The following is a 57,671-nucleotide window of genomic DNA, read 5'->3' as shown; positions in this document are numbered from 1 at the left end:
TTACGCCATGCTTTTGCAAAGTTGGAAGCGGCATAATCAGATTTCCAAAAGGAATGGTCGAAACAATTCCGACCTGCGCATTTCCTAATTTCTCTGCAATTTCTTCCTGTTTTGTTTTATCTAATTTTCCTAAGACAAAACAATGGCTCAAAAACGTTTTTCCTTTCAGTAAAGGATTTTCGTTGACTTTATCAATTAAATATTCTACCGTTTTCAAACCGGATTCGCCTGTTTCATGTAAGTGAATATCAATCCCTTTTTGATGGTCTAAAGCCAGTTGTACCGTAAAATCAATGGTCTTTTCAATCGCTCCGTCAATCGAAAAAGGATCTACTCCACCGATGAAATCAATATTCATCTGAGCTGCTTCTTTCAGATAAGGAACAGAATTTTTATAAAAAACGCCATGCTGCGGAAAAGCAACAATTTCAGCACCGAAACTTTTCTTTTTATGATCTAAAGCTTTCTGTAAATTTTTCAGAGAATCTAATTTGGAAGTCGTCTCAATATTCACATGACTCCTTGCAAAAGCTGTTCCTTTTGACTGAAGCAACTCAATCATTTTTTCGGCTTTAAAAGTTGAGTTTTTAAGAATTTCGGGCATGATTTGTTCTTCCAAAGCAATCATTCCTTTTACTCCACCTTTTCTTTTTCTTACAGCTTGCCATTTGTCGCCGTAAAAAGTTTTATCCAAATGAATATGCATATCTCTGAAAGCCGGAAGCATCAAAAATCCTTTTGCATCGACTGCTTTAGCTTTCGGATTATTTGGAGCTATTTTTGAAATTTTTCCGTTTTCGATTTCTACTAAAAACAAATCTGTTTTTGTTGAAACCACTTCGTCTTCTTCATATTCAAAACCGGTTTCAAGACGGACATTTTTTAAAATTAATTTTCCGTTTTCTGATAAAAATTTATCTTCAGAAACCGCATTTGCACTCATCATTGTAGGCGTTAAAGAAATTCCAGCCATTGCTAAAGCAGAGTTTTTAAGAAAATCTTTTCGTGAGATATTATTTAGCCTTTCCATAATCAATTTCTATGATACAAAATTAATAAGAAGGAAAATCTTAGAATTGTATGGTTTATTACATTGCTTGTACGAATTATGCTCTTGAAGCCATTAAAGAAAAATGTAAAACATTAATATTTGAGCTTATTTGTGAGGAATATTTGTGAAATTTGTGTCTAAATGAACAAAAAAGGACGAAGTTTAAACCTCATCCTTTTAAAATTTATATTTTGATTTTTTTAAGAATACTGAAATTTTCTCACCGCTTCTAAAGTCATATCAATTTCTTTATCTTTAATTGCATCACTGATGAAATACGTTTCATAACCACTTGGCGGAAGGTAAATTCCGTTCATTAACATTTGATGAAAGAAGTTATTGAATAATGAATGATTCGCATTCTGCGCCTCATCAAAATTAGAAACTGCATTGATATGGAAAAAAACCGACATCATCGATCCTTTTCTGTTAATTCGGTGTGCAATTCCTTTTTCACTTAAAATTTTCCCGATTTCAAAGTCTAAAATTTCAGTAGTTTTGGCTAATCTGTTGAAAAATTCAGGGTCGTTTTTAATGATTTGCAAAGTTTTCAAACCTGCTCTCATTGCCAAAGGATTTCCGCTCAAGGTTCCCGCCTGATAAACGCCACCTTTTGGAGCCAAATGGTCCATAATTTCATTTCTTCCGGCAAAAGCTCCAACAGGAAGTCCGCCTCCGATTACTTTTCCGTAAGTTACCAAATCTGCTTTCACATTATACAATTCCTGCGCTCCGCCAAAAGCCAATCTGAAACCTGTCATTACTTCATCAAAAATCAATAAAGCTCCGTTTTCGTCACAGATTTTTCTTAATTTTTGAAGAAATTCATTTTCTGGAAGAACACAACCCATATTTCCGGCAACAGGCTCGATAATTACCGCTGCAATTTCTCCTTGATTATGTCTGAACAAATCTTCAACTTGTTCAAAATCATTATATCTTGCCAACAAAGTATCTTTTGCTGTTCCTTGAGTTACTCCGGGAGAATTTGGATTTCCAAAAGTTGCTGCACCACTTCCCGCTTTAATCAAAAACGAGTCTGAATGACCGTGATAACAGCCTTCAAATTTTATAAATTTATCTCTTCCGGTAAAACCTCTTGCCAATCTGATAGCGCTCATACAAGCTTCTGTTCCTGAAGAAACCATTCTGATTTGGTCGATATTCGGAACATTTTCTGTAATGAATTTTGCGATTTCTGTTTCTAGCTCAGTTGGAGCACCGAAAGAAAAGCCTTTTTCCGCTTGAATTTTTAGTTCTTCCAAAACTTCGGGATGTGTATGTCCCAAAATTGCAGGGCCCCATGAATTGATGTAATCGATATATGAATTATCATCTGCATCAGTAAGATAAGCACCTTTCGCCGATTTCATAAAAACAGGAACTCCGCCCACCGATTTAAAGGCACGAACCGGAGAATTTACTCCTCCTGGAATATATTTGTAAGCTTCATCAAATAAAGCTGAACTTCTTTGGTATTTCATTTTGTTAGTTGACAGTTGTTAGTACTTAGTTGATAGACTATGTTTTCCAATAACTATCAACCAAAACCCAACAACCAATTTAGTTTCTAGGTTTTTTATCAATCAAATATATAAGCTGCCCTGTTAAAGGTTTTTGACCTTCATCCATTCTGTTTTTTGCATATAATTTGTGTAGTTTAATTCCAAATTTCTGTGCGATATCATACATATCTTCACCAGATTCGGCTTTGTAAGTAGGTGTATTACCTTCGGAATTTTTAGACTCAAGAAAGATGACCTCATTTTTTGCAATGGCTGTTCCTTCCAGTTCATTCCATTTTACCAGTTTGCTTTCGCTGATCTTGAATTTTTTAGCAATATATTGTACATCAGTATCTTCAGGAACAACAATATATTTTAAACCACCGTTTGGATGACTTTTAATTAAAATCGAATTAAGAATTTCTGCTTTGGTTTTAATTCGCTCAACTCTTTGCTGTTGCTGTGCATAAGAAGTCGCTTTGTAAGGAACTTTTACCGTTACAGGAGTTGTAGTCTTTTTCATTGCTTTTGCCGGCTCCATTCTTGCCATGAAAGTACGGTCGTCTTTCAAATCAGGATATTTTTTCAGAATAGCATATAGAACTTCTTTAGAATCAACCTCATCAAATTCATACAATTTATATCTTTCGATTTTTCCAATAAGAATTGATGCATAACGAGGGTTTGTAGCATAACCTGCTTTTTTTAAACCATGAGCCCAAGCTTTGTAATCTTTCATATCAAGGTCAAAAAGTTTGGTGTAATATTTTCTTGTTGCCAAAAATATCGAGTGATCTTCGTAAGATTGTTTGGGGTCGTCATATACACGGAAACACTCATTCGGAGCATCATCGGTGTGCTTCATTGTTTTTCCTGTCCAGTCTTCTTTACATTTAATTCCGAAATGATTTTTCCCTTCCTGAGCTAAACGGCTTTGACCGCCTCCCGTTTCCAAAAGTCCTTGTGCAAGCGTAATTGAAGCCGGAATTTTGTATTTTTCCATTTCTTCAACAGCATATTGCGCAAATTTTTGGATGTACTGATCTTCTGTAGCCCAAGTCTGAGCTGAGAATTTTGATAAAACTAAAAGGCTAATTAGTAAGAAAAGTCTTTTCATGTTTTGATTTTTTGAATAAGTAAACACCCATCAAATAATTTGAGTAAGTGTTTTTTACTTTTTATTTTTATAGTATTAAATTTCTGTTCTGCTTTTCTAAAAGCATATTGGCTCCTTCTATTCCCTGCAAACCTCCTGTGTGAAAACATAATATTTTGCTTCCTTCAGGAAAATAATCGTCATCAATCATTTCAAAAATTTTCTGCATCATTTTTCCTGTGTAGATCGGTTCTAAAGGAATATCAAAATTGCTTTTAAAATTATTGATAAAACGGACATTTTCATCATTTATTTTACCGTAACCGCCAAAAGCAGCATCGGTTAGATGAAAATTTCTTTTCGAGGTTAATTCTGAAATTTTGCTTTCCAAAGAAGAATCGTCAACTACTTTAAAACCTATAACATTCTGATTCTCTTCACAAAACTCTGAAATTCCCGCTAAAGTTCCTCCGGTTCCAACTGCAGTGCAAAGATAATCAAAATCTTTTGTATCGTTATTCAGCATCATTTTTACTCCCTTAACTGCATTTTTATTGGTTCCTCCTTCCGGAATAATCAATGCTTCTGGAAATTCATATTGTAAAAACTCGGTTAGTTTTTCTTTGTGACGATATTCTTCACGGGTAACAAATTTTAAATTCATTCCGTTTCTTTTGGCAAAAACTAAAGTAGGATTATGAGTCCATTTTTTTTCAAGCTCTTCTCCGCGAATGATTCCTAAAGTTTTCACTTGCGCTAAATTTCCTGTCGCCGAAACTGCAGAAATATGATTAGAAAAAGCTCCGCCAAATGTAATGATTAAAGGATTTTCTGGTTGAGTTTCTAAGTAATTATTAATATTATAAAAAAGTTTCCAATATTTATTTCCAGAAATTTGTGTATGTACCAAATCTTCTCTTTTGATGAAGAGTTTTACATTTTTTTGAATCGGAATTTCCTGAATCGGGATATTTTCTGATGGACTTTTTAACATTACAGGCTGAAACTATGTTGCAAAATTAATGTTTTCAATTATTTTAATAATATTTTAATTTCTATCTCATAAACTTTCGGAATGCCCAGAATTTTCTTTTTTTAAGATAATTTAAATCATGTTCCATCGCATAAGCTTCTCGTTCGAAAGATATTGATTTATAGGCTTGGTAAGGATTTTTCAGTTTAAAAAGATGATAATAATATTCTGCAATATAAAGGATGTAAAAGAAAATTATCAGTAACTCTAATTGCTGTTTGATATGAATTTTTTCATGATTAATCAAGACTCTATTCTTCTTATCTTCAGGATTTTTGATGAAAATAAAAGGATAGAGCGTAATGCCGTTTATTTTTGTATTTTTGAGGAGCTTTTGGCACACAATTATCATGATAACAAATATAAAAGTTTTGATTTAACTTATGGCTCTTTTTGAAATCAAAGAGGGTGAAGACTTTTACTTCAACGAGCAAGGTTACAAAGTTTTTACCGAAAAATTCCATCTTAAACGTGGACATTGCTGTAAAAGCGGTTGCAAACACTGTCCTTACGGATATGATAAAAAGACTGACACATTTATAAAAACCAATAAAAAAGATAAATAAAATGAAGAAATATATTTTTATTTTGCTAGCGGCAAGTTTAGGTTTGTCATCTTGCAGCCCTTTTAAAGTACGTTCAGATTACGCTGAAACAGCAACTTTCACATCTTACAAAACTTACAAAATCAGAATTGACGATTTAAAATTAAATGACATCGATAAAGACAGAGTTTTGAATGAATTGTCTAAGCAATTACAAATGAAAGGACTTCAGTCCGGTGAAAATCCTGATTTGATTGTTAACGTAAAAGCTAATCACAAAAAAGTTACCGACATTACCACTTCAAATCCTGGCGGAATGTGGGGATGGGGAGGCGGTTTCGGATGGGGAATCGGAATGAACAGAACCTGGTCTAGTAATTATAACGAAGGAGCAATTATTGTAGATATGGTTGATGCGAAAAGTCAAAAATTAGTTTGGCAGGGAATCGGAAGCGGAATTTCTGTAGACCGACCAAAAGCTAAACAAAAACAAATTCCTCAAATTGTAGCCGAAATTATGGCAAACTATCCTCCGGGAATGAAAAAATAAATTTTTAATTTAAATTATATAAAAGTCAACACAAAATTTGTGTTGACTTTTTGATTACGTTAAAAATAAGACTGTTAAAAATAATTTATCGTTTGATGGTTTTATAGTTTTGTGATTTTCCGTTTTTTTGTTGAATGGTCATGAAATAAACCCCGGATTTCAAATCATTTAAATTGATTTTTGAAGAAGGATTTTCTATTGTTTTGATTGATCTTCCTGAAACATCTGTAACTTTTAAGCTTTGAATTTCATTAGATTCTGAAATGGTAATTATATCCGTAAAAGGATTTGGATGAATTTTAAAATCGTTCAGTTTTAAATCGTTCGTTGATAAAGCAGATTTTGGTTCCCAAACTGCATCATCCCAATAATGTCCTGCCCAAGTTGTTCCAGGATTTCTGATTGCTAATCTTGCAGTTGCAGGAACGGTTGTGGGAACATCTAAAATTCTTTCAGCTGTAATATCGTAAGTCCCGTTTGTAATTGTAATCGATTGCAAAACAACAAAAGTTGAAGCATCATTTACATCCGTAATATAACCAAAATCTAAAAGTCCTGGACCGGAATTAACTCTCGCTTTAAATTTGAAATGATGAGTTCCCGCATTGATATTTGTAAGCGGAGGCATAATTACAATTGAAACTTTATTATAACCAGTCTGATAAACATTACTCGGACTTGACGCAGGAGAAGTGCTTGAAATTATCTGGTTTCCACCTCCTGCAGTCAAAATACTGCTCCAACACGACGGTACAACTCCCATATTACAACATGACAAAGTATCGAAGTTTTCAGAAAATTCTGATACCGGATTACATTGTGCTTTACTCATGCTAAGGCTTCCAAAAAATAGGATAGCAATCCCCGCTTTAATTGATAAATTTTTAATCATTCTAAATAAAAATAGTTTCACAAATCTAACTAATCTTATTTTTAAAATTTCATAATTTTTCATGACATTTATCAATTATAACTTACAATAAATTAATTTATACATAATATACCATAATAAATTTCCATTATGACTACGCAATTTATCGATTCAAAAAGAAACATTAAACCAATACTTTACATACAAAATTTAATACAAATCAGTATAAATCTTAATAATAATGTAATTTTACATTCACCAAATTATTATAATCTTACCAAACATTATATTATTATGAAAAAACTATTTTTATGTCTGATATTCTCGCAGTTAGGTTTTGCACAGACTCCTGCAGGATATTACAACTCAGCAAACGGTTTATCCGGAGCACAACTTAAAACTGCTTTAAGCAACATTATTACAAGCGGACATCAGGACAAAGGATATAACGGACTGTGGACTGCCTATAAAACAACCGACATTGATAAAAATTACGAAAATGACGGTTCGATTCTCGACATTTATTCCGAAAGACCGACTTCTACAGACCCTTATAAATTCACTCCCGGAAGTAATCAATGCGGAACTTATTCTACAGAAGGAAACTGCTACAACCGTGAACATATTGTTCCACAAAGCTTATTTAATGAGGCTTCTCCAATGAAAAATGATATTCATTTCATTCGTGCTACAGACGGAAAAGTAAACGGAATGCGTTCTAATTATCCTTTCGGAAAAGTAGGAAGCGCAAGTTTTACTTCTTTAAATGGATCTAAAGTCGGAAGTTCTTCTTCCTCAGGATTTTCAGGAACTGTTTTTGAGCCGATTGATGAATTTAAGGGTGATATTGCAAGAATGGTTTTTTATTTTGTGACAAGATACCAAACTAAACTTTCAACGTTTTCTACAGGAAATATGATTGGAACTTCTGCATTTCCGGGACTTCAGACTTGGGAGCTGAATGTACTTTTAGCTTGGCACAATCAAGATCCTGTTTCTCAGGCGGAAATCACTAGAAATAATGCTTCATATACTTTTCAGGGTAACAGAAATCCGTTTATTGACAACCCGAGTTATGTGAATCAAATTTGGGGCGGGCAAGCTCCAACAACAGATACGCAAGCTCCGACAACTGTAACTAATTTAACCGTTTCCGGAAAAACAACCAACACTGTTTCTCTTTCTTGGAATGCTGCAACAGACAATGTAGGCGTAACTTCTTATGATGTTTATATGAACGGAAGTCTGAAAACAAATATCAATTCGACTTCAACAACAGTTACCGGATTGAATCCTTCTACAACTTACAGTTTTTACGTAAAAGCGAAAGATGCGGCTGGAAATACTTCAGCAAACAGTTCGACTGTTTCTGCAACAACAAATGCGGGAACAACCAATCCGAATCCTACAGATTGTGTGAATGAAACTTTTGAAACAATTCCATCAGCAAGTTCATCATCATACTCTACAAAAACATGGACAAGCAACGGAATTACCTGGACTGCCACAGATTCCAGAACCGACCAAACGATTTCAAATAAAGCGATTACAGTAAGAGACGGTTCATTAAAATCAAGCAGCTCTGCAAACGGAATCGGTTCTTTAACGGTTACAACACAACTAAAATTCAGTGGAAGTAATGGTACTTTTAATGTTCAGGTAAATGGTGTGACTGTAGGAACTGTTCCTTACAGCACAACTGCGACGACAACGACAATCAATAGCATCAATATTTCAGGAAATGTTGTGGTAACTTTGGTAAATAATTCTTCGAGCAACAGAGTAGCGATTGATAATCTAAGCTGGACTTGCAATAGTACTTCTGCAAGATTGGTTCAAACAACTAATTCGGTTTCTGAGCGAAAAGAATTGCAGATTTATCCAAACCCAATTTCTAATCAGGAAATTTTTGTAAAAGGTGATACTGAAAACATCAAAAAAGCTGAAATCTATAATCTTCAAGGGAAAATAATGCAAACCATTAATAATCCCTTCAAAAATGGAAATTCAATTAAAATCAGAAGTCTTTTGCAAGGAGCTTATATTTTAAAACTTGATGAATCGAGTCTAAAATTTGTTGTGAAATAATTTATTGATAAATACTAAAAAGGCTGTTTCAAAATTTGAAATAGCCTTTTTTATGTTGTGAAATTTTGAAATTTATGTAGAAATTGCAGCCCGGCTTGAGCGGAAATCCTTTTTTTTGAAATGGCAAAGTTGTGGCAAAAAAAAGATTGGGAGCGGAAGACGGAAATGTCTGCCAGAAAATAAACTTATTCTCTCGCAGATTTAGCAGACTATGCAGATATATTTTTAGAAAGTTTTATTATAGTTTTCTAAAAAAATCTGAAGATTAAAATGTAAATAAAACAAAAAGGCCGCCTTTTTGAGACGGTCTTTGACTTTGTATACATTAATACTGAAAAGGTATGTTTTGAATTAAACCGGCCAGATTCCTTCGTAAGCCGAGTTACCGTAATTAATTTTCTCCGCACTGATTACGAAGCTGATTAACATTGAGTTTTCGTCTACCGCATCGAAATCTACTTCGTGCTGAATAACGTAACCGTTTTCCCAGTTTAAAGTAATCAATGTTCCTTCTTCGTGAGATTTGTTGAATGTAACTTCGCCTGAAGTTGGTTTATATTTTCCATTTAGAAGAGTTTCCAAGATGTCAGATTTTTCTGTTGCCTCGATTGTCAATTTAATAATTGCATTTGACGGGTCTGATGCTACTCTACCTGAAACGTCTGTAGATCTTGAAACGCTGTAATTCAGCTTTAACAATTTCTGTCCTTCGCCACCGTTGAATTTTAAGATTCCTCTTGAATTTGCTGCCATGATTGGTAAATTTTAATCGTTAATATTTTGTAATTTTTATACTTCAAAGATAAAACCAAGACAATTATTTTTCACATTTTTGATTCACTATTTTAAAATTTGTAGTAATTCTACGATTTGATGTCGTAAAACTACGATTAGAAATAAACATCTATTAAACAAACCATTACAAAGCTTCATTTACAGAAAAACCTGTGGAATATTCAACGGAATATTCTTTAGACGAGTTAAAAACATTCATTTTTTTTATCATTCCGTTTTCTTTAGAAACGATCAGATTTCCGTTAAATCTAAAATCCTCTCCTTTTTGATTGCTCGAAAATTGATTTAATGAAATCTCATCTGAATTTTCAGATTTTTCAACGATTTGTTGAAGCTGTACTGAAGCCTGATTTAAATAGATTTCAAAAAAAGATTTTCCGTTTTTAAAAGGATTTCTGAATGAGGAAAAATACATTTTCAGAAACCAGTCTTCTTTCATTTTTTTATCAAAAACATCAGGATTTAAAACAACATATTCAAATTCTTCAAGATAGATTTCTGCATATTTATCGGGAAATAAGTCTAAAAGTTTTTCTTTAATTTCATTAAAATGATTTAAAGTTTGCTTCGTTAAAGCTGTTCGTAAAATTTCTCCTTTAGAATTTACATACACTTCAATTGGCAATAAAGATTTAAATGTTTCGATTGCCATAAATTCCATTTTCGTATCATGAAGATTGGAGAATTTATCTTTTGTGAAATGAAAAAGATGCTCGTTAAATTCATTTTTTATCCATTTCAAATTAGCAACGTACGAAAAACGATTTTCACTGATTTTCCCTTCATCATTTTTTGATTCCGTAAAAACAACTTTAAAGTTCTGATTAAAATTAATTGGATTAAAATCTATTTTCGGATTGACTTCAGGACTCTTGAATGGTGCATCATTTTTAGCATTAAATGTTCTAATGTCAACAATATTTGGCAACAGAAGCTTTTTTCCGGGAACCAAATTTTCCATAATAAAATCTTCTTTTGCACAATGATTGTTGTGAAATTCTTTGAGATAAACAGGATTTTCAAGCTGAATTTCTTCGGCAATTTTTTGCAGCGTATCTCCGGGAAGTATAAAATGAACCATCATAGATTTCTCTTTGTTCTTCGAAATTGTTTTTGTTTGGTTATTGTTTTAAATAAAATTATCTGTTTCTTAAACTTAATAAAAAATTTTCGTTAACATTTTCAAATTTGACTTTTCCAAATTCTTTCACAGTCCATGTTTTATCTGGAATTTTTCTTTCGTGATTGGCTTTATCGAAATAAGTTTCTCCGTATTTATGCAAATAAATTTCATTTCCTTCAACCTTAAAAGTGATGTAGGAGTCCACTAATATATAGTCGAAACAGGTTTGCTGTTCAATGGTGAAGTAGCTATCTTTTGTTGCAACTGTTGAAAAACCTTCAGAAATACAATTTGAACTATTAGAAAAAACCAGATTATTATTTGATTTTTCAATTGAGCCATTTTTTGAAGACAACAGGACTTTCAGAGGTAACCCGAAATGAGTTTTATCAAAATCATCTTTAGCCGTATCATTTTTGTAAACAGAAATTTTATCTTTTTTTCCGTCTTTATTTAAATCTGCCAAAAATTCATTTAAACTGCTTCCGCTTTTATTTTCATTTTGCTGAAGCTGTACCAAATCTTGCTGAACTTCTTTTGTGGAAACCGGATAAGCATCTTCTTTAGAAAAAATACATTTTGTTTTGGAAACTTTGTCGACCATGTAAAAACTTTCATTTTTATGATCTAAAAAGATTTCTCCGTTTTTACAATTGTGACTATTTAGCGATAAAGCCTGATTAAATTTAAAATCATGATTATTAAATTTATAAACAGTGAAATTTTGAAATTCTTCTGTATAACCCGGTAAAAACAGATAACCATCTTTTCCGTTATAAATAATTTTCACTCTTTTCTCAGCATCAAAATAATCTGAATCGTAAGTGAAATTATACACTACCTGCTGAAAATCTTTAATTATTTTATTTTTAAAGCTCGCTTTCAAATACGCTCTGTCATCTACGAACTGAATTTTGAACAGAAAATCAGCAAAAGAAATCTCAAGATTTTTTTTAGAATTGTCTTCATAATCAGATTTTACATTAAATTGAATTTCTTTATAATTGCTGTAATCTTCTTTTACAGCTGCCTGATTTTTTTCATCAGTTTTGTTTACAGTTTTCCCGTCATTTCCTTTGCATGAAAAGAAAACGAAAATGAACGAAAATAATATTAAAAATTTTGTTTTCATATTTTATCCTCCTTGAACATTAATAACCCTGCCTGCTTCTGCTCTTGTTTTCTGCTTCTGAATTTCAGCTTCAGACTGATCAGAAGGACCTTTAAAATGTACATAATATCCTGGATTACATCTGTAATTCAAGCCTTGACCGACGGCATAAGTTGTCGTGAAAATCTCAAAATGCAAATGCGGAGCACAAGTTCCTCCTACAACGCCTGAAACCCCTGTTTTTGCAATTACTGCACCAGATTCTACCTCATCTCCCACAGAAACCAACACTTCATTAAGGTGAGCATAAAACAAAAATACATCCTGCTCTTTATCAAAAGAAGGCCCCTGAGAAATTTCTCCACGGGCAGAATGTAACAGTGCATATTCACGTTTATGATTTTTGAAAGCTTCTTTATCTGTGATTTTTATAGTCACGGTATTACCATAACCACCATGCCATTGTGCTTTATGAACCACACCATTTGTACAGGCAAAAACATCTTCTCCTAACTCTGCGAAAAGATCGAGCCCTTGATGCGTTCCTCCATTTCTTGTTGTTCCGAAAAGTCCCCAGTTTTCTCCGATACTATCGATACCGCCACCGCCACTTTGCATATATAAAGTCGACATAGGATTAGCTACAGGTTCGTGCCATCCTGCAGATTCTTCACCGCTACATTCGCTTACTTTAAAAGTGACAACTGTTTTCTGCAAATTCTGCCATCTGCTTTCACGCGTTGGTGTACTACTGTTTACAATATCTACGATGGCATCAAAATGCGGTCGCTCAACCCCTTTATTGGCATGAGTCTGACAACCGTATTCTTCCCAATATGCCATACTCGCCACTGTACCTTCATTAAGATTATTGATATTATTGGCATCGATATCAATCCCGAACTCAGGATAATCGCTGTCTATTCTTGCATTTATTTTATCATATTTATTTTTAAATGTAATCTGAATAATTCCTCGTCCTCTGTATTTCCATCCGTCTCCACTTGATGCATCTCCGTTTCCTTCCCTGTTGGCGTAAGCAATATTGGCAATCATTTCAGGGTTTGATCTATAGCCATTCTGTGCACTTCTTCCGTATTGAAAAGCGAGATTGTTTGGTGGTCCATTCAATCTTCCTGTAGTCGTAAATCTGGAAAAATGTTCCGGAAGTTTTTCAGCAGCGTAATCCAGACTTTCCCCGTTACGCACATTGATCGATTCACCAACTTCCTGTAGTACTTGAGCAAAAAACTGAGCCTTTTGTCTGCAAGTATCAAGACCAAATTTTGTATTTGCACCGTTGAAAGCATTCATCAACTGAGTCTTTTTCTCTTCTGTAGCTCCAGTAAATATTTCAGAAAGCTCTTCCATTGTTAAAACACCACAACGTGGACATTTTTTTGCAACTTCAAAATATGAACCGTCTGCTTTTAAAAAGTTTTTATCATGAGCTTTTTCACCTTGAGCTTTTACCTGAAGGTAAAGCAATTCAGGCATTTTTTTATACAACTTAAAGGTTATCGTATCGTCTTTCTTATAATCCTTTATTTCTAAAACCTTGATAATGTCATCAACATACGCATTTTTACCGTCAGCAATTTTTTCATTATTTGCATTTCCGCTTTTTGTATATCTGAGAACCGCTTCTGCAACTGTTTTTTTAGAAGCATCATCAGTCACTTTATTTTCACCTCCGAATTTATAAGTATAGTCCCCGTCTTCTTTACCTTTGGAAACTTTGTCTCGCCAAATTTTTAAGTCATCATTAGATTTCGGTCTAAGATGAACAGGAATTTTCACCATTCCATTTTCAATCGTTCCTGTAAATTCAGATTTTTCCGTTCCAGGAACGTCTCCCGTAGATGGAGTAGCCTGATTCATTTGTTCTTCCGTAATTTCCAAAATTGGTAAAACAGCGTCTGCAGAACCTTTAATTAAACCATCTTTTTCTTTAATGATAATTGTAGCCTGTTTGTCACTTAAACCTGAACCAGCGGTTTTTGCAACTAAATATAATTTTGTATCTAAAGGAGCATTATTAACTCTTTTAAACTCTTCTCCCAGCTTAAATGTTTGAAAAGTTACCGTTTTATCACTTTGAGTATCGGTTCCGTATTCATTTGCAGTAAGTGCTGTAATAATAGCTTCTTGAGTTGTGTATTTTTTATTTGTTTTTAATGTTTCCTGTACTTTTCCTAAAATTGTTTTGGCTACACCATCTTTTTGAGCTGCCGTTCCGGTTTGGTTATTGGCTTTCCTTCCTCCAAAAGTATAAACATGATTTCCATCTGCTTCTCCAGTGAGTTTTGTAAATTCTTTTTTAGCAAAATAAGCATCCAATAATTCTTCAACGGAAGAATCCTGAACCACACTTACCGTTTTTCCTTCATTGGTTTGCGGAGTTGGTGGTTGCTCAGCCTCAACTGTCCCTTGAGTTTCCTGATAATCGTGTAATTCTCCCGATTGATTACTATTTTGTTCCGGAACTCCTCTTTCTTCCATTTGTGATGCCGGTTTTTCTGCAGCTGGAGAGTTTTCCGCTATTGGTGTTGTATTATTTGATGGAGTTTCTGAGGGTGTTGATTGTGTCGGAGAATTATTAACCGGTTGTTCCGGTCTTGGTTGTGGTCTTTCAACAGGAGTTGGAGCATACAAAGGATTATCTAATTTGTAATTATCCGTTGCATGTTTAGTATGTGAAAAATATTCTACCGTTATATAAAATTCCAATTGCTTTGCATCAGCTTCACCCTGCATCGCTTTTTGCATGAGCGCTCTCGTAAGCATAAATTCTGCAACCGCAACTCCGGTTTGATCTACTCTTGCTTCTTTAGTTTCAATTAAAAGATTTTTTGCATTATGACCTTCGCCAGCTTCATCATCTTCCCAAAGTGTAAACTTTAATTTTTCACCATTTAAATTCACACACTGCGCACGGGCTCTCATTTTTTCGGTAAAACTAAAAACCGTTCCCGGTGAATCATCCACATATTGCAGTTCAACTTTTTCAATTTTTGGAATTGCAGCAGGTTGAGGAGTAATTTCTATTGTCGAATCACCACTTCCTTCCGGCTCATAAAGATAAGCTTCCAGACGATATGTATGTTTTTGTGAAACTTCACCAAAAGTAAAATTACTATCGCCTATTTTTTTAATATTTGTTGTTGTAAAGCTTCCGTTAGACCTTTTTTTGAATAATTCCCAGGTGACACCTGCAGGATTTCTTTGACTTTGAGGCGTTGAAAGATACCAATCATCAATGGTATAAGTAGTTGCTTCACCTACTTTCGGAGAAGCATTTCCTGATATTTTTGAAACTCCTTTTTTTGACATTTCAGAAAATTTAATTGTTAATAAGCATCGATTTCGCTTTCCATTATTCTTTCCTGAAAGTCATTCACATCCACCAAAGGATTTATATGTCTGATTACTTTTGCATCAGCATTTTTCACATTTTTTTTACTCATTTCACCACGTTGTCCATGGTCTTTAATTGTGATTTTCCCGCCTGTTGTACATTCAAGTTCTGAAACTTCAGTCACCGTTTTCTTCCCCATTACCATCACTTTTTCGTAAGTTTTCTGCCATTTTCCAGCCGGAGCATAAGCGCATGGAAGATAACCACCCGAACTGGGTTTTAATTTACATTTTCCAAAACTCGGACCTGAAGGATTGAACTGAAGATCGTCTTCAGTAACAGCTAAATAATCTGCATTACCTGCAGAATCATTCCAATAATGTTTATTATGCGCACTGACAATATGCTTGGGAAACTGATCTCCTTGATCACACTTGCATGTTCCTTTTTGAACAACGAAGTGTTTCCCATCATGAGATGATGATTGAGTAGACATATTTTGTGATATTTGGTACTCAAAGATAGCAAAAAGTAACTTAACATAAAAAAAACGGAAATTAATTTTCCGTTTTTTTTATTATGTCATAACTAATTAATGTTGAGTATATTCCGGCTCCTCCACTGGAAGCATTGTCGGCATAAAATATTCGTTTAACCAGTAAAATTCCTGTCCGTTATGTTTAATTTTTACAGCAGGATTATTTCTATAAGTAAGCATTCTGTCTGCAAGTTCTTTGTAATATTTAAAATAGCTTTTTGCTTCTTCATTGGTGATGATATTAGATTTCGTCCAGCCTTTCAGCATAAATTTAGACATTTTCTCTTCTTCAGAATTATCAAAACCGGTACTTACACCCACTGCATAAGACATTGGTTGCTTATATAACTCTCCTTTGTCTAAGAATTTCAACGTTGGATTGTATTTTTTTAATAATTTGATATATTCTCTTACCGCTCTACCTTGTTTAAAGTCTGTTCTTGCAGCACCAGTATTCGCATAAACTTCAGAATAGAAAGCTTTCAACTGATCATATTCTGCTTCAGAAATCAGGATACCTTTTTCCATTCCGGTTTTATAATCCATTAATTCTTTTGGAATATATCCTTTTGCCAAAAACGGATTTCCGTAGTTAATCAATTGAGCAGCAATTCCTGCCGGAACCGGATTTGTTAATCCAGGATAAAGGTATTTATATTTAAAATCAACCTCTGTTTTTCCTGCTCCTACCGAAGAATGGAAACGCTCATTCAAAGATTTATCGATCATTTCATTATCGAAAGACACTTGAGCAATAAGACTATCCACAGATTTCACAAGAAGTCCAGGAGCCGTAATATCTCCTTTTTTAGGAAAAATAACAAATCCTTGAGCCATACTCTGCTTAGGAAAATCTAACGAAAAGAATCCTGCATCACTTTCAATCAGATTAAAATTATTCTTTGTTAAAACATCGCTCTGTTTGATAATTTTTTGTTTTTTTAATTCAGCAACATTTTTAGCGGTGTTAGTGACAATATTTTCAGACATTAAAACAAAATCGTTGTAAGTATCGGAAGACCGGGCATTGGTCTGGAACATAATCAACTTTGCCTGAGCTTGAGTTAACGAACCAATAACGCTGGACATATTTCCGCTTCGGTTGGCAGAAGTTCCGATTGTAATTACAATATTGGTTTCATCGGGAACATTAGAAAGTAAATTTCCGGCAGCAATTAAACCTTCATTTAAAGGTTGATTTCCAACATTACTCGGACAATTCATTTCATTGGTTTTTTGCTCAATAAAACTCATCACTTTATTATAATCTTTACTCAGAGGCGAGGGAGCTACATTTTCTCCACAAGAATTGTTTTTATAAAGCACCACACCATATTTAATCGAATTAAAATAAGATGGCTTTTCAAATTTCAACTGAAGATCCTGTAAAAGCGAACCTACAATCGGAATATAAGGCGTATTTGAAGCACTTACATCCAAAACAAAAACAATATTTGCGTTTTTATTTCTATCAATTATTTCTTTATAACGGTCAAAAACAATGGGTTCTCCCAACACATTTTTTACAAAATTTTTACTGTAATCTAAAACATTTGTAAAATATTTTGTTCTGGTATCAGGTTTTACTTCTTCGTTTAAAGGAAGTGTTACGGGGAAAATATTTTCAAGCGGCGGTCTTTTATTTACATCCGTCAACAAAACAGCAGTACGAATATCTGCATCTGCTCCACCCGGTGCACCTTCGTGAATTCCTAAAGTTGTTTCTTTAATCCCAGTTGTATTTTTCATCTTTACGGCAGAACGTTCTCCCCAAGCTGAAATTACATTAGAACTTACCCAACCGTACAAACCTGTATTGATGCTGTCCATATCAATGGTTGGTTTCTTTCCGACTAAAAAACGTTTGTTATTTTCTGCCTGTTTGTAGACATAAACCATTTGACCATTCGGAATTTTCACATTCGCAGCCTCAATAAGACTTGGCGAGTTGAAAACCATAATGGAATCGTTTTTATAATATCTTTCGGCACTTTTGATCACATCCGGATTGCTTGGCACTACCGCAACTCTTACCGGAAAACCCGTTTTTTCGCTTTTTAAAGAATTACTCCAAAGCAGAAGATCAGATTCGGGAATCCAGCCGTATGTTTTAATTTGTTTTGACGAAACTTTTTTCATTAGAGCATCAGGAATATATTCTGCTACTTTTACCATTCCGTCCCGGTGTTTTAAAACCATTAAAGGCTCTAAAAACTTAACTTCTTTATAAGATTTTTCGTCATTTTTATCAAGATAAGCCGTATTTCTTGATCGATCTGAAATCGCAATCCATGGAGCTGATTTTTTAGGAAAACCATTAATTACGGAAGCATTATCTATTTGCCCATATTGTTGTGGCTCAGGAGTTTTCTTAGAAGGCAGCTTTACCTGACAACTCGTCAGCAAAACAGAAAGTCCTACATAATAAGCCGCTAGAGGAAATTTATTTTTCATCTTAATTTTCTTTATAAATTGGTGTGATGTCCGTGAAACAGACTTATTTTGTTATTTGCTTTGGTTGATATCGACTTTGGTGACACAAGTCATACCATCATCATAATTTAATTTTACAGACTGTATCACTGTATTTTTATCAAACTGAAGACCTGCACAATACAGATAAAAATTATTGACTTTACTGTCTGCAACTTTTACAATTGCATTTTCGTTATTGCACAGATAAGTTCTCAGAAGATAGTTGTAATGCTCATTGAAGCTGTTACCATTTGCAATTTTCTGTAAATGATATTTAAAATCATTATCCTTTTTTGCATACATTTCATCTAAAGTAGGCTCTTCATCCTGCATCGAATTATACGCCTGATTGACCAAAATATGATGCTCGATTGGCTCTAAATCTTTATCTGTGTAAAGTGTAACTGTATAATTTCCCGGTTTTTGAAACGAATAAATCGCCAGTTTGTCTTTTGAATCTATTTTCCCAGTTTCTCCGAATCTCCATGTAAAATTTGTAGCATCAGAAAGTGCACGAAACTGTACATTTTCATACTGCATTACCTGAGTTGGCGCATCAATTTTAGTAGCTACAGCGGCACTGTCTTTAGGTTTTGGAATTCCTCTTGCAGAAACCATAATCGGAAAAGATTTAGAATATTTATTATCAATAATCAAGGTTACATTATAATAACCAGGCTTACTGTAAAAATGAATACCCTTACTTTTGTCTGAGGTTTGTCCGTCCCCAAAATCCCATTTTTTAAATTTCGCAAATTCAGTTTTATCCTGAAACGACAAAGTATCACCAGTTGAAAGCGAAGACGGGAAAACCACTCCTTCAATATCATCTGCCGAATGGATGACCTTTTTTTGAAGCCACAATGCGACCAGTGCGGCAATAAGCAATGTGGCAATTACACCAATGATGATGTTTTTCCTGTTCTTTTGAAAATAGTTCATAGTAAATTTTTGTGATGTGTTTTGTATTTTTTTGGTGTTATCTTGGGTTTAAAGAGTTGTTCCGATCACGGAGAGTCTGGCTTTTTTCTTTGTATCCTAATTGGCATTCTTCATATTGTTTTTCAAAGGTTTTCGTGTTTTCGTTCATTTTCATGATTCGGTCTTTATCTACCATATTCATTTTGAAAAACTTTCCTATTTGAGGAAAAGCAGATTTTCTAGGATCATTTACCACAACATTCTGAAAAGTATTTGCGAGATCCTGTATCGCATATTCTGCGTCATTTTTCTCTACTGGTTGCTGTATTTCTACAGACAATCTATTAACTCTGGCCGAAGCTGTATCTATTAACTTCAACCCAATTTTTTGCTGTTGATCAAATTTAACTTTCTGCTCTAAAATCTGCAGTGCATTGGTATCTGCTTCTGAAAAAGGAGATGCAAAACTTTTAAGAAAAATAATTCCTAAAAAGATTAATGCTAAAATGAGCATTAGAATGAGATAAAAGAATTGATACTGCTTTTCTTTTTTTGATAATGTAATCTGTCCCTGCATAATTTCTAAACTTTAAATTGAATTACCTTCTTCGCCCTGTAAATTTTCTGGTAGGATCAATCATCATCTTATTGTTGATCTGATTAGATTTCCCCTGACAATCCTGAACATTTCGAATAGCAATTTGCTGCTTGAAAGAAACATTGATTATTTGGCTTTTAAGATTAAGCATGGGCTTTATTTTCTGCATTAATACAGCATAATGTTTGAAATTATCGGCGCTATCGACTCCCATAATTTGCTGAGCTTCACGAACGTTATCTAAAATATAAGTACGCAAATAATTATCATTGTAAGCTTTATCCGAATCCAAAAGCTCCATTCTTGCATAGATACTGTCGACTTGAGTATGCAAAAGATCATCTCGATTCAGCAAATCGCGATATTGGGCAACTTCTTTGTCGATGCCTTTGAGTTGGGTATCATAACTCTTAAAAAAGAAGTAGACGCTGGTAAAAGAAATACCAGACAGAATGATAAATGAAAATATAAATTTCCAAATACCTGATCTGACATCAGATCTGTTTAGTTTTTTTTCTCTGTTAGAAGACATGTTCGTGATTTGGTTTGGAATGTGAAAATACTAAAAAAAAGAATTATACACAAAATTAAATTTAATGCATACAATACTATTTACAATTTTTTAATGTAAAGTTTAATTTCCAGATCCGAAAGATTTTCATATTTTAGTCAACGGAATTTTATTCTGCACCACCAAATCATGAAAATAGAATGAGTAAACTACTTACCAATATGGTACGGTTTTCTATTGCCGACAGCGATTTTTATTTTAAAAAAATAATGATCAAAACGCTTTTGGAAAACCCTTTCAATATGCTTCTCAATGACTGCAACAACGGTCATGAGCTCATCAACCGAATTTACAGAAGGCAGGAAGATGTTTTTATTATCGAATTATTCATGCCTGTTCTCAGCGGAATTGAAGCTATAAAATTCATCCGTAAAAACAATCAGGAAACACCTATCATTACCTATTCCGGGACTTATCAGGAAGATATAGCAGAGATTTTATCTAAAATTCCCAACATTTATTACTGTCAAAAAAATAGCAATACCATCAAAGATATTGTAAAAGGGCAGATTTCCTCCAAAGATTTCGATTACAACGCTTATTATACATCTTGGCAACAGCAGCCTTTAGCCGTTCAAGAATATATGAACCGACAGAAAAAAAGCCAGGAAGAATTATCTCCCACTGAGATTCAACTGATGAAATTTTGCTACGAAGGATTCAGTAATAAGGAAATCGGAGAAAAGCTTAATCTAAGCACACGTACCATCGATACGTACATCAACAGACTTACCGAAAAGCTCGGTCTGAAAACAAAACTGCATCTCATTCGGTTCTGTGTAGAAAACGGATATTACAATTCCAGTATGTAAAAATCACGTCATTTTAGCGGTAGTTTATACTAAACATAAAATTGTCAGTAGTTTATGCAAAATATTTTTTGTGTGAATTCGCTACTATTCCTTTTTTTTTACTAAATTTGCACACCTAAAATTTAAAATTTACAAAGGAAATGACAAAGGCAGAATTGGTAAACACCATCTCAAATAAATTGGGGACCGAAAAGAATGAAACACAGAAAGTTGTAGAAGCTTTTATGCAGGAGATCAGAACTTCTATGTACAATGGAGATAACGTTTATCTAAGAGGTTTTGGATCTTTCATCGTAAAAACAAGAGCAGCAAAAACGGGAAGAAACATCTCTAAGAACACTGCAATAGAAATTCCTGCACACAATATTCCTGCTTTCAAGCCATCAAAATCTTTTGTGGAGAAAGTGAAAACTAAAGTTGCAGTAAAATAAAGAGAAATTAATTAATATTAACTAGTTACTAAAAATTTAACATTATGCCAAGCGGAAAGAAAAGAAAAAGACACAAGGTTGCAACACACAAAAGAAAGAAGAGAAGAAGAGCGAACAGACATAAGAAAAAATAATCTCCTTCGGGATTTTTAATATATAATATAGTTGGTGATTTTTAAATTTTTTAATGCTCACCGACTATATTTTGTTATGTAAACAAGTAAAAATTTGAGAATAATGAGCAATCATACCCTCAAATATCATCATCAATCTTTTTATCTTTAATTTTAAAAATGAAGAAAGAACTAATAGTTTCACACGAAGGTGATCTCACAAAGATTGCTTTACTGGAAGACGGTAGACTATGTGAACTTCATGAGGAAGAAGACAAAAATGATTTTGTAGTCGGTGATTTGTTTATAGGAAAAGTAAAAAAACTTGCTCCTAATCTTAATGCAGCATTTGTAAATATCGGTTACGATAAAGATGCCTTTCTGCATTATCAGGATTTGGGACCGCAATATCTTACTTATCGAAAATTTTTAAAAGATTCGGTTTCCAATAAACAAACATCTTCAGGTCTGAAAAATTTTGAAATTCAGCCTGAAATCGACAAAAACGGAACCGTAGATAAGATCATCGCCAAAGATGATATCGTTTTATTACAAATTACTAAGGAGCCAATCTCCACAAAAGGACCGAGAATTTCTACTCAAATTTCTTTAACAGGACGTTTTTTGGTTTTGATACCTTTCGACAATAAAGTATCCATCTCAAAAAAAATAAGCAGTTCTGAAGAAAAAGTAAGACTTCGCACATTGATTGACAGTATAAAACCGGAAGGTTTCGGCGTCATCATCAGAACTGTGGCAGAAGGCAAGAAAGTAGCTGATCTTCACAATGATATGAATCAATTGATTCAAAAATGGGAGAATACTTTTAAGAATATTCAAAAAAATAAAGTACCTTCTAAAGTCCTAAGTGAAGACGATAAAGCATCGTCTATTTTGAGAGATAACTTCAATCAGGATTTTGTAAATGTCTTTTGCGATGACGAGCAAATGGTAGACGAAATGAAAAATTATCTGGAAGTAATAGCTCCGGAACGTAAAAATATCGTTCAGTTTTATGACTCCCACATTCCTCTTCTCGAATATTATAATGTTGAGAAACAGCTTAAACAAAGCTTCGGAAAACATGTAAATATTCCCAGTTCAAAAGGTGCTTATTTGGTAATAGAACACACAGAAGCACTTCACGTAATCGACGTCAACTCCGGTAATAACATTACCACCGGAAACACTGCCAATAAAGAACACGCATTGAATGTGAACAAAATGGCAGCTACAGAAATAGCAAGACAATTGCGTCTTCGCGATATGGGCGGAATCATTGTTGTAGATTTTATCGACATGACCAACCCCGATCACAGAAAAGATCTTTATGAACATTTCAGAAACGAAATGAGCCGAGACAAAGCCCGTCACAAGATTTTACCACCAAGTAAATTTGGTTTGATACAAATCACAAGACAGAGAAACCGTCCGGAAAAACAGATCGACACAAAAGAAGAAAACCCCAACAAAGACGGAGAAATTGTAGCTCCAATAGTCGTTGTTGAGAAAATGGAAGACACCATCAGAACCATTATGCAAAAAGGTGATAAAGGAAAACTTTACCTGCATGTACATCCTTTCGTAGAAGCTTTCCTTACCAAAGGAATCAAAAGCATACAGATGAAATGGTTTTTGAAGTATAAAAAGTGGGTAACCATTATCCCAAGGGATTCTTTCAAGTATTTAGAATACAAAATCTACAATTCTAAAAAAGAAGAATTGAGTGGATATTCTAATTAAAAAAACATTTTACAGCCTCCAGATTTGGAGGCTTTTTTTATGTAAAATGGGTAAATTTTAGAAAATAATCAAGATTTATATTTAAAATTAGAAAAAAATTTTCTTTTTTTAGCTTAAAATTTCAATTTCTTTACACATTCTACCCTATCCATATTAACTTCAGATAGCACATATTTATTTTTGAGAAAAATTTTTTATCATCAAAAATACAATTCCCTACTTGAGTAGTAAATTCCTTAGAAATATCAAATAAAACCTCTGTTAACTCCCTGTTATAAACATATTTAACATTTTTAAAACTATAAATAAAAATAAAAATTCAATTTAAAGTGATATAAAAATTTCAGAATTATTGTTTTTTCATAAAAACATGGATTATTTTAATTAAAATCACAAATAAACAGAATATTCAGTCTGAAATTCGATAATTTTCCCTATATTTATATACTGAAAACTAAACCTGATGAAGCCTAAATTAACCATCTTTGATGAGCCGCTGCTGTATGCAGAAGGTTTATCAAAACTACTTGTTCAAGACAAAATTTTTAGCTCAATTGAAATTTTTAATTCGTACAAAAATCTATCTGAGCACATCAAAAACAATCCCCCTGAATTTTTAATGATTAGCTCCGGTATTTTGGTTCTTACCGAAATGTATTCTTGTGTAGAAAAAATTCTCGTTGAGAACAAAAATATCAAGATTATTATCATCGGAAATTCTTTTGATGTCGCAACGATCAGAAAGCTTTTTAATAAGGGTATTAAAAGTTATCTCGACAAAAACAGTTCTTACGCAGAATTTTTAAAATCAATTCAATCATTACTTTTAAATGAAATATACATTTGTGAATATGCGAAAGAAATGATGATTAATTATATCAGTCATGAGCAGGAAAAACAAAATTCTCACATTAAAGATCCTTTAACCAAACGCGAAATGGAAATTTTAAAACTTATCTGCGACGGATTGAGCAGTAAAGACATCAGCGAAGGACTTTTTATCAGCATTAATACTGTAGAAACTCACAGAAAAAGAATTCTTTTAAAACTGAATGTGAAAAATTCGGTAGGTGTGGTAAAATATGCTTTGGAGAATAACATTTTCAACTAAAAAATTTAAGCTTTAAAAAACAAAAGAAATCTAAACTCAAAAGGTTTAGATTTCTTTTTTGCCGTAAATCATGGAAAAAATTCGAGGCAAAAGTTTACAAAATTAATATGAATATTTGAACTGATTATTCATTTTCTGATTATCTGTTATTAATTGCAATGTTTAATTTTAATCTAAAGATGATATAAATTTTACTTTCTTTTAAATTCTCGCAGATTTTTTTGATTTAGCAGATTTTAATTCCAATAAAAATTTAAAATCTGCGAGAACTATTTGTCAATTATCTTATTCGTAATCCGGCATTTCGGCGTTGGTGAAAAGTGTGGTTCGAACAAAATCAATCATTGAAGTATTCAAGTCAATAACTACTACGTTTTTTTGTGAAATATTATCATTGGAAGTATTCATCAGAATAATCTGCGAATCATTTGGCGAAAACCTCGGATCCAGATCATTGGTTCCTGTAGGTTTATCGCTTTCTGCAGAAACATCCAGAATTGCATTTGTTATTAAATTATAGATAAAAATTCGGGAATCGAGCTGTCGGTAATTTGAATCCTGATACCCGGAAACATCTCTTGTGTATAATAATTTTTGTCCGTCAACAGAAAAATTCAATCCTCCTGCAGCTCCGGAACCTCCGGTTACAATATTTTTCGTCACATTTCCAAGCATATCGATGATGAAAATTTTAACATTATACCCGTTGTAATTATTGGTTTTTAATGCGATTTTACTGTTATCATAGCTCCAATCACATTCTGTAATCAAGCTTCCATCGGGTGTTGTGTACAATAATTGTTGTCCGCTTCCATCTTTATTAATTCTATATAATTTATCGAAGTTGGAATAAATCAAAGTATTTCCATTCGTGCTCCATGCAAAATCCATTTCATAATTATTAAATCCTGAAACCGGAATTTGTGTTACTTTAAATGGATTTGAACCATCCGGGTTTGCAGTGTAAATATGAGTTCCACCACCTTCAGTTCTTAAAAATGCGACTAAGCCTGCATTATTGTTTTTTCTCGGTCTCCAGCTGTTGTACATGGTTTGTGTAAACTGAAAATAGTTTCCCTGGCTATCACTAGAAATGATTGTAAGATTACCGTTTTGTTTTTGTACATAATGAAAACGGTTTGAAGGAACCGTACTGGTTGTAAATTTGAATACAGCACTCAAAACTTCAGGATGAATACCGTCTGAAACAGCAACCTGCCAAAAGTAGCTTACTCCATACTGTAAATTATTCAGTGTATAATTTTTTGCGGTAAGATCATTTACCTCAACAACATTGGTATTGATATTATTTTTAACAATTAATCTGTATTTTAAAACATCAGAAGTATCGGGATCAGTAGAATTCCATTTTAATTCAACATTCAAAGGTTGATTTAAAGCGTTGTCAATCGGGCTCAACAAAACAGGAGTTGTAGGTGGTGAATTGAGAGAATCATCATCACTCATCTCAAAAACTACAGTCACGGTTTGATTTTCGCCCTGAATATTTACTGCCTGAAAATTGGCAACATATCCCGACAATTCAGCTTTTACAGAATAATTTCCTAATGGAATATTTTTTATTTCGAATAACCCATCTTTATCACTAAATACGGTTTGTGTACTCGGCGTTGTGATTACTTTCGCATTGGGTATCGGTTCATTGGTGCCTTTTTTCACAACTTTACCTTTAAGAACCCCTGTTTGCGACTGCTCTACCAATTCTTCGTTGCACGATCCTAACATGAAAAGTAAAACGAAAAGGGTAAATATTTTTATAAAAGTTTTCATAATTATTAGTTTTTATTGCCAAAATAAAGGTTTAGACCTAAACCAAATCTCAATGCATGATCATTTCTTTTTCCGTTTTTGAGAAGATCCCAATCATCTGAAAACCCAATATCATATTGAGAAGAAATTCTCACTCCAAGGTTTTTAAAAGCCAGATATTCAAAACCACCTCCGAATTGCGATTTGTATTTTACATCTTCAGTAGAAAACATACCACCAACTCCGGCATAAATAAATGGGGAAAATTTATATTTTGGTAAAAGAAAATATTCTAAATTAAGTTCGGGAGAAATGAAAGTACGTCTTAGAATTCCCTGATTTTCTAATCTGTAAGCTGATGCGCTTAATTCTACATTGAAATTTTTATCGAAAAAATATTTTACTCCACCTTTTAAACCAAACTGGGCAACTGGATTTACATAATCATTTCTCACCTGATTACCTTCAACTTGACCAAATAAAGAAAATTTTGATCTTTCTGCAGTTGCATAAATATTCCCAATCTGTCTGTTGGTATTTTTCTGAGCTTCCAAATCATAATCATCTACAATTTTTTGATAATTTGCAGGATCACCTAATGATTTCCCCCAAATATTATCTTTTATCCCTTCAATAATTAATGATTTAACCGCTTTTTCGATTGCATCTGTTACAGCCAGCTGAATTGGCTCGTTTTGAGTGAAACCAACCTCAGCTTCCATCAATCTTTCAGTATCGATATATTTAAAGAAGCTTCCGTTTACACTTGTAGAAAGGATGGTTTTAGAAACATAAACAGTTTTTAGAATTTCTCCATTTAAAGTAGAAACTGCACGAAGATAAATTGTAATTCTATCTTGTCTGTATTGTGACGAAGCCCCGATTCCAAAATATCTTGCTCCAATTCCGCCTGTCATCACGTTGCTGTCGTAAGAAATCACTCCACCCTCCAAAAGCATTCCTGCGTACAATAAAGGTGGTAAATTTTGACTATTCTTATCTGCATCCTTTAAATATTCCTGTCTTGTAGATCGAATAATCTGTCTTTCATTAAGAAGATTGGCAATATTTTCTCTTTCGATGGGTTTAAACCATCTGCTGTCTTCCAAAGCTTTAATAAGAATGGTAGTTGTACCTTGTGGTACTGCGGTACTCCAGTTTGCTCCGTTTTCAGAAGGTTTATATTGCCCGGTTTGATCCCGGAACTTATAAACACCTATGACAACTTTCTCTTTAGGTAACGGTAAATTTCGCAGTTCTGTGGTGTGAGTCGTAATCTCACCCATCGTTGAGACCTCTTTATTAGAAGTAAAACTCATTGCGGTTCCACACGATTGTAGGGCATACAATAAGAGCATACAGAATATAATTCTGATAGTTAAAAAAAATCTCATGGTATAGTTTTTAGTTTTTTTATTTTGGAATCACAATCTCAGATTGTTCTCCCGTATTTGTATCCAAGATACTGATCATAGTTCCCTGTGATGTTGCAGTAACCTGCAGGTAAAGGGAACCAAAAAGATAATTTCCCGGCTGTACTCCTCCACTTCCAAACTGATCCTGAAAAAGTTTTGAAGAAAGCTGGCTCAAAACCTGCCGATTAAGACTTTGAGTAAAACTATCTAAGGAACTGGAGTTACCCAACAGATTAGCGCCTTTGTTATCGTCAAACTGATTTTGAGCACTCGCTGAGCTTAATAGCCACTGATAATTAAAGGTATCTCCACCAAAAGCCGGATTGATGGGTTTATAGACCAATTGTTGTGACTTTATCAGGTAAGTTCCTGATAAGAAAATTAAAAAAATTGCTATGGTTTTCATGGTAGTTAGTTTTAGTAGATAAATTCATTTTTCACAAGATTTTTGCTCGCTGTAAATTCTTTAATATATCTGAGAGAATTAAAAACCTGCTCAGTAATAAATTCTTCGCTGGGATTGGTTACAAAATCGTAGATAATTTTATCATCAATTTCGATAGTAATCTGTCCGCTTGTACCTCTCGTCGGCAATTCTGTAATTTTGATTGCAGAACTGCTCTTTTCAGGAAGCTGATTATACTGAATGTAAAACTGATCGTAAAAGTCTTTGCCAACTTTTGTTTTTGTTTCGTCAATGGTGAGACCACGCAATTCAAAAACGACATCGCTTTCTACTTTTGCAATTTTATTTTTTAGAAAATTCTGATTAATCTCAAGACTGTCTTTCGAAATAAGCTTTTGATTTTCTTCATCTCTTATATATAAATAAGCTTTCAAAGCATCATTTTTATCAAGATTTACGCTGAGTTCGGATAAGGATTTGGTTTCATTAGGGTTTATAGAAAACTTTCCGCTTTGTTTATTATTTGAAAGATTTCCGTTGCTGCCTTTTTTAATAGCGACCAAGAGATAATTGAGCTCCCTATAAATGGAAGAATTATTAGTAACAACCGCTTTAACTAAAAGCTGCTTCTCTATTACATTTTTCTCAATTTTTGCAACAATTCCTTTATCTTCCTGTGCATGTAAACAGACAGACAAAAAGATAAAGAAAGCTTTAGAAAAAAAAGAGATTAAATTTCTCATAGATATTGTATTAATAATTTCTCATAAATATGGTCTTATTATCACTTTTAATATTGAGATGCAAACCCTCCGAAATACTGTTGGTCCCGGTTATATCTATAATATTATTATTTCCCTGGGTAGTAATTGCCGATTTATTTTCTTTGGGAGAAAATGCATTATTAAAATAAATACTGTTTTGATCACCGAGCTGCTGTATAACAATATTTGTTTTTGCGTTAAGCTGTAAATCTGCATTATTGTTATTTCCCATTTGTACCACTTGTGAACCATAAGATGCAGAAGCTGCCGGATTAGAATTTTGAAAGCTAATCATATCGAGTGCATTCTGACTATTGATAAGATTCCAGTCTGTGGTTTGTGACTTTGTTGCTATTGCAAAGAGTAAAGCCAGCGTAATAAATATTTTCTCAAAAGCTTTCATGTTTTATTTTTTTTAAAGGTACTTGAATACAGGGCTTTACAAAACACGTTAAACAGTTACTATTAAAAAATCACTGATTTCGGTTATTGCATACCGTATAAATACGAATAGGCAAAAAAAAAAGAGAAACCGAAGTTTCTCTTTCAAAAAATGTTTGCTAAATTTACTGATTAACTGTAACTGTATTTGAATTACCCATCTGCATTGAAGTATGAGTATTACCGTTTGTCATTTGGCTTATCGTAGCCATGTTTCCGTTACCGTTTTGTGTAACGTAAGACTCATTGCTGTTTGCAGCCATTGAAGATGCACCTTGATTGATTGTAGCAGTATTACTGCTTCCAATTTGGTAGCTTTCAGAAATATTATCATTACCATATTGGTTAGCGACTAACTTATTACTGTTTCCAACAGACTGTTCTCCGATAGAGCTGTTATCATTTCCTTGTTGATACATTTTAACAGAATTCATGTTTCCATTAGCACTTGCAGAACCGCTTTGGTTTGATCTTGCATAGTTATCATTTCCGATTTGGTCAATATCAGATTTGTTATAATTATTACTTTGAGTAGCAAATCCTTCATTATCGTTACCATTTTGATTGATGTCTAATGAGTTACGATCACCAGTTTGGTCACCATCTGCTAAGTTTCTCAAACCTGTTTGATATTGTCCTGCTTCGTTATAACTTCCAACCTGATCCAAAGTTGCATTGTTTCTGTTATTAGTTTGTGACTGCATTGCTGCATTGTATATACCCCCCGATTGATTAGCAGAAACAACATTGTTGTTACCATTTTGAGTTTGTGTATTCCAAGAAGAACCACCAGATTGATTAGTTGTAGCTCGGTTTGAATTTCCGTTTTGTGTTTGTGTTACGGAATTATCATTTCCGCCTTGTGTAGCAGAAGCATTATTTAAATTACCATCCTGATTCTGAGTTGCCGTTTGATGAACACCAGTCTGTGTAGTAGTAGCAACGTTTAAGTTTCCATCCTGATCTTGAGATGTATCGTGTCTTTCACCTGTTTGTGTAGATGTTGCACGGTTTAAACTACCGTCTTGAACTTGATCTAAATCATTCAAATATCCAACTTGAGTACCTGTAGCAGTATTAAAATTACCATCTTGAATTTGGTTGATATCATTTGCTGTACTCCAAGTTCCGTATGGACGCACAAAACTTCCCTGACTTTGTGAAGCTGTAGCAGTATTACTTAAACCATCCTGATCTTGTTTAATATTAGATCTTACATCTGCACCGCCTTGCGTAGCTCTTACAGTGTTTAGGCTACCTACTTGTTTTTGATCAATTTTTGACTGCCATGTATATTCTTGTGTAGCTGTAGCTCTATTTCGAAGACCGTCCTGATCTTGTTTTACTTCAACTCCACCAGCAGAAAAACCCTGTCCTTGAGACACGGTAGCTTCGTTTATTAATCCGTTTTGAGTAGTTTCGGCTTTATTACGACCACTATTACTTCTTTGTTTCACATTAATTGTGTTTCCTGTACCTGTTTGGTCAGATACATTCTCATTACCAAATGTACTAAGGCTTTGCTGTGTAACTGTAGCAGAATTACTGTTTCCAGTTTGGGTTACATTATTATCACTGTTTTGGGCTAAAGCGAAGCTTGCTGATAGAACAACAAATGCTCCTGTTACTAATTTTTTCATTTTAATTAAAATTTAGTTGGTTAATAGTGAGACAAAGATAGAGGCACAAAATGAGGAAAAAACCACTGGAATAGTGTAAATTTTAAAAATCACTGAATGCAGTTTGTATTGTAACTGTTTTCAGTTTTTCGTTCTAACGGCTATTAGTTACAAAGTTCATCCGTATAATTACGGTGTAAGCTTTACTCTTAAAATTATCGATAATTAACATTTTCCGGTTTCCTTTCTACAAGATATATTAGTAAATTTGAGCTATGGAAAGTTTTGGAAAAGATCTTTTAAGAAAAATAAAAAATGCTGAATTAGCAGGCTCAAATGCGCATGGAGTTTTCTCTCCTCCTTCCCGGCCTATATTTACTTATGATGAGGTTTTAGAAAAAAATCCAAAATTTGCTGCCGTGAATATCGTTTTATATTTAAAAGATAATGAATGGTATTTTCCTTTAATTGTAAGAAGTACCAACGAAAGAGACAGACACAGCGGACAAATCTCCCTTCCCGGTGGAAAACTTGAAGAAACAGATAGAGACTTTGCCGAAACCGCCATTCGTGAAACTTCTGAGGAAATAGGTCTTGAAAAACATTACGTGAGAATTATTCGTGAATTGTCTCCTATTTACATTCCGCCGAGTAATTTTTACGTTTATCCCTATATTTCTTATACCAAAAAAAATCCGGAATTTATTTTACAGCAAAGTGAAGCCGTGGAAGTAATTGAATTTCCTATTACTTCATTTTTAAATTTACCAGACAGTCCCGAAATTATGGCGCTTCCCGGAGCGGGAGGTCATGAAGTTCCTGTCATTAATTTCAACGGATATATTATTTGGGGAGCTACAGCCATGATCCTGAGCGAATTCAGCCAGTTGATTAAAAAAATGTAACTTTGCGACTATTATGTTTAATTAAAAAATGGCGAAGAAAAACATTTTTACCGATTCATTCGGAACACCTTATTTCTTAAAAAGATTTATCATTTTTATTCTGGGAATTGTTTCTTACAGAAGATTCAACGGCTTTAACAAGCTGAAAATCACCGGAACAGAGAATTTGGTAGATCTTCCGGATTCCAATGTGCTTTTCGTATCCAACCATCAAACCTACTTTGCCGATGTTGCAGCAATGTATCACGCATTTTGTGCGGTAAACAATGGCTATTTAAACACTATTAAAAACCCCATTTACCTTTTAAATCCGAGAGTAGATTTTTATTATGTAGCCGCTGAAGAAACGATGAACAAAGGAATTCTTCCAAAAATATTTAAAATTGCAGGTGCAGTTACCGTGAAAAGAACTTGGAGAGCAGAAGGTAAAAATATTAACAGAATGGTAGATCTTGGTGAGATCGACAATATCATGAAAGCTCTAGACAACGGTTGGGTAGCTACATTTCCTCAAGGTACAACTGCAGCTTTTGCTCAGGGAAGAAAAGGAACCGCAAAATTGGTTAAAAATCAACGGCCGATTGTAATTCCAATCAAAATAAATGGCTTCAGAAGAGCGTTTGATAAAAAAGGACTTCGTGTAAAAGTGACTGGAGTAAAACCAACAATGGAATTTAAAAAGCCTTTAGACATTGATTATGATAACGAGAATGCACAGCAAATTCTTCTGAAAATAATGACTGCCATTGAACAGACCGAAGATTTTAATATTCTACATACTTATGATGAAGAAATTAAAGCTAAAAAATCTGACCAAACCAACCCACAAAACTAAAACGACAACAATGAAGAAGATTTTAGGAATATTTTTAATTATTATAACAGCCCTTTCATGCAACAGTCAAAAAGTATATTCAGATTTTGACATCAGTTATTCTAGAAGCGGTGGTTACGCTCCATCTTACGAAAACCTTTTAATTAAAGGAAATGATGCTCATTATTCTTTTGAAGGACAAGGTAAAAAAACAAAGAAAAACTTTAAAATATCTAATGAAGATCTGAAAAAACTAGACGAAACACTTTCGAAAAATAATTTCAGAAGAATTCAGGAAGATCATAAAAAGATGTATGATAATGTAACAACATCCATCAACGTTAAGAAAGGAGCAAATGAAGGAAGTAAGAACGATGGAAGCATGATCATGCCCAATTACAAAACCAATTGGGAAAATATTACGGCAAATTTTCAGGAAATCATTAATAACAACGTAAAAAACTAAGAAAATAAGTTGAGAACTCATTTTATTGCTATTGGCGGAAGCGCAATGCATAACCTTGCCATTGCTCTTAAAGATAAAGGATATCAGGTTACAGGTTCGGATGATGCTATTTTTGAACCTTCAAAATCGAGATTAGAAAAAAAAGGAATTCTTCCTGAAGAATTAGGTTGGTTTCCTGAAAAAATTACGTCTGATATTGATGCTGTAATCCTTGGAATGCATGCTCATCAAGACAATCCTGAATTGGCTAAAGCAAAAGAATTAGGCTTAAAAATATATTCTTATCCTGAATTTCTTTACGAACAGTCAAAAACAAAAACCAGAGTTGTCATCGCCGGTTCACACGGCAAAACCACGATTACTTCGATGATTCTTCACGTTCTGAATTTCCATCAGAAAGATGTAGATTATATGGTCGGAGCGCAGTTGGAAGGTTTCGACTGTATGGTAAAACTGACTGAAGATAACGATTTTATGGTTTTGGAAGGTGACGAATATCTTTCCTCTCCTATCGATTTGCGTTCAAAATTCCTTTTATATCAACCGAATATCGCTTTAATGAGCGGAATTGCTTGGGATCACATCAATGTTTTCAAAACATTTGACGATTACATTGAGCAGTTCAGAAAATTCGTATCAAGCATTACTCCGGGTGGAGTTTTGGTTTATAATGAAGAAGATGCGGAAGTGGTAAAAGTAGTAGAAAATGCTGAAAATTATTTCAGAAAAATGCCATACAAAACTCCGGAATATGAAATCAGCAACGGAAAAGTACTTCTTAAGACCGAAATGGGAGATATTCCGCTTTCTGTTTTTGGAGCGCACAATTTATTAAATCTTGAAGGAGCGAGACATATTTGCCACACTTTGGGAATTATGGACGAAGATTTCTATGATGCGATTATGAGTTTTAAAGGTGCTTCAAAACGTCTTGAAAAAGTAGAAAGAGAAGATAGAGGAATTCTTTACAAAGATTTTGCACACGCTCCAAGTAAAGTGAAAGCTGCTGTAAAAGCATTTTGCGAACAGTTTAAAAATGAAAAGAAATATGGTTTTCTTGAACTTCACACCTATTCAAGTTTAAATCCTGTTTTTCTTGAGCAATACGATCATGCAATGGACGGATTGGATGAAGCCATCGTTTTCTATTCTGAAGATGCCTTAAAAATCAAAAGAATGGAGCCTATTTCTCCTGAATTAATCAAAGAGAAATTCAAAAATGAAAATCTGAAAGTCTTTACCAACGCAGAAGAACTTCATGCTTATTGGGATTTATTAGACAAAACTCAGGGAGTTTATATGATGATGAGCTCCGGAAATTTCGGTGGTTTAGATTTAACGAAATAAATCATTGCGAGCAAAGCAATCTCAAATTAAAATTAAAAATCGCTTTCAATTTTTGAAAGCGATTTTTGTTTTATAATGACTTAGAAAAATTTACCAAAGATCTTTATTAAGCTTATAATCATAAGGAATATTTTGGCTAAAATCAGACAAATACCAAACATCAGGCTCAGATTTATACTGTACAAAATCATAGATTACATTGAGTGGCATTTGAATGTTTCCCAAATTTCCTCGCTCTTTATTAAATGCGGAGACCATTGCGGTAACTCTTACCAATTCGTCTCCTGATTGCAATGGCGCATTATAAGCCGTTCCAATCTGAATGTGTGCTTTATATTCATCTAAAAGTTTAGTTACTTCATTTTTATAATTTCGGATAATGGCATTTTGTGCTTCTTCGTCAGTCGGTTTCCTTTCCGCTAAAATTAATTTAGAAAAATCTCGTGCTTTATACCTTTTAATTTCAGCCAAAACCTCATCCGGAATATAGTCTTTATTTTTAATTGCATTTGTCCACATCAAGGTATCAATTGGGCTTTCAGGAGCTGGAGTTGCAATATCTACATTACCAGATTCAGCCGGGAAACTAGCCAAAATCTTTTTATTGTTTTCATAATTCTTCCAATCTTCCTTACTATACGTTAAATATTGTTGAATTTTGTAAAGTGGCGTTTCTGTTTCGTTTCGGTAAACGTATTCTGAGATGCCTAAACCCAATATTAAAACTAAAAATCCAAATCCGATAATTTTAAATATTTTTCTTACAGTTGACTTTTTCCTTATTGGTTTTTCGAAATTTTGTGATGGTGATTTCATTTATATTGTGTGATTTTATGGTTTAAATATAGGTTAAATAATATCCTTTTAATTTTGTTTTTTCTCATTATTAAATCTGCAAAATCACTTAAATCTGCTAGAATTTTAAAACTATATAGATTCTGAATATTCCTTAATTAATCTTTCTAAAATATCCTGAGTCGAAAGTTCGCTGTAATCAACAATTGATTGCCCTACCCAAAGATTAACAAACTCAGCATTTTTTGCTGTTCTTGCCATTCTTCTCATTTCGCCTGTTAGTTTATTTTGATAAGGATACGGTAAAATATAGTCAGAGTTTTCAAGATGCTCAATAAATTTATTCCTGATTCCTCTTGCGTAACGCCCCGAAAAACTTTTCGTTAAAACAATCTCTTTTTCTTTTACTTTTTTGAGCCTTTCTTTTTCGAAGTCCTGCAAAGCACTTTCCTGAGATGCAAGTAAAAGACTTCCTACCTGAAAACCTTGTGCTCCCAATTCCTGTGAAGCTTTTAAAGTTTTTCCGTTATAAATTCCGCCTGCATAAATCAAAGGAACTTTTACGGAATCGTAAACCTGAGAAAGCAAGGAAAAACCGCCAATTTGCGGAATATTTTTAGATACAAAGCTTCCTCTGTGACCACCCGCTTCAATTCCCTGAACACAAACAATATTAATTCCAGATTTTTCCAATTCCAAAGCTTCTTCTACCGAAGTGCAGGTTCCAATCAAAACCGTTCCGTTTTCTTTTAATTTTTCAATGCTTTGTTGGTCTAAATTTCCAAAAGTAAAGCTTAAAATTTTACAGTTTTCTGAAATAGCAGCATCGATTTGTTCATGATAAGAATTGATTTTAATTTCTTCTAAATTTGAAAGGTTCGTTTCAATATTATTTTCCTGAGCAAATTCTTCAATAAACTTTTTCGTCTTAAAATATTGTAGCTTCAATTCATCGGTAATTTCCGGAATCTGATGAACAAAAATATTGACTGCAAAATGTTGATTCGTCATTTTCTTTGTCTTTTGAATTAATTCAACAGATTTTTCCGCTGAAAGATCTGCTAAAGCCAATGAACCTAAACAACCTGCTTTTGCCGCCGAAGCTGTCATCTCAGGAGTACTTACTCCAAACATCGGAGCTTGAATAATGGGATGTGTTGTGTTGAATATTTTGCAGAATGTATCTTTAAATTGCATGGAATGATTTTTAATCTCACAGATTGAACAAATAATACAGATTTCAAAGTTTAAATATCTGCATAATCAGCAAAATCTGCGAGAGATTCTTATTAAATATCTGCTACAGCATTCAGCATTTTTTCTTCCCAAGCCGGATCTTTCGGGTCAAAAAACAACCTTTTCCCAGTATCTAGAGAACGTACAACATTCATCTCCTCCTCAGAAAGTTCAAAATTAAATACATCAAAATTCTCTTCGATTCTTGAAGGTGTCACCGATTTCGGAATCACACAGAAACCTTCCTGCAAATGCCATCTCAGAATAACCTGAGCCACTGATTTATTATGATTAAATGCTATCTTTTTAAGCAAAGGATTATCTAAAAGTTCTGCATTTCCGTTCCCAAGCGGACTCCAAGGTTGTGTAACAATATTGTTTTCTTTATTATAAACCTGAAGTTCTTTCTGCTGGAAAATAGGATGCAATTCAATCTGATTGATGACTGGAGAAATCGTAGAATTTGATTTTAATTCCTCTAATTTTTCAATGGTAAAATTACATACACCAATCGCTTTTATTTTTCCTTCATGGTACAATTCTTCCATCGCTTTCCACGCACCTGAAAAATCTCCGAAAGGCCAATGAATAAGATACATATCAAGATATTCAAGCTGTAATCTGTTGAGCGTTCTCTGAAAAGCCGACTTTGCTTTTTCGTAACCATGATCCTGAAGCCAAAGTTTTGAAGTGATAAACAAATCTTCACGGTCAATTCCGCTGTTTTTAATGGCGTTACCAACCGCTGTTTCATTTTGATAAATTGCAGCCGTATCAATCATTCTATAACCAACTTCAATCGCTTTGATAACAGCTTTTTCACATTCTTCAAGATTTTCCATCTGCCAAACTCCGAAACCTAAAGCAGGAATATCAACTCCGTTATTGAGATTAATCACAGGTTGACCTGAATATTTCTTTTGATTCATAATATTTTGTTTTGATTTTTAATTTAATGTCTTTCAAATTTCGGATAAAGTTTTAAATTTTAACACACAGATTTTATCTGAAGAATAAATTTTATATATTTTTAACATCATCATTTACTTTGAATGCAATTTTACTTAGAATTGGAGTTTTAGAAAATCTTAACACTATTTGTTTTCTTTATTTTTATCAAAAAATTTAGATCATGTCCACCCCATCAGAATTGCAACTTCAAAAGATTATCCTAAAATTATGGAAATCTGGGAATCGGCGGTTAAAGCTACTCATGATTTTTTATCTGAAACAGATTTTGAATATTTTAAAGAAGCCATTCCAATAGACTATCTTCCAGGTCTTGATGTGTATTTAATTTCTGAAAATGAAGAAATTAAAGGATTCGGGGCTGTTTCTGAAAATATATTGGAAATGCTTTTTATTCACAATAGTTCTCATGGAAAGGTTTTTGGTAAAATTTTATGCCAGTTTTTAAAAGAGAAAACAGGTTTTACGAAAGTTGATATAAACGAACAAAATTCACAAGCCATCGGATTTTATGAAAAGATGGGGTTTAGGGAAATCGGAAGGTCAGAGAAAGATAGTTCGTAAAAAAATTATCCTATTATTCATATGGGTTTATAGATTATTCGTTAACAGATTATAAATAGTTTCGGACTAATTTTTGTAAATTGTTTTGGCAAATAGAGCCATCTAAACAAATGCCCACAACAACTTCTCCTCGCCAAACCGTAAAAAAAGTTCTGCCGTTGATTCTTGCGACAGCAATTTTCATGCAGATGCTCGATTCTACGATTCTCAATACTTCTTTGCCCTCAATTGCAAAAGATTTAAACGAATCTCCATTGAATATGCAGAATGCAATCATCAGTTATGTTTTAACTTTAGCTGTTTTCATGCCTGCAAGTGGATTTTTGGCGGATCGATTCGGAACGAGAAGAGTTTTTGTTTTTTCTTTGGTTTTGTTCAGTTTGGGGTCTTTGTTTTGTGCGATTTCTCAGAATCTGACACATTTGGTTATTTCAAGAGTCATTCAGGGAGTTGGCGGAAGTCTGATGACACCAGTCGGAAAATTAGCTTTAATTAAAACTTTCGACAGAAACGAATTATTAAAAGCAATGAATTTTGCGATTATTCCTGCGTTGATTGGTCCTGTTCTAGGTCCTTTAGTTGGCGGATATATGGTTGATTATCTTTCGTGGCACTGGATTTTTCTCATAAATATTCCGATTGGAATTTTAGGAATTGTTTTGGGCTTGAAATTTATGCCAAATTACAATTCAAGAGATACCGATTTTGATTTAAAAGGTTTTTTAATTTTTGCGGCAGCTTCTCTCCTACTTTCGGTTTCGCTCGAGCTTTTTGGAGATATGCAGAATATTACGCCGGTTTTAGTAGTTTTTATTCTGGGTTTTTTATTCCTCTATTACTATTATCATCATGCTAAAAGAGGCGGAAACCCAATTTTTCCTTTAAGCTTATTTCAGGTAAGAACTTTTAGAGTAGGAATTGTAGGAAATCTTGCCACAAGATTAGGAATCAGCTCCGTTCCTTTGTTACTTCCTTTGATGATACAAATTGCTTATGGTCAATCTGCGGTGATTTCAGGGTGGATTATTGCTCCAATGGCTTTGACGGCGATGTTTGGGAAATCATATGTTATAAAAATTCTCAATAAATACGGTTACAAACGAACTTTAATGCTCAACACCATTGTGATTGGAACTTTGATTTGTTGTTTGGCTATTCCCGACATTCACACTTCAATTTTTTGGTTTATTCCTGTGATTGCAATCTTAGGATTTTTCAATTCAATTCAGTTTACCTCGATGAATACAATTTCGATTGCAGATTTACGAAACTTTCAAACCAGCAGTGGAAATTCCCTTTTATCAGTTAATCAACAACTTGCAATAGGTTTTGGGATTGCATTTGGCTTGATTGTTTTAAAAATTTACGAAAACAATTCTGATCTTATCAGACATGAAACTCACAATGCTTTTCGCTACACTTTCCTCACAGTTGGAGTTTTAACTATTATTTCATCACTAGTTTTCAGAAGACTTCACGTTTCGGATGGCAGAAATATGAATTCAAAAGAATAATATTATTTAAAATACTTTAATAAACTTTGTAATAATTACGCAAAGACTAAAACTCTAAAATTCTCCGACCCAAAAACTCTCCAACCTAAATTACCACACATCAATGTGAGAGAAAACCAGCTGTCCTAAATTTGTTAAAAATTAAAACAAACAATATTATGACAACTAAAAAAGTAGAAATCATAGTTCCGCCAAAACCTGCACATTTTGTGGGAGACGGTTTTAGGGTGCATAATTTTATTCCGGGCTCTTCGCATTTAAGTATGAAGAGAATGGATCCTTTTATTATGTTCGATTATAATTCTAAATTTCATTTCAACGGTTCAGAAATTCCACGAGGAGTTGGTGTTCATCCGCACAGAGGTTTTGAAACAGTGACGATTGCTTATCAGGGAAAAGTTGAGCATCACGACAGTGCAGGAGGCGGTGGAATTATTGGTGAGGGTGATGTACAATGGATGACAGCTGCAAAAGGAATTCTTCACAAAGAATATCACGAAAAAGAATGGTCAAAACAGGGCGGAATTTTCCAGATGGTTCAACTTTGGGTAAATCTTCCGGCAAAAGATAAGATGAGTTCTCCAAAATATCAGGCGTTAAAAAATTCGGAAATCCAGAAAGTTGATTTAGCTGAAAACGGATTTGTAGAAATCATTGCCGGAGAATATCAAGGTGTAAAAGGTTCTGCATCGACTTTCAGTCCGGTTAATCTGATGAATGCCAAATTAAAATCTGGCGGAAAAGCAGAATTTAATTTTCCTGTGAATTTTAATACAGGTGCTTTGGTCATTGAAGGAAATATTTTGGTAAATGGAGAAGAAAAAGTTTCGACCAATCATTTTGTTTTGTTTGAAAACAAAGGAGAAAATTTCACAATTGAAGCAACCGAAGATTCCGTAATTTTGATTCTTAGCGGAGAACCTTTAAATGAACCTATTTTTCCACACGGTCCTTTTGTAATGAATTCAAGAGAAGAAATCATGCAGGCTTTTGAAGATTTCAATACAGGGAAATTTGGGTATTTGGAAGATTAATTTGAATTTTAAATACAAACTTAAAACATAATTTAAACATACAGTTTGTCATTCCGCAGGAATCTAAGTTTATTTTTTAGTCGAGATCCTTTCAGGATGACAAAATGTATGTACAATACTTACCAACCATAATTTAATCATATAAAATTAAACATCATGAAATCAGAATTTGAAAACATTCCATTAGTAAAAAATGAAGATAAAAAGAGATTTGAAATAGAATTTAACGGTCATTTTGCATTTATCGATTATAAAGAAACAAGCCAGCAAATTGCTTTAATCCATACAGAAGCCGAACCGGAATTGGCAGGAACCGGAGCAGCTGCAGCGGTTGTTGAAAAAACATTAATGTACATTGAAGAAAGCGGCAAAAAACTTCTTCCATTTTGTCCATACGTTTTTGCATTTATTAAAAAAAATACAGATTGGAAGCGCATTGTAGATGAAAGATTTGAAGCTTACGACAAACTTTAATTTTGTTTTTCTAACGTATGAGTCACATTAGTTTCAGTTAAAATATGGTGCATTATTATTTCTTATCATTTAAACTTTAATTTAGAAATATCTTTTGTCACTTTCGTGGTAAAAAACTATGTTTACTTATAAAACTTTAATTAAATTTAAAAACTAAAATCACAATCATTATGTCAAATATCGGACTTATCATAGAAGAAAAATCTGCAGATATTGGGAATTTTTTGGTGGGAAGATTATTGCCTTTCCGTGAAAAAAGAGCAGTTGGTCCTTTCGTTTTTATTGATCATATGGGACCTTCAGAATTGAAAGATTATCAGAATCTTGATGTTCCGCCGCATCCTCACATTGGTCTCTCTACGCTGACTTATCTTTTGGAAGGATCGATTTTTCATCGTGACAGCATCGGAAGTGCACTTGAAATCAAACCTGGAGCTGTAAATTGGATGACGGCAGGAAAAGGTGTGGTACATTCTGAAAGAACTCCGAAATATCTGAGAACAACTGATAAAAAACTTCACGGATTTCAAATTTGGGTAGGACTTCCAAAACATTTGGAGCAAACAGAACCTACTTTTCATCACATCGAAGCAGACCAGATTCCGGTGTGGGAAGAAGACGGAATTCAGTATAAATTAATTGCAGGTGAAGCATTTGGAAGAAAATCTGCAGTTCCAGTTCACAGCAAATTGTTTTTTATTGAAATTAAAACAAAAGAAGCAAAAAAAATCAGCATCGGGAAAGACCTTTATGGTGAAGCAGCAATGTATGTTTTAGACGGAACCGTTTCTACAGATGGAAATTCTTATGGTTCAAAACAATTAATGATTGCAAAAAATACCGAACTCTGTGAATTTGAGATGAGCGAAAACGGTACAGTTTATCTTTTCGGAGGCGAGCCTTTCGATGAAGAACGTTTCATTTTCTGGAATTTTGTAAATTCAGACAAAGAATTAATCGACAAAGCAAAAGTTGACTGGAATGAGCAGAATCACGAAGCTTTTCCTCTGGTTCCGGGAGATGAAAAAGAATATGTTCCGCTTCCTAAAGCGATTTTGAACAGAAAATAAATTTTTAAGCTTACTTTTTCGATATTTAAACCCATTTCTATGAAAAGAATTTTTTTTCTATTATTAATCACTACAACTTTTTTAAGTAATGCTCAAACTGTTACTGAGCCTAAAAATAATCCTGTAGAATGGTCTCAAAATTACGAACCTTTTAAAATCGTCGGAAATCTTTATTATGTAGGAACTTACGATTTAGCTTCTTATTTAATTCTTACCGATAAAGGAAATATTTTGATTAATACTGGTCTGCAAAACTCTCTTCCGATTATTAAAAATAATATCAAGAAGTTAGGTTTTAATTATAACGACATCAAGATTTTATCTTTAACACAAGCTCATTTTGATCATATGGGAGCAATGGCTGAAATTAAAAGAGAAACCGGAGCAAAATTATATGTTGACGAAAAAGATGTCTCAGAATTAGAAAGCGGAGGGAAATCTGATTACGAATTGGGAAAATACGGAATCACTTTTGAGCCTGTAAAACCTGATTTTCTTTTGAAAAATAACGATAAAATAAAACTTGGAAATACCGTTTTAACGCTGCTTCATCATCCAGGTCATACAAAAGGATCATGCAGTTTTATATTTGAAACTACTGAAGGAAACAAAAAATATAAGGTTCTGATTGCCAATTTGCCTTCAATAATTATTGACGGAAAATTTTCTGAAGTAAAAACCTATCAAAGCATCCGAAAAGATTATGCCTATACTTTTTCAGCAATGAAAAAGCTGAATTTTGATCTTTGGGTTGCTTCTCACGCAAGTCAGTTTGATCTTCATAAGAAGAGAAATCCAGGAGCTTCTTACGATCCTAAATTATTTATGGATAAAGAAAATTATTTCAAAAAACTAAAAGATTTGGAAAATGATTATCTGGAAAAAGTGAAGGAAGATTCAGTGAAAAAATAATTTAAGTATTAAAAAAATCAAAAATGAAAATATTAGCATTCGCAGGAAGCACATCTTCCACATCTATTAACAGAGAACTGGTAAAATTTGTTCTGAAGAGTTTTCAGGAGGATGAAATTAATTTAATTGATTTAAATGATTTTGACATGCCCGTTTTCTCGGTTGACAGAGAAAAGAAGGGCTTTCCTGATGAAGCACATAATTTTTTGAAGCAGATTGAAGAATGTGATGTCATTATTTGTTCTTTGGCAGAGCACAACCGTTCTTATTCAGCTGCTTTTAAAAATGTTTTCGATTGGGCTTCTAGAATTAATGTAAAAGTTTTTCAAAATAAACCAATGTTTCTAATGTCAACTTCTCCCGGAGGTTACGGTGGCGGAAATGTGATGAATACAGCAAAAACATTCTTCCCACAGTTCGCGGCAGATGTAAAAGAAACTTTTTCATTGTCTAAATTTTACGAAAATTTTGATTTAGAAAGCGGCGTTATCAACCCCGAAATGCTAAAAGATTTGAATGATAAAATTGAAAGTTTTAAAAAACAAATAGGTTAAACTCAAATTTTTATCACAAAAGCTTTTTGACCCATAAGTCACATGAGTTTTTAAGCTAAACATTTGTGCTAAAAAGAACACATAAGTTTTGAAAATCAAAGATTTTTCAACTAAAAACAATCAACCAAAAACCATCAACAAATAATGGCTGTAATTGTAAAAGCAAGTTTAGGCACCACAAAATACTACACAGAAGTTGTCGCAGGTGAAAACCAATTAATCACCGACGAGCCTGTAGATAAAGGCGGGCAAAATAAAGGTTTTAATCCTTTTGAAATTCTCGCAACTTCTTTGGCAAGCTGTACTGCTGCGACTCTAAGAATGTACATCGACAGAAAAGAATGGAACGTCGAAAAGATTGACGTAGAAGTAGAATTGGAAAATTTTCCGTTAACAAAATTGGCAGTTTTCAAAAGAAACATTAGTTTTGAAGGAACGGATTTAGGCGAAGACCAATTGAAAAGACTTCATGCCATTGCAGATGCTTGTCCGGTACACAAAATATTACTTAACGAAATACAAATTCAAACCAAATTTTCATAAATATGATAGAAGTAAAACAAAACAACGACGAAAAACACGGAAGCTTTGAAGCTTTAATCGACGGAAACAAAGCCGGATTAATGACTTATACTTGGGCAGGTGAAGACCGCTTCATCATTGATCATACCGAAGTGGAAGAAGCTTACAACGGAAAAGGTGTAGGAAAAGAAATGCTGATCAAAGCGGTAGAATTCGCAAGAGAAAACGGCAAAAAAATCATCCCTTTATGTCCGTTTGCAAAAGCGACTTTTCAGAAAAATGATGATTTGAAGGATGTTTTGTAGGCTAAGATAAAGGCTAAGAAACTCTCGCAGATAAAATAGATTTTCGCAGACTATAGACACGAATTGTATTGTTAATATTTTTTACTAAACAAAAATTCGTGCATTCGTGGCAAAAAAATATGATTTGCTAAATTTGTGAAGAAAGAACTTTAACTAATTTTGAAATTTTTTCTTCACGATTTTTTTTGTTTTAAATCCTATCTCCATTCTTGTAAGTTATTATATAGTCAAAACTTCCATCATCCAAAAACTCAACTTCTCTCCCACTTCCTAAAAAAAACTATATTTGCTGAAATTAATTTCAAGCATGAATTCCGGAACTATCCTTTTGCTATTTGTTTTTGTTTATTTCATCGGTTTATTGGTGATTTCTTATTTCACAAGCCGAAATTCCGATAATCAATCGTTTTTTATCGGTAACAAAAAAAGTAAATGGTGGCTCGTTGCCTTCGGAATGATTGGAACCAGCTTAAGTGGCGTTACTTTTATTTCAGTTCCGGGAACGGTCGGGAAAATGACCGGAAGCGAGTATATTTTCGGAGGTTTCGAATACTACATGATGGTTATCGGATTTTTTATCGGATATTTTATCGTTGCCGCCATCCTTCTTCCGCTCTATTATAAGATGAATCTTACTTCTATTTATACCTATTTAGGGAAAAGATTCAACGTGGAAGCACACAAAATTGGTTCTGTGTTTTTTATTGTTTCAAGAGCGATCGGAGCAACCGCAAGGTTGTATTTGGTAGTTAATGTTTTACAGATTTTCCTGCTTGAAGGTTTAGGTGTTCCGTTTTGGGTAACTGCATTAGTACTTTTATTGATGGTGCTTTTATATACTTTTGAAGGTGGTGTAAAAACCATTGTGATTACAGATACTTTGCAGACTTCGTTTATGATTATCAGTTTGATAGCATGTATCGTGTATATTTTATCTAATTTAAATTTATCATTTGGCGAAGCTTACACGATTTTAGAACAGAAAAATTATACTCATTTCATTAATTTCGACCCGAATTCTAAAACATTTTTCCTGAAAACCATTTTAGGAGGAATCTTCATTACCATTGCAATGACTGGATTGGATCAGGAAATGATGCAGAAAAATATCTCGGTTGATAATCTTCAAAATTCAAAGAAAAACATGCTGACTTTTGCAGGAACTTTGCTTTTTGTAAATCTTGCATTTTTGTTTTTGGGCGGCTTGCTTTATCTTTTTGCGTTGCAGAATGGCGCAGGATATTCTCAAATCACAACACTTGTTGAAGGTAAAGAAGTTGTTTCAAATGTTTTCGGATTTAAAGATGCTACAGGAAATATTGTCAACGTTATGGGAGATGATCTGTTCCCTTCTTTGTCTCTTCAAGGGCATTTTCCGATGATTATTTCTGTGATTTTTATTATTGGTTTGATTTCCGCACTTTTCCCATCTGCAGACGGAGCTTTAACCGCAGTGACAAGTTCATATTGTGTAGATTTGTTGAATTTAAATGAAGATAAAAACAAAACCGAAAAAGAAAAAAAACGGTTGAGAATGAAAGTTCATTTGACGTTTACCCTCGTTTTCTTTATTTTAATTATGGTTTTCAAAGCAATGAATGATAAGTCGATCGTTTATTTAATTATGGAAATCGCCGGTTACACTTATGGACCACTCCTTGGACTTTTCGCTTTCGGAATCTTTACTAAATTTAAAATATCAACAAAATATTCCATTCTCGCAGTGACGCTTTTGGCTCCTGTATTAACTTACATTATTAATATGTTGGTCACCAATTATACCGATTATAGAATTGGCGTAGAACTGATTATTCTGAACGGATTGCTAACTTTCACTGGATTGTGGCTGGTGAAGAATAAGAATTATTTGAAAGTAGTTTAATGATTAATCATTTAAACAACTTAAAGATGTTATTAAATAAAACAAAATTATTAATCACAATAATTACATTATTAGTTGTTACAAGTAACGTTTCTGCACAAGATCAAATGGCTCAATTTTCTGATAAAATAGATTTTAATATTCTTAATGAAATTATTAAAATGTCAGATGATACGGTTTATGTTAGCAACACAAACAAAAATCATTTATCAGAAGATGGTCTTTTTTATTTTTATGATAAAAATGGAAATAAAGCAATTGAAATGGGTTATGAAGTTGCTTATCCCTTTACAGGAAAATCTGCAATTGTTAAAAGCAACGGCAATTGGGGGCTTATCAATCGTCTCGGTGAATTTATTTATCAATCACAATTTCCTTTTCCAATAAAGTTATCTTCTTATGAAAAATACGGAATTTTCGATGATGGAAGAATTATATATAACTTAAGAAGTGGTACACAACAGTCTGGGTTCATCAATTGCGCCGAGCCTATGACTCCCGATTATTCCATTGTCAAAACACAGTCAAAAAAATATGAATTAGTACATAAAAAAGATCAAAAATCTATTTTCAAATCAGAAATGGATTCAATTATTTCACAGAATTTTTTAATATATAGTAACAGTCAAAATTTACTCATCTTAAAAAAGAAAGATAAATACGGATTATTTCTTTCTAATGGTAATGAAATTTTGAAAATTAAACATGAAAAAATTCAGTTCTTAGGAAAGTATATAATGTTACTTGAAGATAAAGTTTGGAAATACTACTTATTTGAAAATAACAAGTTAAACTTAATTATTTCTTCAGAATTTCAATGTACTAGTCCGACTTATCAAAGCAATGCTATTGGTGTATATTCAAAAGATAAAAAATACAATATATTAAAAATCAATGGTGAAAATTTATCTCAAGAATTCGATTACATTAGTGTAGAGGGAACTTTTGGAATTAAGAATAATTCTGTAATGATTTTTAATTCAAAAGCTGATTTTTACATTTTTTATAAAAAGTAAAATTACCTGCCAAAGTATCTGTTTAAATATTTCTCATCAAATTTAAAATAAAATCTTTCAAAACTTTGTCTAAGATTTTCAACTCTAGCAAATTAATCAAACAAAATCCAGGGAAAATACTTGGATTTTTTGTATTTCCGTAAGCCGACAAAAAATTGTAGATTTGTGTGCAAATAAATCAAAAAGAATGAGTAAAAGTATTGAAGAGCTGAAATCTCTTACAACACAGATCAGAAGAGACATTTTAAGAATGGTTCACGCTGTAAATTCAGGTCATCCAGGTGGAAGTTTAGGCTGTACAGAGTACTTCACAGCACTTTATGGAAAAGTAATGAACTACAAATTACCATTCACGATGGAAGGTAAAAACGAGGATCATTTCTATCTTTCAAACGGTCACATTTCGCCGGTTTTCTATTCTACTTTAGCTAGATTTGGCTTCTTTCCGGTTGACGAATTAAGAACTTTCAGAAAGCTTGATTCAAGATTACAAGGTCACCCTACAACTCATGAAGGTTTGGAAGGAATTAGAATTGCTTCAGGATCTTTAGGACAGGGACTTTCTGTTGCTTTAGGTGTTGCGCAAGGGAAAAAATTAGACGGAGATCAATCTTTGGTTTATACACTTCATGGTGACGGAGAATTGCAGGAAGGTCAGGTTTGGGAAGCTTTGATGTATGCTGCAGCTAAAAAAGTAGATAATGTGATTTCTACAATCGATTATAACGGACAACAGATTGACGGAAGCACAGAAAATGTACTTTCATTAGGAAATCTTCATGCGAAATTAGAAGCTTTCGGATGGACAGTTTTGGAAGAAAAAAACGGTAACGATCTTGAAGCTGTAATCGCAATTCTTGAAAGAGCAAAAACCGAAACAGGAAAAGGGAAACCAGTGGTAATCATTCTTCATACTATCATGGGCAATGGTGTAGATTATATGATGGGAACTCACGCTTGGCACGGAAAAGCTCCAAATGACGAGCAATTGGATACGGCTTTCAAACAATTATACTTAGAAGCTCCTGCAGATTATTAGTAGAGTGATGAAAGCATTATTTATTCCTTTTTTAATCTTTGCCTCAACTATATCTTATGGTCAGAAAACAATCACTCTAAAATATGAGATTGAGTATGCAACAGGTGAAAAAATGTATGTAAATAATAACAACAACTTTGTGCTCTATGAAAAATCTCAAGAATCTCCGTGCAACATAATCTCTTTACAAAATCAAAAATTCAACTGTTTTAGAGGAAATATCAAGACAAAATTCAATCTTAGCCCTACAGACAAATACAATTGGGGAATAAATGATGTTGTAAATAAATTTGAATTGCTTTACAATGAAAAAAAAGGAATTGTAGATATTAATGGATTCAAGGCTAAAGAATATGTTGTTCTTAAAAACAATGAAGTTTTTTTCCGTGTTTACATAGATACCAGCTCTAAAATAAACAATACTGATTTTTTAAATATGATTGTTGACAGTCCTTTCTCTGAAATCAATTTCCCAAAAGGCTTGATACTAGGAATACAAAATAGGAAAGTTCAGGATTCTATACTTTTTCAAATCAAAAAAATTTCAGAAGTAAATCAAGTCATTAGATATGATATTGAAAATGACATTAAGAAAAATATTGAATTAGAGCAAAAAGAAAATAGTAAATTTAAATCTCCCGGAGTGACGGATAGACCTCCTTTTTAAAAATTAAATTCATATGAAATATACATATACAGAAAAAAAAGATACACGTTCAGGATTTGGGGCTGGATTAGCTGAATTGGCTGATAAAAACCCAAATGTTGTAGCACTTTGTGCAGACCTTATCGGTTCTTTGAAAATGGAAAAATTCATCGAAAAAGCTCCTGAAAGATTTTATCAAGTTGGTATTGCTGAAGCAAATATGATGGGATTGGCTGCAGGTTTAAGCATCACAGGAAAAATTCCTTTTACGGGAACTTTTGCTAACTTCTCTACTTCAAGAGTGTATGACCAAATTCGTCAGTCGATTGCATACTCAAATAAAAACGTAAAAATCTGTGCTTCGCATGCAGGCCTTACTTTAGGTGAAGACGGTGCGACACATCAGGTTTTGGAAGACATCGGAATGATGAAAATGCTTCCGGGAATGACGGTTATCAACACTTGTGACTACAACCAAACGAAAGCGGCTACTCTAGCGATTGCTGACTTTGAAGGTCCTGTTTATTTAAGATTCGGAAGACCGGTAGTACCTGTATTTATTCCTGAAGATATGCCTTTTGAAATCGGAAAAGGAATTCTTTTGCAGGAAGGAACTGATGTAACAATCGTTGCAACAGGTCACCTTGTTTGGGAATCTTTGGTTGCTGCAGATGAATTGGAGAAAGAAGGTATTTCTTGTGAAGTAATCAACATTCATACAATTAAACCTTTAGACGAAGAAATCATTTTAAAATCAGTGGAAAAAACCGGTAAAATCGTTACTGCTGAAGAGCACAACTATTTAGGAGGTTTAGGAGAGTCTATTGCCGGAATGTTGGCTAGAAGAAGACCTACAAGACAAGAATTTGTTGCTGTAAATGATACCTTCGGAGAATCTGCAACTCCTGCAGAATTAATGAAGAAATATAAAATAGATGCTGCTGCTGTGACAGAAGCTGTGAAAAGAATTTTAGCATAATATTTTCTCAATATATATAAAAAGCACCCAAATTTTGGGTGCTTTTTACTTTTCGTAGTTTCGCTCCTACGGAGCTCAAATATTACAAACACAATTATTCTCTACAAAGATTTTGTTTAAAGAGTAAATTGATTTCTATAACTGTAAATTAAAAAAAGCCGAAAGATTTCTCTTCCGACCATAACCAATGCAAATTGATTTTCTCAGTTTAATTAGAGTTTAAAATCAAATTCAAACTACTACTTATTTGATCATTAGTTTTTTGTTAACCCAATTATCTTTAATCTTAATTTTCAGGATGTACATTCCTTTCGGAAGATCAGAAACGGTTATTGACTGATCGCTGTTGAGCTGTACATTTAGCTTTTTCCCATCCATTGAGTACATTTCCACTATGGAAGCCGTTTCACCTTTAATGAAAATTTTTTCAGAAGCCGGGTTTGGATATATTGACAGTTGCGTTTTTGAAGAGAAACCATCTACACTTAATGTATGTTCAACAGACGGCTCAGAATAAACTTTTGATGCATCAATTGATCTCACACTCCAGTACACATCTTGAATTGATGGATCAAGTATTAAAAACCAAGAAGGTGTCGTCACCACATATTTTGCGACATCTTGCGCTCCCGGAGTCGTTCCCACTTTAATTTCATATTGTAAAGCATTTACAGGAGTTTTATCGTCCGTCGCACCACTCCATGTAAAATTGAACGTATTTCCTGTTTTTGTTAAATTTAAATTTGCTGGAGCCGTTGGTTTTAAATTAGCTGCTGTGGAAGTATTTTGATATAATTTGGTAAATGAATTCAAATCCTGATCTGCCCAATCAAAACCAGTCATCAAAACGTCTAAATGATTATTTCCATCATAATCAAAAAGCCTTACATTTCCTGTTCCTCCTAAATTATATAAAGAAGTATTGCTTGCTTTTGTAAAAGAACTGGAAGTTGTATTGTATAGAAATACATTAACAACTCCGTCATTATTTGCATCATCACCAATTACAATAAAATCATAGTATCCATCATTATTAAGATCTCCAACATCAACACTTGAAGCCGAAAGGCCTTCATTAGGTATTTCGGTTTCGGCAAACTGACCTGTTCCATCGTTTATAAAAACACCGAGATATTCATCATAATTATCATCCTGACCAATTGCTACCAAATCTAAAAAACCATCTCCGTTAAAATCTGCATAAGCCATTTTTCCACTTGCTAAAGGTAGAAGAGTTTGAGATAGCTGAAGTCCATTATTTGAATTTAAATAAGTTTTAAAAACAGGATTCGTATTTTCATCATAACCAAAGACGACAACATCCAGAAGGTTATCATTATTTAAATCTAACACTTTAAAACTACCATTCTGAGTTCCAGGAAGCCATAATTGATTTAATTGAAAGCCAGTTACTGTATTTTGATAAAGGCTCAAATCATAGACAAAACCAGTTCCATCAACATATTGTGTACCATTAATAGCATAGTCTTGTTTACCATCGTGATTTAAATCAAAAACTTCAATTGAACCGTAGATTTTCCCTGCAGTATCTTCCACTTTTGCAAACCCTGTTCCATTATTCAGAAAACGATAATGCTTATAATTAACAACATTATTATAGCTCAAACCTGTGGAAACAATATCGAGCAGACCATCATTATTATAATCTATAAATTTAATATCTCCCAAATGTGTAACATCGATTCCCAAATTTCCATATGCAGAAAAAACGCCGTTATTATTGGAATAAATTTCATTAAATGTAATATCGGCATTACCGTCTGCGTCGTTATCTATTGCCCCGTTGTAAACGACATCCGGTTTTCCGTCATTATTAAAATCTCCAATGTCACTTGAACCATAATAGAAATTTTTGATGTTGCTAGAAACTTCGGAAAATGTTTGCGACTGAAACAACATCGGAATAAAAAAAGCAAAAACATATAATCTTTTCATTTTATTTTTATTTAGATTAATTAAAAACAAAGATAGCCTCAAATATTATTTTAACGGTTTTTATTGAGACTGACATTTATCATCTGCTCAAGTATAAAAGACATTTTACAATGTTCTTAAATTTGTAACTCATTAAAAATGATAAATAATTATTAGAAAATTTATTTAAAGACTTGTCTATCTAAAAAATTATTTGTTATTTTGCAACCTCAAATATTATACAAATAAGAACATCGAGATATGTCAAGAATTTGCCAGATAACAGGAAAGCGTGCAATGGTTGGTAACAACGTTTCCCACGCTAATAACAAAACGAAGCGTCGTTTTGAAATTAACTTATTGGAAAAGAAATTTTACCTTCCAGAGCAAGACAAGCACGTTACGCTTAAAGTTTCAGCTCATGGATTGAGAATCATTAACAAGATTGGAATCGAAGAAGCTATCGAAAGAGGCATCAGAGAAGGATTGATTAAAAAGAACTAAATCATGGCAAAAAAAGGAAATAGAGTTCAAGTAATTCTTGAATGTACAGAGCACAAAGAAAGTGGTATGCCGGGAATGTCTAGATACATTTCTACAAAAAACAAAAAGAACACTACAGAAAGATTGGAATTGAAAAAATACAATCCTGTTCTTAAGAGATCTACCCTTCACAAAGAAATCAAGTAATTTATAAATATAATTTACCATGGCAAAGAAAGTAGTAGCAACCCTACAAAGCGGACAGTCAAAAAAAATGACTAAAGTTGTGAAAATGGTGAAGTCATCTAAATCAGATGCTTACGTTTTCGAAGAAAAAGTAATGAATGCAGACGAAGTAGACGCTTATTTGAAAAAATAATCAGTCACTTTATTTACAATATAAAAACTACTCATTTTTTGGGTAGTTTTTTTGTTATCTTTGTGTGTACAAGACAAAGTAAGATTATAAAAATCAAAATTCTAAGATGAGTTGGTTTAAAAATATTTTTAAAAAAGAAGAAAAAGAAACTTTAGATAAAGGATTGGAAAAATCTAATCAGGGTTTCTTTGAAAAAATGACTAAAGCCGTAGTCGGCAAAAGCAAAGTAGATGACGAAGTTCTGGATAACTTAGAAGAAATACTTATTGCTTCCGATGTAGGCGCTTCTACAACCATCAAAATCATTGAGAGAATTGAGGAACGTGTCGCAAGAGACAAATATGTAGGTGTAAATGAATTAGACCAAATTCTACGTGATGAAATTTCCGGACTTCTTTTGGAAAACCCTCACTCAGGAAGCGGAAATATTGATACTTCAAAAAAACCATACGTAATTATGGTTGTCGGTGTAAACGGCGTCGGAAAAACTACAACCATAGGGAAATTAGCTCATCAGTTTAAATCTGAAGGCAAAAAGGTAGTTTTGGGTGCAGCAGATACATTCAGAGCTGCAGCTGTAGACCAATTGGTTATTTGGAGTGAAAGAGTTGGCGTACCAATCGTAAAACAAGAAATGGGTTCTGACCCTGCTTCTGTTGCTTTCGACACGGTACAAAGTGCAGTTGCTCAAGATGCAGATGTGGTGATTATTGACACTGCAGGAAGACTTCACAATAAGATTAATTTGATGAATGAACTTTCTAAAATCAAAAGAGTGATGCAAAAGGTAATTCCTGATGCTCCACACGAGATTTTATTGGTTCTAGATGGTTCTACAGGTCAGAATGCTTTTGAACAGGCAAAACAATTTACAGCAGCAACGGAAGTTAATGCTTTAGCGGTAACAAAATTAGACGGTACTGCAAAAGGAGGCGTTGTTATTGGGATTTCAGATCAATTTCAAATTCCGGTAAAATATATAGGTGTTGGAGAGAAGATGCAGGATCTCCAACTTTTTAATGGTACAGAGTTTGTAGATTCATTTTTCAAGAAGAGGTAATTTTCTTAAAAATAAACACATTTACTAACATTAAAAATTAAAAAACTATGGGATTTATTACATGGATTATTTTTGGCCTTTTAGCAGGAGCACTTGCTAAAGTTATCATGCCTGGAAAACAAGGCGGTGGCTGGCTTATAACAATCATTTTAGGTATTGTTGGAGCTTTTATCGGCGGACTAATCGGAGTTTATGTTCTTCATTGGGGAGACGTCGATTCTTTCTGGAATTTCAGAAGCTGGTTTCTTGCCATCGGAGGTGCATTACTTGTACTTTGGCTTTACGGAATGGCTACTAGAAAATAAAAAAGTTTAAAAAATAAAAATCCCGATTTGAAAATTTCAAATCGGGATTTTTTATGAACAATAATAATTTAGTTAATCTTGATTTTGTAAGGCATTTCCATTTTCACCTCAGACTTTAATTTTTCATCGGTAAGCTGCTCTAAAACTTCGTAGTTGGCTTTACCAATTTTATTTTTAATCACTCTTGCAGAAATATCATCTTCATTTAAATCTTCAAAAATCTGTTCAAAAGCTGTCATTTTCTTAGGATAAGAAGCAACGTTGTATGATTTTAAGTTTGCTTTTTGTGCTGCAAATTTTACAGCATCATTTAAAGTTCCCAGTTCATCAACCAATCCGATTTCTTTTGCGCGAACACCGCTCCAAACTCTACCTCCACCAACACTATCGATTTGTTCGAAAGTTTTCTTTCTGTTCTGCGTTACAAAATGAACAAATCTTTTGTAAGTTCCTTCCACACTTCTTGTCATTAAATTTACTCCATAAGGCGTAAGACCGTGCAATGAAGAATAATATGCTGAATTGGCATTGGTTGCAACAATATCAGAACGAACTCCATTTTTATTGGCAATATCTTTAAAATAAGGCATTACTCCGAAAACTCCGATTGAGCCAGTTAAAGTATTAGGTTCAGAATAAATTTTATCTGCTCCCATTGCAATATAATATCCTCCTGAAGCAGCATAGTCACCGAATGAAACAACAAGAGGTTTCTTCTTTTTCAACTGTTGAAGTTCAAATAAAATTTCATCAGAAGCATTCGCACTTCCACCCGGAGAATTAATTCTTAAAACTACTGCTTTCACTTTATCATCTTCCTGAAGATCTTTGATATATTTAATATACTTTTCCGAATAAATTTCGTTGTATTCATCTCCATTATTAATAGAACCTGAAGCATATAAAACAGCAACCCTGTCGCCAGACTTTTCTTTATCTGTAAACGAATCAATATATTTATGAAGAGAAACTCTGTTTAATTTATCACTAGCTTTTAGATTCAATTTTGCTCTGATAATTTGGTCGTACTCCGTTTTTTGAATTAATTTATCTGCCAATTTGTATTTTAAGCTTAAATCAGGAATCATTCCGTATAAACTATCCACAACAGTTTTAAATTCTTCAGCTTTCATTTTTCTTGAAGCTGCCATTTTTGATGAAGTATTTCCCCAAATATCATTCAATAAAGTACTCAGTTGTTCTTGGTTTTCAGGAGAAATATCATTTCTTAAAAACGGCTCAACAGCAGATTTGAATTTTCCGTGACGGATAACTTCGATTCCTATTCCATATTTTTCAGCAAAATCTTTAAAGAAAGTTACTTCAGTTGCTAAACCTTTTAATTCAATTCCACCAGATGGATTTAAATAATACTGATCAGCAACAGAACCTAAATAATAAGAAGCCTGCGAAACTGAATTCCCGTAAGCGTAGACGAATTTTCCGCTCTTTTTGAAATCTTCAATAGCACTTCTTAAATCATCAATTTGTGTAGTTCCTGCGTTAAAATTATCTACCTCAATACTTATTCCCTTTATATTATCATCTTCTTTAGCTTTATGAATAGCTTCCACAGCATCATAAATAAGAATGTTGCTGTTTTTATTTTTCATATTGAAAATACTCTGCTGTTCTTCTGTAGGACTATCGATAATAGTTGTATTCAGATTAATAGTTAAAACAGAATTCTTTTTCACCGAAACAGATTTTTCTCCACCCATTGAACCAACGGCAATCATTATGATAAAAAAGAAGAAAAACACGAAGCATAATAGTACAATAGCCACTATATTTGCCAATACATTTTTAAAGAAACTCTTCATAAACAATCATTTTTCTTATATGTCGCAACATACAGTCGTTTTGTTACTCGGAAGTAACATTGGTGAACAAAAAAAAAATATTGATACCGCTTTAAACAAAATAAGCGAGGCCTGTTCTATATTAAAAAAAAGTGAATATTTAACATCCGAACCCGTAGAATTTGCCAGTTCTAATATTTTTTGTAATATTGCAACAATAATATCCACTCACCTCTCGCCAATACAACTGCTTGATTACGTGAAAAAAATAGAGATTGAAATGGGACGACTTACTGACTCTACAATCTCAAAAGTTTACACCGATAGAATAATCGACATTGATATAGTGAAGTATGATGAGTTGAAATTCTCATCAGAAAGATTAGAAATCCCTCATAAGAAACATCTTTTTGAAAGGGAATTTTCTCAGATATTATTGAAAAATTTTAGTTAAAAAAACAACAAATAAAACATATTGTATGAAATTAGGTTTATTATTATTGGCAGCTTTGCCTATTGCTACTTATGCTCAGGACAGTATTTCGGTAAACTCCACAAACGAATATCCCAATACGTTTTCTTCCGGTTCTGCAGACATTCAAAAATTTGACAACAAAGCTCGGAAATTTAATGATTGGTCTATTTCTATTGGAGGTGGTCCTGCTGTTATGGCTTTTGCAGATCTTACTTCTTTTTATGATAAGAAAGTAAATTGGGGCTGGAATGCTTACGCAAGCGTTGATAAGCAAATATCCCATACATTTGGTCTGAGTTTACAATACCAAATGGGTAAAACAAATCAACAAGGAAAATTACCAAATAATCCTGCCGCTGGTGTTGCTAATGCTTGGACTGAATATCAACAAGTTTCATTATTAGGAGACATTAATCTTTCTAATCTTTTAAGAAGAGTTGATAATCATTCGCATTACAGATGGGCATTACATGGATATCTTGGTGGTGGTTTTATGGGCTATAAAACTGAGCTTATAGATAATGATGCTTCCAGATGGAGCACAAATCCTCCAAGAATCCCAATTATGATTGATCAAAAACTTGGTATTGAATCATTTTTCATGCAGGCTGGAGTTGGTTTGAAATATAACGTTTCAAAACTTATTGACATTGAAGCAAGAATGATGTATATCAACAGTTTTGATGAAGAATTCGATGGCGGTGGTGAAGGTAGAGCTTTAGAAAATCCTAATGGGGACAGAATTAATTATAACTTAATTAATGATTCTTATTCAGATGCAATGATGACCTTCAATTTAGGTTTATCTTTTAAATTAGGAAAACATCAAACACATTTAGCTTGGCATGATCCTTTACAGGAAGTCTATTACAGAGCGAATCTATTAGAAAATACAACAAATGAATTGGTTGTCTGCGAAAAAGGAGATAACGATAACGATGGAGTTTGTGATGATTGGGACAGAGAACTCAACACTCCTGCAGGTGCAAGAGTTGACGGCGCTGGTGTAGCATTGGATATGGATCTTGATGGTGTAATCGACTTATACGATAAGTGTGTTACAGTACCAGGTTCACCAAATAATAACGGTTGCCCAATCAACTAATGTTTTGCAAAAAATAATCATTTAATTAACTAAATAAAAAAATACACTATGAAATTAAGTTTAGCAATTGTTGCCTTAGCATTAGCTGTACCCACAGTGAGCTATGCACAAGATTCGATAGCCGTAGTTTCTACTGATGAATACCCAAATACATTTTCATCTGGATCTGCCAACATCTCTCCCTTCACACAAAAATCTAAAAGATTTAACGATTGGGCGATTTCATTTGG

The 57,671-nt window shown here is 33.4% G+C and carries 59 protein-coding genes (2 of these 59 cut by a window edge); 33 read left to right on the top strand and 26 right to left on the bottom strand.

Translation table 11 applies throughout. The annotated features are described in order from the left end of the window. From OEA66_RS10700 to OEA66_RS10680, 5 genes are all read right to left on the bottom strand, one after another. Nucleotides 1–1,030: the 5' portion of an amidohydrolase gene (locus tag OEA66_RS10700; RefSeq protein ID WP_267281359.1), read on the bottom strand. 302 nt of this gene lie to the left of the window's left edge; the window shows 1,030 of its 1,332 coding nt (coding positions 1–1,030); the start codon lies at nt 1,028–1,030; its stop codon lies beyond the left edge, outside the window. A gap of 221 nt (nt 1,031–1,251) precedes the next feature. Further along, nucleotides 1,252–2,535 carry a glutamate-1-semialdehyde 2,1-aminomutase gene (gene hemL / locus OEA66_RS10695; protein ID WP_267281358.1) on the bottom strand — a complete coding sequence of 428 codons (1,284 nt, stop codon included), beginning with the start codon at nt 2,533–2,535 and terminating at the stop codon, nt 1,252–1,254. A 79-nt stretch (nt 2,536–2,614) separates the two neighbouring features. Next, nucleotides 2,615–3,673 (bottom strand): glucosaminidase domain-containing protein, encoded by a 1,059-nt coding sequence (locus tag OEA66_RS10690; protein WP_267281357.1) that lies wholly within the window; start codon nt 3,671–3,673, stop codon nt 2,615–2,617. Nucleotides 3,674–3,740: 67 nt separating this feature from the next. Next, on the bottom strand, nt 3,741–4,646 hold the full coding sequence (locus OEA66_RS10685) for a 1-aminocyclopropane-1-carboxylate deaminase/D-cysteine desulfhydrase (RefSeq protein WP_267281356.1): 906 nt from the start codon (nt 4,644–4,646) through the stop codon (nt 3,741–3,743). 61 nt (nt 4,647–4,707) lie between these two features. Next, on the bottom strand, nt 4,708–5,037 hold the full coding sequence (locus OEA66_RS10680; RefSeq protein ID WP_267281355.1) for a hypothetical protein: 330 nt from the start codon (nt 5,035–5,037) through the stop codon (nt 4,708–4,710). Nucleotides 5,038–5,068: 31 nt separating this feature from the next. Here OEA66_RS10680 and OEA66_RS10675 point away from each other — a divergent pair, with 31 nt between their 5' ends. Both OEA66_RS10675 and OEA66_RS10670 read left to right on the top strand, forming a co-directional pair. Further along, nucleotides 5,069–5,251 carry a C1orf53 family protein gene (locus OEA66_RS10675; RefSeq protein ID WP_267267232.1) on the top strand — a complete coding sequence of 61 codons (183 nt, stop codon included), beginning with the start codon at nt 5,069–5,071 and terminating at the stop codon, nt 5,249–5,251. Between the two features lies 1 nt (nt 5,252). Next, nucleotides 5,253–5,780: a DUF4136 domain-containing protein gene (locus tag OEA66_RS10670; protein ID WP_267267233.1), complete on the top strand. Its 528-nt coding sequence runs from the start codon at nt 5,253–5,255 to the stop codon at nt 5,778–5,780. A gap of 85 nt (nt 5,781–5,865) precedes the next feature. Here the strand turns inward: OEA66_RS10670 and OEA66_RS10665 are convergent, their stop codons facing one another. Beyond that, on the bottom strand, nt 5,866–6,672 hold the full coding sequence (locus tag OEA66_RS10665; protein WP_267281354.1) for a T9SS type A sorting domain-containing protein: 807 nt from the start codon (nt 6,670–6,672) through the stop codon (nt 5,866–5,868). A gap of 273 nt (nt 6,673–6,945) precedes the next feature. On the opposite strand from OEA66_RS10665, the gene OEA66_RS10660 reads away from it, so the two are divergent. Beyond that, on the top strand, nt 6,946–8,739 hold the full coding sequence (locus OEA66_RS10660) for an endonuclease (protein ID WP_267281353.1): 1,794 nt from the start codon (nt 6,946–6,948) through the stop codon (nt 8,737–8,739). A 351-nt stretch (nt 8,740–9,090) separates the two neighbouring features. On the opposite strand, the gene tssD is transcribed toward OEA66_RS10660, so the two are convergent. From tssD to tssO (OEA66_RS10615), 9 genes are all read right to left on the bottom strand, one after another. After that, nucleotides 9,091–9,492 carry a type VI secretion system tube protein TssD gene (tssD, locus tag OEA66_RS10655; protein ID WP_267281352.1) on the bottom strand — a complete coding sequence of 134 codons (402 nt, stop codon included), beginning with the start codon at nt 9,490–9,492 and terminating at the stop codon, nt 9,091–9,093. A gap of 166 nt (nt 9,493–9,658) precedes the next feature. After that, entirely contained in the window at nt 9,659–10,618 is a 960-nt protein-coding gene (locus OEA66_RS10650) for a hypothetical protein (RefSeq protein ID WP_267281351.1), read from the bottom strand. A 55-nt stretch (nt 10,619–10,673) separates the two neighbouring features. Further along, nucleotides 10,674–11,789 carry a hypothetical protein gene (locus OEA66_RS10645; protein WP_267281350.1) on the bottom strand — a complete coding sequence of 372 codons (1,116 nt, stop codon included), beginning with the start codon at nt 11,787–11,789 and terminating at the stop codon, nt 10,674–10,676. Nucleotides 11,790–11,792: 3 nt separating this feature from the next. After that, nucleotides 11,793–15,101 carry a peptidoglycan DD-metalloendopeptidase family protein gene (locus OEA66_RS10640; protein ID WP_267281349.1) on the bottom strand — a complete coding sequence of 1,103 codons (3,309 nt, stop codon included), beginning with the start codon at nt 15,099–15,101 and terminating at the stop codon, nt 11,793–11,795. A gap of 17 nt (nt 15,102–15,118) precedes the next feature. Further along, nucleotides 15,119–15,622: a DUF4280 domain-containing protein gene (locus tag OEA66_RS10635; RefSeq protein ID WP_267281348.1), complete on the bottom strand. Its 504-nt coding sequence runs from the start codon at nt 15,620–15,622 to the stop codon at nt 15,119–15,121. 96 nt (nt 15,623–15,718) lie between these two features. Further along, nucleotides 15,719–18,118 carry a type VI secretion system protein TssR domain-containing protein gene (tssR, locus tag OEA66_RS10630; protein WP_267281347.1) on the bottom strand — a complete coding sequence of 800 codons (2,400 nt, stop codon included), beginning with the start codon at nt 18,116–18,118 and terminating at the stop codon, nt 15,719–15,721. A gap of 51 nt (nt 18,119–18,169) precedes the next feature. Then, nucleotides 18,170–19,081, bottom strand: a complete 912-nt coding sequence (locus OEA66_RS10625) for a PKD domain-containing protein (protein ID WP_267281346.1) — start codon at nt 19,079–19,081, stop codon at nt 18,170–18,172. Nucleotides 19,082–19,118: 37 nt separating this feature from the next. After that, nucleotides 19,119–19,637 carry a type VI secretion system TssO gene (gene tssO, locus OEA66_RS10620; protein ID WP_267281345.1) on the bottom strand — a complete coding sequence of 173 codons (519 nt, stop codon included), beginning with the start codon at nt 19,635–19,637 and terminating at the stop codon, nt 19,119–19,121. Nucleotides 19,638–19,659: 22 nt separating this feature from the next. Beyond that, the gene (gene tssO, locus OEA66_RS10615; RefSeq protein ID WP_267281344.1) at nt 19,660–20,190 is read right to left on the bottom strand and encodes a type VI secretion system TssO; all 531 of its coding nucleotides are present in this window, start codon (nt 20,188–20,190) and stop codon (nt 19,660–19,662) included. A gap of 179 nt (nt 20,191–20,369) precedes the next feature. Between tssO (OEA66_RS10615) and OEA66_RS10610 the strand changes: the two genes are divergently transcribed. The 4 genes from OEA66_RS10610 (at nt 20,370) to OEA66_RS10595 (ending at nt 24,439) form a co-directional block, all read left to right on the top strand. Then, nucleotides 20,370–21,041, top strand: a complete 672-nt coding sequence (locus tag OEA66_RS10610; protein WP_267281343.1) for a response regulator transcription factor — start codon at nt 20,370–20,372, stop codon at nt 21,039–21,041. A 140-nt stretch (nt 21,042–21,181) separates the two neighbouring features. Beyond that, nucleotides 21,182–21,472, top strand: coding sequence for an HU family DNA-binding protein (locus OEA66_RS10605; protein WP_034674127.1), 291 nt, complete (start codon nt 21,182–21,184; stop codon nt 21,470–21,472). 293 nt (nt 21,473–21,765) lie between these two features. After that, a complete protein-coding gene (locus OEA66_RS10600; protein WP_267281342.1) occupies nt 21,766–23,328 on the top strand; it encodes an Rne/Rng family ribonuclease in 1,563 nt (520 codons plus the stop codon). Between the two features lie 463 nt (nt 23,329–23,791). Continuing rightward, a complete protein-coding gene (locus OEA66_RS10595; RefSeq protein WP_267281341.1) occupies nt 23,792–24,439 on the top strand; it encodes a response regulator transcription factor in 648 nt (215 codons plus the stop codon). Between the two features lie 285 nt (nt 24,440–24,724). On the opposite strand, the gene OEA66_RS10590 is transcribed toward OEA66_RS10595, so the two are convergent. The 6 genes from OEA66_RS10590 to OEA66_RS10565 all read right to left on the bottom strand — a co-directional run bounded on the left by OEA66_RS10590 (nt 24,725) and on the right by OEA66_RS10565 (nt 30,875). Beyond that, the gene (locus tag OEA66_RS10590) at nt 24,725–26,230 is read right to left on the bottom strand and encodes a carboxypeptidase-like regulatory domain-containing protein (protein ID WP_267281340.1); all 1,506 of its coding nucleotides are present in this window, start codon (nt 26,228–26,230) and stop codon (nt 24,725–24,727) included. 5 nt (nt 26,231–26,235) lie between these two features. Then, a complete protein-coding gene (locus OEA66_RS10585) occupies nt 26,236–27,603 on the bottom strand; it encodes a CsgG/HfaB family protein (protein ID WP_267281339.1) in 1,368 nt (455 codons plus the stop codon). Nucleotides 27,604–27,622: 19 nt separating this feature from the next. After that, on the bottom strand, nt 27,623–28,030 hold the full coding sequence (locus OEA66_RS10580; protein ID WP_267267250.1) for a curli assembly protein CsgF: 408 nt from the start codon (nt 28,028–28,030) through the stop codon (nt 27,623–27,625). An 11-nt stretch (nt 28,031–28,041) separates the two neighbouring features. Next, nucleotides 28,042–28,773 (bottom strand): CsgE family curli-type amyloid fiber assembly protein, encoded by a 732-nt coding sequence (locus tag OEA66_RS10575; RefSeq protein ID WP_267281338.1) that lies wholly within the window; start codon nt 28,771–28,773, stop codon nt 28,042–28,044. Between the two features lie 10 nt (nt 28,774–28,783). Continuing rightward, a complete protein-coding gene (locus OEA66_RS10570) occupies nt 28,784–29,197 on the bottom strand; it encodes a hypothetical protein (protein ID WP_267281337.1) in 414 nt (137 codons plus the stop codon). Between the two features lie 163 nt (nt 29,198–29,360). Next, a complete protein-coding gene (locus OEA66_RS10565) occupies nt 29,361–30,875 on the bottom strand; it encodes a hypothetical protein (RefSeq protein ID WP_267281336.1) in 1,515 nt (504 codons plus the stop codon). A gap of 254 nt (nt 30,876–31,129) precedes the next feature. On the opposite strand from OEA66_RS10565, the gene OEA66_RS10560 reads away from it, so the two are divergent. The 4 genes from OEA66_RS10560 to OEA66_RS10545 are packed head-to-tail and all read left to right on the top strand — an operon-like array spanning nt 31,130 to nt 34,386. Continuing rightward, nucleotides 31,130–31,759 carry an NUDIX hydrolase gene (locus tag OEA66_RS10560; RefSeq protein WP_267281335.1) on the top strand — a complete coding sequence of 210 codons (630 nt, stop codon included), beginning with the start codon at nt 31,130–31,132 and terminating at the stop codon, nt 31,757–31,759. Between the two features lie 28 nt (nt 31,760–31,787). After that, a complete protein-coding gene (locus OEA66_RS10555) occupies nt 31,788–32,594 on the top strand; it encodes a lysophospholipid acyltransferase family protein (protein ID WP_267267255.1) in 807 nt (268 codons plus the stop codon). 10 nt (nt 32,595–32,604) lie between these two features. Next, nucleotides 32,605–33,039, top strand: coding sequence for a hypothetical protein (locus OEA66_RS10550; RefSeq protein WP_267281334.1), 435 nt, complete (start codon nt 32,605–32,607; stop codon nt 33,037–33,039). Between the two features lie 9 nt (nt 33,040–33,048). Beyond that, entirely contained in the window at nt 33,049–34,386 is a 1,338-nt protein-coding gene (locus OEA66_RS10545; protein ID WP_267281333.1) for a UDP-N-acetylmuramate--L-alanine ligase, read from the top strand. A gap of 90 nt (nt 34,387–34,476) precedes the next feature. Here the strand turns inward: OEA66_RS10545 and OEA66_RS10540 are convergent, their stop codons facing one another. From OEA66_RS10540 to OEA66_RS10530, 3 genes are all read right to left on the bottom strand, one after another. Then, nucleotides 34,477–35,202, bottom strand: a complete 726-nt coding sequence (locus OEA66_RS10540) for a hypothetical protein (protein ID WP_267281332.1) — start codon at nt 35,200–35,202, stop codon at nt 34,477–34,479. Nucleotides 35,203–35,313: 111 nt separating this feature from the next. Then, entirely contained in the window at nt 35,314–36,411 is a 1,098-nt protein-coding gene (locus OEA66_RS10535; protein ID WP_267281550.1) for an NAD(P)H-dependent flavin oxidoreductase, read from the bottom strand. Nucleotides 36,412–36,470: 59 nt separating this feature from the next. Beyond that, nucleotides 36,471–37,346 (bottom strand): aldo/keto reductase, encoded by an 876-nt coding sequence (locus OEA66_RS10530; RefSeq protein WP_267281331.1) that lies wholly within the window; start codon nt 37,344–37,346, stop codon nt 36,471–36,473. Between the two features lie 250 nt (nt 37,347–37,596). On the opposite strand from OEA66_RS10530, the gene OEA66_RS10525 reads away from it, so the two are divergent. From OEA66_RS10525 to OEA66_RS10460, 14 genes are all read left to right on the top strand, one after another. After that, on the top strand, nt 37,597–37,950 hold the full coding sequence (locus OEA66_RS10525) for a GNAT family N-acetyltransferase (RefSeq protein ID WP_267281330.1): 354 nt from the start codon (nt 37,597–37,599) through the stop codon (nt 37,948–37,950). 110 nt (nt 37,951–38,060) lie between these two features. Beyond that, nucleotides 38,061–39,464 carry an MFS transporter gene (locus OEA66_RS10520; RefSeq protein WP_267281329.1) on the top strand — a complete coding sequence of 468 codons (1,404 nt, stop codon included), beginning with the start codon at nt 38,061–38,063 and terminating at the stop codon, nt 39,462–39,464. 158 nt (nt 39,465–39,622) lie between these two features. Then, the gene (locus tag OEA66_RS10515; protein ID WP_267281328.1) at nt 39,623–40,498 is read left to right on the top strand and encodes a pirin family protein; all 876 of its coding nucleotides are present in this window, start codon (nt 39,623–39,625) and stop codon (nt 40,496–40,498) included. Nucleotides 40,499–40,654: 156 nt separating this feature from the next. Further along, on the top strand, nt 40,655–40,972 hold the full coding sequence (locus OEA66_RS10510; protein ID WP_267281327.1) for a GNAT family N-acetyltransferase: 318 nt from the start codon (nt 40,655–40,657) through the stop codon (nt 40,970–40,972). A gap of 170 nt (nt 40,973–41,142) precedes the next feature. Beyond that, a complete protein-coding gene (locus tag OEA66_RS10505; protein WP_267281326.1) occupies nt 41,143–42,042 on the top strand; it encodes a pirin family protein in 900 nt (299 codons plus the stop codon). 39 nt (nt 42,043–42,081) lie between these two features. Beyond that, entirely contained in the window at nt 42,082–42,954 is an 873-nt protein-coding gene (gene bla, locus OEA66_RS10500) for a subclass B3 metallo-beta-lactamase (RefSeq protein ID WP_267281325.1), read from the top strand. A 23-nt stretch (nt 42,955–42,977) separates the two neighbouring features. Continuing rightward, a complete protein-coding gene (locus OEA66_RS10495; RefSeq protein WP_267281324.1) occupies nt 42,978–43,508 on the top strand; it encodes an NADPH-dependent FMN reductase in 531 nt (176 codons plus the stop codon). Between the two features lie 144 nt (nt 43,509–43,652). Continuing rightward, complete coding sequence (locus OEA66_RS10490; protein WP_267281323.1) at nt 43,653–44,051, top strand: OsmC family protein; 399 nt, start codon at nt 43,653–43,655, stop codon at nt 44,049–44,051. A 2-nt stretch (nt 44,052–44,053) separates the two neighbouring features. After that, on the top strand, nt 44,054–44,335 hold the full coding sequence (locus OEA66_RS10485; protein ID WP_267281322.1) for a GNAT family N-acetyltransferase: 282 nt from the start codon (nt 44,054–44,056) through the stop codon (nt 44,333–44,335). 307 nt (nt 44,336–44,642) lie between these two features. Continuing rightward, a complete protein-coding gene (locus tag OEA66_RS10480) occupies nt 44,643–46,217 on the top strand; it encodes a sodium:solute symporter (protein WP_267281549.1) in 1,575 nt (524 codons plus the stop codon). Further along, complete coding sequence (locus OEA66_RS10475) at nt 46,217–47,233, top strand: WG repeat-containing protein (protein WP_267281321.1); 1,017 nt, start codon at nt 46,217–46,219, stop codon at nt 47,231–47,233. Before OEA66_RS10480 ends, OEA66_RS10475 begins: the two co-directional genes overlap by 1 nt. 187 nt (nt 47,234–47,420) lie before the next feature. Beyond that, the gene (locus OEA66_RS10470; RefSeq protein WP_267281320.1) at nt 47,421–48,272 is read left to right on the top strand and encodes a transketolase; all 852 of its coding nucleotides are present in this window, start codon (nt 47,421–47,423) and stop codon (nt 48,270–48,272) included. 7 nt (nt 48,273–48,279) lie between these two features. After that, the gene (locus tag OEA66_RS10465; RefSeq protein ID WP_267281319.1) at nt 48,280–48,939 is read left to right on the top strand and encodes a hypothetical protein; all 660 of its coding nucleotides are present in this window, start codon (nt 48,280–48,282) and stop codon (nt 48,937–48,939) included. Nucleotides 48,940–48,952: 13 nt separating this feature from the next. Then, the gene (locus tag OEA66_RS10460; protein ID WP_267281318.1) at nt 48,953–49,897 is read left to right on the top strand and encodes a transketolase family protein; all 945 of its coding nucleotides are present in this window, start codon (nt 48,953–48,955) and stop codon (nt 49,895–49,897) included. 243 nt (nt 49,898–50,140) lie between these two features. Here OEA66_RS10460 and OEA66_RS10455 read toward each other — a convergent pair whose 3' ends face one another. Further along, nucleotides 50,141–51,853 carry a T9SS type A sorting domain-containing protein gene (locus OEA66_RS10455; protein ID WP_267281317.1) on the bottom strand — a complete coding sequence of 571 codons (1,713 nt, stop codon included), beginning with the start codon at nt 51,851–51,853 and terminating at the stop codon, nt 50,141–50,143. 240 nt (nt 51,854–52,093) lie between these two features. On the opposite strand from OEA66_RS10455, the gene rpmB reads away from it, so the two are divergent. The 5 genes from rpmB to OEA66_RS10430 all read left to right on the top strand — a co-directional run bounded on the left by rpmB (nt 52,094) and on the right by OEA66_RS10430 (nt 54,059). Continuing rightward, nucleotides 52,094–52,336, top strand: a complete 243-nt coding sequence (gene rpmB, locus OEA66_RS10450; protein WP_034760742.1) for a 50S ribosomal protein L28 — start codon at nt 52,094–52,096, stop codon at nt 52,334–52,336. 3 nt (nt 52,337–52,339) lie between these two features. Next, complete coding sequence (rpmG, locus tag OEA66_RS10445) at nt 52,340–52,522, top strand: 50S ribosomal protein L33 (RefSeq protein WP_027373683.1); 183 nt, start codon at nt 52,340–52,342, stop codon at nt 52,520–52,522. Between the two features lie 19 nt (nt 52,523–52,541). Then, entirely contained in the window at nt 52,542–52,694 is a 153-nt protein-coding gene (locus OEA66_RS10440; protein ID WP_066755245.1) for a DUF4295 family protein, read from the top strand. 106 nt (nt 52,695–52,800) lie between these two features. Further along, nucleotides 52,801–53,754, top strand: coding sequence for a signal recognition particle-docking protein FtsY (gene ftsY, locus OEA66_RS10435; RefSeq protein ID WP_267267273.1), 954 nt, complete (start codon nt 52,801–52,803; stop codon nt 53,752–53,754). A gap of 47 nt (nt 53,755–53,801) precedes the next feature. Next, nucleotides 53,802–54,059: a GlsB/YeaQ/YmgE family stress response membrane protein gene (locus OEA66_RS10430; protein WP_267281316.1), complete on the top strand. Its 258-nt coding sequence runs from the start codon at nt 53,802–53,804 to the stop codon at nt 54,057–54,059. Nucleotides 54,060–54,127: 68 nt separating this feature from the next. Here OEA66_RS10430 and sppA read toward each other — a convergent pair whose 3' ends face one another. Beyond that, complete coding sequence (gene sppA / locus OEA66_RS10425; RefSeq protein ID WP_267281315.1) at nt 54,128–55,882, bottom strand: signal peptide peptidase SppA; 1,755 nt, start codon at nt 55,880–55,882, stop codon at nt 54,128–54,130. A gap of 19 nt (nt 55,883–55,901) precedes the next feature. Here sppA and folK point away from each other — a divergent pair, with 19 nt between their 5' ends. The 3 genes in view from folK to OEA66_RS10410 are tightly spaced (at most 48 nt apart) and all read left to right on the top strand, a layout consistent with a single transcriptional unit that may run on beyond the window. Then, complete coding sequence (gene folK, locus OEA66_RS10420) at nt 55,902–56,315, top strand: 2-amino-4-hydroxy-6-hydroxymethyldihydropteridine diphosphokinase (RefSeq protein ID WP_267281314.1); 414 nt, start codon at nt 55,902–55,904, stop codon at nt 56,313–56,315. A gap of 25 nt (nt 56,316–56,340) precedes the next feature. Then, the gene (locus tag OEA66_RS10415) at nt 56,341–57,441 is read left to right on the top strand and encodes an OmpA family protein (protein WP_267281313.1); all 1,101 of its coding nucleotides are present in this window, start codon (nt 56,341–56,343) and stop codon (nt 57,439–57,441) included. A 48-nt stretch (nt 57,442–57,489) separates the two neighbouring features. Next, nucleotides 57,490–57,671 carry the 5' portion of an OmpA family protein gene (locus OEA66_RS10410; RefSeq protein ID WP_267281312.1) on the top strand. 1,282 nt of this gene lie beyond the right edge of the window, so only the first 182 of its 1,464 coding nucleotides appear in the window; its start codon is at nt 57,490–57,492; the stop codon falls past the right edge of the window.

This window comes from Chryseobacterium luquanense (genome assembly GCF_026460945.1).
In the GTDB taxonomy this organism is placed as follows: domain Bacteria; phylum Bacteroidota; class Bacteroidia; order Flavobacteriales; family Weeksellaceae; genus Chryseobacterium; species Chryseobacterium luquanense.
This window is presented reverse-complemented; position numbering and strand designations above follow the sequence as displayed.

What these genes read in the sequence shown, in the direction of transcription:
- hemL (WP_267281358.1), bottom strand. Translation starts at nt 2,535, where the DNA reads ATGAAATACCAAAGAAGTTCAGCTTTATTTGATGAAGCTTACAAATAT.
- OEA66_RS10690 (WP_267281357.1), bottom strand. Translation starts at nt 3,673, where the DNA reads ATGAAAAGACTTTTCTTACTAATTAGCCTTTTAGTTTTATCAAAATTC.
- OEA66_RS10685 (WP_267281356.1), bottom strand. Translation starts at nt 4,646, where the DNA reads ATGTTAAAAAGTCCATCAGAAAATATCCCGATTCAGGAAATTCCGATT.
- OEA66_RS10680 (WP_267281355.1), bottom strand. Translation starts at nt 5,037, where the DNA reads ATGATAATTGTGTGCCAAAAGCTCCTCAAAAATACAAAAATAAACGGC.
- OEA66_RS10675 (WP_267267232.1), top strand. Translation starts at nt 5,069, where the DNA reads ATGGCTCTTTTTGAAATCAAAGAGGGTGAAGACTTTTACTTCAACGAG.
- OEA66_RS10670 (WP_267267233.1), top strand. Translation starts at nt 5,253, where the DNA reads ATGAAGAAATATATTTTTATTTTGCTAGCGGCAAGTTTAGGTTTGTCA.
- OEA66_RS10665 (WP_267281354.1), bottom strand. Translation starts at nt 6,672, where the DNA reads ATGATTAAAAATTTATCAATTAAAGCGGGGATTGCTATCCTATTTTTT.
- OEA66_RS10660 (WP_267281353.1), top strand. Translation starts at nt 6,946, where the DNA reads ATGAAAAAACTATTTTTATGTCTGATATTCTCGCAGTTAGGTTTTGCA.
- tssD (WP_267281352.1), bottom strand. Translation starts at nt 9,492, where the DNA reads ATGGCAGCAAATTCAAGAGGAATCTTAAAATTCAACGGTGGCGAAGGA.
- OEA66_RS10650 (WP_267281351.1), bottom strand. Translation starts at nt 10,618, where the DNA reads ATGATGGTTCATTTTATACTTCCCGGAGATACGCTGCAAAAAATTGCC.
- OEA66_RS10645 (WP_267281350.1), bottom strand. Translation starts at nt 11,789, where the DNA reads ATGAAAACAAAATTTTTAATATTATTTTCGTTCATTTTCGTTTTCTTT.
- OEA66_RS10640 (WP_267281349.1), bottom strand. Translation starts at nt 15,101, where the DNA reads ATGTCAAAAAAAGGAGTTTCAAAAATATCAGGAAATGCTTCTCCGAAA.
- OEA66_RS10635 (WP_267281348.1), bottom strand. Translation starts at nt 15,622, where the DNA reads ATGTCTACTCAATCATCATCTCATGATGGGAAACACTTCGTTGTTCAA.
- tssR (WP_267281347.1), bottom strand. Translation starts at nt 18,118, where the DNA reads ATGAAAAATAAATTTCCTCTAGCGGCTTATTATGTAGGACTTTCTGTT.
- OEA66_RS10625 (WP_267281346.1), bottom strand. Translation starts at nt 19,081, where the DNA reads ATGAACTATTTTCAAAAGAACAGGAAAAACATCATCATTGGTGTAATT.
- tssO (WP_267281345.1), bottom strand. Translation starts at nt 19,637, where the DNA reads ATGCAGGGACAGATTACATTATCAAAAAAAGAAAAGCAGTATCAATTC.
- tssO (WP_267281344.1), bottom strand. Translation starts at nt 20,190, where the DNA reads ATGTCTTCTAACAGAGAAAAAAAACTAAACAGATCTGATGTCAGATCA.
- OEA66_RS10610 (WP_267281343.1), top strand. Translation starts at nt 20,370, where the DNA reads ATGAGTAAACTACTTACCAATATGGTACGGTTTTCTATTGCCGACAGC.
- OEA66_RS10605 (WP_034674127.1), top strand. Translation starts at nt 21,182, where the DNA reads ATGACAAAGGCAGAATTGGTAAACACCATCTCAAATAAATTGGGGACC.
- OEA66_RS10600 (WP_267281342.1), top strand. Translation starts at nt 21,766, where the DNA reads ATGAAGAAAGAACTAATAGTTTCACACGAAGGTGATCTCACAAAGATT.
- OEA66_RS10595 (WP_267281341.1), top strand. Translation starts at nt 23,792, where the DNA reads ATGAAGCCTAAATTAACCATCTTTGATGAGCCGCTGCTGTATGCAGAA.
- OEA66_RS10590 (WP_267281340.1), bottom strand. Translation starts at nt 26,230, where the DNA reads ATGAAAACTTTTATAAAAATATTTACCCTTTTCGTTTTACTTTTCATG.
- OEA66_RS10585 (WP_267281339.1), bottom strand. Translation starts at nt 27,603, where the DNA reads ATGAGATTTTTTTTAACTATCAGAATTATATTCTGTATGCTCTTATTG.
- OEA66_RS10580 (WP_267267250.1), bottom strand. Translation starts at nt 28,030, where the DNA reads ATGAAAACCATAGCAATTTTTTTAATTTTCTTATCAGGAACTTACCTG.
- OEA66_RS10575 (WP_267281338.1), bottom strand. Translation starts at nt 28,773, where the DNA reads ATGAGAAATTTAATCTCTTTTTTTTCTAAAGCTTTCTTTATCTTTTTG.
- OEA66_RS10570 (WP_267281337.1), bottom strand. Translation starts at nt 29,197, where the DNA reads ATGAAAGCTTTTGAGAAAATATTTATTACGCTGGCTTTACTCTTTGCA.
- OEA66_RS10565 (WP_267281336.1), bottom strand. Translation starts at nt 30,875, where the DNA reads ATGAAAAAATTAGTAACAGGAGCATTTGTTGTTCTATCAGCAAGCTTC.
- OEA66_RS10560 (WP_267281335.1), top strand. Translation starts at nt 31,130, where the DNA reads ATGGAAAGTTTTGGAAAAGATCTTTTAAGAAAAATAAAAAATGCTGAA.
- OEA66_RS10555 (WP_267267255.1), top strand. Translation starts at nt 31,788, where the DNA reads ATGGCGAAGAAAAACATTTTTACCGATTCATTCGGAACACCTTATTTC.
- OEA66_RS10550 (WP_267281334.1), top strand. Translation starts at nt 32,605, where the DNA reads ATGAAGAAGATTTTAGGAATATTTTTAATTATTATAACAGCCCTTTCA.
- OEA66_RS10540 (WP_267281332.1), bottom strand. Translation starts at nt 35,202, where the DNA reads ATGAAATCACCATCACAAAATTTCGAAAAACCAATAAGGAAAAAGTCA.
- OEA66_RS10530 (WP_267281331.1), bottom strand. Translation starts at nt 37,346, where the DNA reads ATGAATCAAAAGAAATATTCAGGTCAACCTGTGATTAATCTCAATAAC.
- OEA66_RS10525 (WP_267281330.1), top strand. Translation starts at nt 37,597, where the DNA reads ATGGAAATCTGGGAATCGGCGGTTAAAGCTACTCATGATTTTTTATCT.
- OEA66_RS10520 (WP_267281329.1), top strand. Translation starts at nt 38,061, where the DNA reads ATGCCCACAACAACTTCTCCTCGCCAAACCGTAAAAAAAGTTCTGCCG.
- OEA66_RS10515 (WP_267281328.1), top strand. Translation starts at nt 39,623, where the DNA reads ATGACAACTAAAAAAGTAGAAATCATAGTTCCGCCAAAACCTGCACAT.
- OEA66_RS10510 (WP_267281327.1), top strand. Translation starts at nt 40,655, where the DNA reads ATGAAATCAGAATTTGAAAACATTCCATTAGTAAAAAATGAAGATAAA.
- OEA66_RS10505 (WP_267281326.1), top strand. Translation starts at nt 41,143, where the DNA reads ATGTCAAATATCGGACTTATCATAGAAGAAAAATCTGCAGATATTGGG.
- bla (WP_267281325.1), top strand. Translation starts at nt 42,082, where the DNA reads ATGAAAAGAATTTTTTTTCTATTATTAATCACTACAACTTTTTTAAGT.
- OEA66_RS10495 (WP_267281324.1), top strand. Translation starts at nt 42,978, where the DNA reads ATGAAAATATTAGCATTCGCAGGAAGCACATCTTCCACATCTATTAAC.
- OEA66_RS10490 (WP_267281323.1), top strand. Translation starts at nt 43,653, where the DNA reads ATGGCTGTAATTGTAAAAGCAAGTTTAGGCACCACAAAATACTACACA.
- OEA66_RS10485 (WP_267281322.1), top strand. Translation starts at nt 44,054, where the DNA reads ATGATAGAAGTAAAACAAAACAACGACGAAAAACACGGAAGCTTTGAA.
- OEA66_RS10480 (WP_267281549.1), top strand. Translation starts at nt 44,643, where the DNA reads ATGAATTCCGGAACTATCCTTTTGCTATTTGTTTTTGTTTATTTCATC.
- OEA66_RS10475 (WP_267281321.1), top strand. Translation starts at nt 46,217, where the DNA reads ATGATTAATCATTTAAACAACTTAAAGATGTTATTAAATAAAACAAAA.
- OEA66_RS10470 (WP_267281320.1), top strand. Translation starts at nt 47,421, where the DNA reads ATGAGTAAAAGTATTGAAGAGCTGAAATCTCTTACAACACAGATCAGA.
- OEA66_RS10465 (WP_267281319.1), top strand. Translation starts at nt 48,280, where the DNA reads ATGAAAGCATTATTTATTCCTTTTTTAATCTTTGCCTCAACTATATCT.
- OEA66_RS10460 (WP_267281318.1), top strand. Translation starts at nt 48,953, where the DNA reads ATGAAATATACATATACAGAAAAAAAAGATACACGTTCAGGATTTGGG.
- OEA66_RS10455 (WP_267281317.1), bottom strand. Translation starts at nt 51,853, where the DNA reads ATGAAAAGATTATATGTTTTTGCTTTTTTTATTCCGATGTTGTTTCAG.
- rpmB (WP_034760742.1), top strand. Translation starts at nt 52,094, where the DNA reads ATGTCAAGAATTTGCCAGATAACAGGAAAGCGTGCAATGGTTGGTAAC.
- rpmG (WP_027373683.1), top strand. Translation starts at nt 52,340, where the DNA reads ATGGCAAAAAAAGGAAATAGAGTTCAAGTAATTCTTGAATGTACAGAG.
- OEA66_RS10440 (WP_066755245.1), top strand. Translation starts at nt 52,542, where the DNA reads ATGGCAAAGAAAGTAGTAGCAACCCTACAAAGCGGACAGTCAAAAAAA.
- ftsY (WP_267267273.1), top strand. Translation starts at nt 52,801, where the DNA reads ATGAGTTGGTTTAAAAATATTTTTAAAAAAGAAGAAAAAGAAACTTTA.
- OEA66_RS10430 (WP_267281316.1), top strand. Translation starts at nt 53,802, where the DNA reads ATGGGATTTATTACATGGATTATTTTTGGCCTTTTAGCAGGAGCACTT.
- sppA (WP_267281315.1), bottom strand. Translation starts at nt 55,882, where the DNA reads ATGAAGAGTTTCTTTAAAAATGTATTGGCAAATATAGTGGCTATTGTA.
- folK (WP_267281314.1), top strand. Translation starts at nt 55,902, where the DNA reads ATGTCGCAACATACAGTCGTTTTGTTACTCGGAAGTAACATTGGTGAA.
- OEA66_RS10415 (WP_267281313.1), top strand. Translation starts at nt 56,341, where the DNA reads ATGAAATTAGGTTTATTATTATTGGCAGCTTTGCCTATTGCTACTTAT.